This window comes from Shewanella aestuarii (genome assembly GCF_014647215.1).
Lineage (GTDB): Bacteria > Pseudomonadota > Gammaproteobacteria > Enterobacterales > Shewanellaceae > Shewanella > Shewanella aestuarii.
In genome coordinates, this window is record NZ_BMOT01000002.1 from 1 (window position 1) to 57,671 (window position 57,671).

General features: G+C 42.0%; 50 protein-coding genes (1 of these 50 running past the window's edge). 22 read left to right on the top strand and 28 right to left on the bottom strand.

Annotated elements, in window-relative coordinates; translation table 11 throughout:
- The first annotated feature begins 223 nt into the window (after window positions 1-223).
- Window positions 224-925: an SDR family NAD(P)-dependent oxidoreductase gene (locus tag IEY03_RS03840; protein ID WP_188840039.1), complete on the top strand. Its 702-nt coding sequence runs from the start codon at window positions 224-226 to the stop codon at window positions 923-925.
- Between the two features lie 26 nt (window positions 926-951).
- On the opposite strand, the gene IEY03_RS03845 is transcribed toward IEY03_RS03840, so the two are convergent.
- From IEY03_RS03845 to exaC, 4 genes are all read right to left on the bottom strand, one after another.
- On the bottom strand, window positions 952-1,269 hold the full coding sequence (locus tag IEY03_RS03845) for a ribbon-helix-helix domain-containing protein (RefSeq protein ID WP_188840040.1): 318 nt from the start codon (window positions 1,267-1,269) through the stop codon (window positions 952-954).
- 89 nt (window positions 1,270-1,358) lie between these two features.
- Window positions 1,359-1,922: a DJ-1/PfpI family protein gene (locus tag IEY03_RS03850; protein ID WP_188840041.1), complete on the bottom strand. Its 564-nt coding sequence runs from the start codon at window positions 1,920-1,922 to the stop codon at window positions 1,359-1,361.
- A 165-nt stretch (window positions 1,923-2,087) separates the two neighbouring features.
- The gene (locus IEY03_RS03855) at window positions 2,088-2,456 is read right to left on the bottom strand and encodes a response regulator (RefSeq protein WP_188840042.1); all 369 of its coding nucleotides are present in this window, start codon (window positions 2,454-2,456) and stop codon (window positions 2,088-2,090) included.
- Between the two features lie 180 nt (window positions 2,457-2,636).
- Window positions 2,637-4,157, bottom strand: a complete 1,521-nt coding sequence (exaC, locus tag IEY03_RS03860) for an acetaldehyde dehydrogenase ExaC (protein ID WP_188840043.1) — start codon at window positions 4,155-4,157, stop codon at window positions 2,637-2,639.
- 200 nt (window positions 4,158-4,357) lie between these two features.
- Here exaC and IEY03_RS03865 point away from each other — a divergent pair, with 200 nt between their 5' ends.
- The gene (locus tag IEY03_RS03865) at window positions 4,358-5,266 is read left to right on the top strand and encodes an AraC family transcriptional regulator (RefSeq protein ID WP_188840044.1); all 909 of its coding nucleotides are present in this window, start codon (window positions 4,358-4,360) and stop codon (window positions 5,264-5,266) included.
- A gap of 9 nt (window positions 5,267-5,275) precedes the next feature.
- On the opposite strand, the gene IEY03_RS03870 is transcribed toward IEY03_RS03865, so the two are convergent.
- The 3 genes from IEY03_RS03870 to IEY03_RS03880 all read right to left on the bottom strand — a co-directional run bounded on the left by IEY03_RS03870 (window position 5,276) and on the right by IEY03_RS03880 (window position 8,304).
- Window positions 5,276-6,295, bottom strand: a complete 1,020-nt coding sequence (locus tag IEY03_RS03870; protein WP_188840045.1) for a phosphotransferase — start codon at window positions 6,293-6,295, stop codon at window positions 5,276-5,278.
- Window positions 6,296-6,372: 77 nt separating this feature from the next.
- Entirely contained in the window at window positions 6,373-7,359 is a 987-nt protein-coding gene (locus IEY03_RS03875) for a DUF4382 domain-containing protein (RefSeq protein WP_188840046.1), read from the bottom strand.
- A gap of 309 nt (window positions 7,360-7,668) precedes the next feature.
- On the bottom strand, window positions 7,669-8,304 hold the full coding sequence (locus IEY03_RS03880; protein ID WP_188840047.1) for a flavin reductase family protein: 636 nt from the start codon (window positions 8,302-8,304) through the stop codon (window positions 7,669-7,671).
- A 121-nt stretch (window positions 8,305-8,425) separates the two neighbouring features.
- Between IEY03_RS03880 and IEY03_RS03885 the strand changes: the two genes are divergently transcribed.
- Together IEY03_RS03885 and IEY03_RS03890 are read left to right on the top strand one after the other, a co-directional pair.
- Window positions 8,426-9,865: an MBL fold metallo-hydrolase RNA specificity domain-containing protein gene (locus IEY03_RS03885; protein ID WP_188840048.1), complete on the top strand. Its 1,440-nt coding sequence runs from the start codon at window positions 8,426-8,428 to the stop codon at window positions 9,863-9,865.
- A 240-nt stretch (window positions 9,866-10,105) separates the two neighbouring features.
- Entirely contained in the window at window positions 10,106-11,431 is a 1,326-nt protein-coding gene (locus IEY03_RS03890) for a M20 metallopeptidase family protein (protein WP_188840049.1), read from the top strand.
- A 217-nt stretch (window positions 11,432-11,648) separates the two neighbouring features.
- Here the strand turns inward: IEY03_RS03890 and IEY03_RS03895 are convergent, their stop codons facing one another.
- A complete protein-coding gene (locus IEY03_RS03895) occupies window positions 11,649-13,196 on the bottom strand; it encodes an ATP-binding response regulator (protein ID WP_188840050.1) in 1,548 nt (515 codons plus the stop codon).
- A 4-nt stretch (window positions 13,197-13,200) separates the two neighbouring features.
- Complete coding sequence (locus IEY03_RS03900) at window positions 13,201-18,102, bottom strand: ATP-binding protein (protein WP_188840051.1); 4,902 nt, start codon at window positions 18,100-18,102, stop codon at window positions 13,201-13,203.
- A gap of 634 nt (window positions 18,103-18,736) precedes the next feature.
- Between IEY03_RS03900 and IEY03_RS03905 the strand changes: the two genes are divergently transcribed.
- From IEY03_RS03905 to IEY03_RS03940, 8 genes are all read left to right on the top strand, one after another.
- The gene (locus IEY03_RS03905) at window positions 18,737-19,789 is read left to right on the top strand and encodes an HD domain-containing phosphohydrolase (RefSeq protein WP_188840052.1); all 1,053 of its coding nucleotides are present in this window, start codon (window positions 18,737-18,739) and stop codon (window positions 19,787-19,789) included.
- A 39-nt stretch (window positions 19,790-19,828) separates the two neighbouring features.
- A complete protein-coding gene (locus tag IEY03_RS03910; RefSeq protein WP_188840053.1) occupies window positions 19,829-20,326 on the top strand; it encodes a peptidylprolyl isomerase in 498 nt (165 codons plus the stop codon).
- A gap of 531 nt (window positions 20,327-20,857) precedes the next feature.
- Window positions 20,858-21,640, top strand: coding sequence for an EcsC family protein (locus IEY03_RS03915; RefSeq protein WP_188840054.1), 783 nt, complete (start codon window positions 20,858-20,860; stop codon window positions 21,638-21,640).
- 46 nt (window positions 21,641-21,686) lie between these two features.
- A complete protein-coding gene (locus IEY03_RS03920; protein ID WP_188840055.1) occupies window positions 21,687-23,264 on the top strand; it encodes an FG-GAP repeat domain-containing protein in 1,578 nt (525 codons plus the stop codon).
- Between the two features lie 522 nt (window positions 23,265-23,786).
- Window positions 23,787-25,445, top strand: coding sequence for a hydroxylamine reductase (gene hcp, locus IEY03_RS03925; protein WP_188840056.1), 1,659 nt, complete (start codon window positions 23,787-23,789; stop codon window positions 25,443-25,445).
- Window positions 25,446-25,518: 73 nt separating this feature from the next.
- Entirely contained in the window at window positions 25,519-26,865 is a 1,347-nt protein-coding gene (locus IEY03_RS03930; protein WP_188840057.1) for an FAD-binding oxidoreductase, read from the top strand.
- 181 nt (window positions 26,866-27,046) lie between these two features.
- Window positions 27,047-28,666 carry a methyl-accepting chemotaxis protein gene (locus tag IEY03_RS03935; RefSeq protein ID WP_188840058.1) on the top strand — a complete coding sequence of 540 codons (1,620 nt, stop codon included), beginning with the start codon at window positions 27,047-27,049 and terminating at the stop codon, window positions 28,664-28,666.
- 173 nt (window positions 28,667-28,839) lie between these two features.
- A complete protein-coding gene (locus IEY03_RS03940) occupies window positions 28,840-30,489 on the top strand; it encodes an amidohydrolase (RefSeq protein ID WP_188840059.1) in 1,650 nt (549 codons plus the stop codon).
- An 83-nt stretch (window positions 30,490-30,572) separates the two neighbouring features.
- Here IEY03_RS03940 and fis read toward each other — a convergent pair whose 3' ends face one another.
- The 3 genes from fis to prmA all read right to left on the bottom strand — a co-directional run bounded on the left by fis (window position 30,573) and on the right by prmA (window position 33,022).
- Window positions 30,573-30,878 carry a DNA-binding transcriptional regulator Fis gene (fis, locus tag IEY03_RS03945; protein WP_011494902.1) on the bottom strand — a complete coding sequence of 102 codons (306 nt, stop codon included), beginning with the start codon at window positions 30,876-30,878 and terminating at the stop codon, window positions 30,573-30,575.
- A 23-nt stretch (window positions 30,879-30,901) separates the two neighbouring features.
- Window positions 30,902-31,864 carry a tRNA dihydrouridine synthase DusB gene (gene dusB, locus IEY03_RS03950; protein WP_188840060.1) on the bottom strand — a complete coding sequence of 321 codons (963 nt, stop codon included), beginning with the start codon at window positions 31,862-31,864 and terminating at the stop codon, window positions 30,902-30,904.
- 276 nt (window positions 31,865-32,140) lie between these two features.
- Window positions 32,141-33,022 (bottom strand): 50S ribosomal protein L11 methyltransferase, encoded by an 882-nt coding sequence (prmA, locus tag IEY03_RS03955; protein WP_188840061.1) that lies wholly within the window; start codon window positions 33,020-33,022, stop codon window positions 32,141-32,143.
- Window positions 33,023-33,395: 373 nt separating this feature from the next.
- Here prmA and IEY03_RS03960 point away from each other — a divergent pair, with 373 nt between their 5' ends.
- The 4 genes from IEY03_RS03960 to IEY03_RS03975 all read left to right on the top strand — a co-directional run bounded on the left by IEY03_RS03960 (window position 33,396) and on the right by IEY03_RS03975 (window position 37,763).
- Window positions 33,396-34,136 carry a fumarate reductase cytochrome b subunit gene (locus IEY03_RS03960; RefSeq protein ID WP_188840062.1) on the top strand — a complete coding sequence of 247 codons (741 nt, stop codon included), beginning with the start codon at window positions 33,396-33,398 and terminating at the stop codon, window positions 34,134-34,136.
- A 143-nt stretch (window positions 34,137-34,279) separates the two neighbouring features.
- Window positions 34,280-34,951, top strand: coding sequence for a fumarate reductase cytochrome b subunit (locus tag IEY03_RS03965; protein ID WP_188840063.1), 672 nt, complete (start codon window positions 34,280-34,282; stop codon window positions 34,949-34,951).
- 59 nt (window positions 34,952-35,010) lie between these two features.
- On the top strand, window positions 35,011-37,035 hold the full coding sequence (locus tag IEY03_RS03970) for a fumarate reductase flavoprotein subunit (protein ID WP_188840064.1): 2,025 nt from the start codon (window positions 35,011-35,013) through the stop codon (window positions 37,033-37,035).
- Entirely contained in the window at window positions 37,032-37,763 is a 732-nt protein-coding gene (locus IEY03_RS03975; protein ID WP_188840065.1) for a fumarate reductase iron-sulfur subunit, read from the top strand. Before IEY03_RS03970 ends, IEY03_RS03975 begins: the two co-directional genes overlap by 4 nt.
- A gap of 299 nt (window positions 37,764-38,062) precedes the next feature.
- Here the strand turns inward: IEY03_RS03975 and rho are convergent, their stop codons facing one another.
- Both rho and trxA read right to left on the bottom strand, forming a co-directional pair.
- Window positions 38,063-39,328: a transcription termination factor Rho gene (gene rho / locus IEY03_RS03980; protein ID WP_188840066.1), complete on the bottom strand. Its 1,266-nt coding sequence runs from the start codon at window positions 39,326-39,328 to the stop codon at window positions 38,063-38,065.
- Window positions 39,329-39,540: 212 nt separating this feature from the next.
- On the bottom strand, window positions 39,541-39,867 hold the full coding sequence (trxA, locus tag IEY03_RS03985; RefSeq protein WP_188840067.1) for a thioredoxin TrxA: 327 nt from the start codon (window positions 39,865-39,867) through the stop codon (window positions 39,541-39,543).
- 332 nt (window positions 39,868-40,199) lie between these two features.
- On the opposite strand from trxA, the gene rhlB reads away from it, so the two are divergent.
- Together rhlB and IEY03_RS03995 are read left to right on the top strand one after the other, a co-directional pair.
- Window positions 40,200-41,510, top strand: a complete 1,311-nt coding sequence (rhlB, locus tag IEY03_RS03990; RefSeq protein ID WP_188840068.1) for an ATP-dependent RNA helicase RhlB — start codon at window positions 40,200-40,202, stop codon at window positions 41,508-41,510.
- Window positions 41,511-42,443, top strand: coding sequence for a Ppx/GppA phosphatase family protein (locus IEY03_RS03995; RefSeq protein ID WP_188840069.1), 933 nt, complete (start codon window positions 41,511-41,513; stop codon window positions 42,441-42,443).
- 76 nt (window positions 42,444-42,519) lie between these two features.
- Here the strand turns inward: IEY03_RS03995 and IEY03_RS04000 are convergent, their stop codons facing one another.
- The 13 genes from IEY03_RS04000 to rraA all read right to left on the bottom strand — a co-directional run bounded on the left by IEY03_RS04000 (window position 42,520) and on the right by rraA (window position 54,070).
- Window positions 42,520-43,071, bottom strand: a complete 552-nt coding sequence (locus IEY03_RS04000; RefSeq protein ID WP_188840070.1) for a thioredoxin family protein — start codon at window positions 43,069-43,071, stop codon at window positions 42,520-42,522.
- Between the two features lie 203 nt (window positions 43,072-43,274).
- On the bottom strand, window positions 43,275-44,285 hold the full coding sequence (hemB, locus tag IEY03_RS04005; RefSeq protein ID WP_188840071.1) for a porphobilinogen synthase: 1,011 nt from the start codon (window positions 44,283-44,285) through the stop codon (window positions 43,275-43,277).
- 14 nt (window positions 44,286-44,299) lie between these two features.
- Entirely contained in the window at window positions 44,300-46,222 is a 1,923-nt protein-coding gene (locus IEY03_RS04010) for a sensor domain-containing diguanylate cyclase (protein ID WP_188840072.1), read from the bottom strand.
- Window positions 46,222-47,034 (bottom strand): TatD family hydrolase, encoded by an 813-nt coding sequence (locus IEY03_RS04015; RefSeq protein WP_188840073.1) that lies wholly within the window; start codon window positions 47,032-47,034, stop codon window positions 46,222-46,224. Before IEY03_RS04015 ends, IEY03_RS04010 begins: the two co-directional genes overlap by 1 nt.
- A gap of 7 nt (window positions 47,035-47,041) precedes the next feature.
- Complete coding sequence (locus IEY03_RS04020; protein ID WP_188840074.1) at window positions 47,042-47,599, bottom strand: hypothetical protein; 558 nt, start codon at window positions 47,597-47,599, stop codon at window positions 47,042-47,044.
- 46 nt (window positions 47,600-47,645) lie between these two features.
- Window positions 47,646-48,404, bottom strand: coding sequence for a twin-arginine translocase subunit TatC (gene tatC, locus IEY03_RS04025; RefSeq protein ID WP_188840075.1), 759 nt, complete (start codon window positions 48,402-48,404; stop codon window positions 47,646-47,648).
- Between the two features lie 3 nt (window positions 48,405-48,407).
- Entirely contained in the window at window positions 48,408-48,827 is a 420-nt protein-coding gene (gene tatB / locus IEY03_RS04030; RefSeq protein ID WP_188840076.1) for a Sec-independent protein translocase protein TatB, read from the bottom strand.
- 6 nt (window positions 48,828-48,833) lie between these two features.
- Window positions 48,834-49,073, bottom strand: a complete 240-nt coding sequence (gene tatA / locus IEY03_RS04035; RefSeq protein ID WP_188840077.1) for a Sec-independent protein translocase subunit TatA — start codon at window positions 49,071-49,073, stop codon at window positions 48,834-48,836.
- A gap of 107 nt (window positions 49,074-49,180) precedes the next feature.
- A complete protein-coding gene (ubiB, locus tag IEY03_RS04040; RefSeq protein WP_188840078.1) occupies window positions 49,181-50,830 on the bottom strand; it encodes a ubiquinone biosynthesis regulatory protein kinase UbiB in 1,650 nt (549 codons plus the stop codon).
- Window positions 50,827-51,447 (bottom strand): ubiquinone biosynthesis accessory factor UbiJ, encoded by a 621-nt coding sequence (locus tag IEY03_RS04045; RefSeq protein WP_188840079.1) that lies wholly within the window; start codon window positions 51,445-51,447, stop codon window positions 50,827-50,829. The genes ubiB and IEY03_RS04045 overlap by 4 nt, the downstream gene beginning before the upstream one ends.
- Window positions 51,447-52,202 (bottom strand): bifunctional demethylmenaquinone methyltransferase/2-methoxy-6-polyprenyl-1,4-benzoquinol methylase UbiE, encoded by a 756-nt coding sequence (ubiE, locus tag IEY03_RS04050; RefSeq protein ID WP_188840080.1) that lies wholly within the window; start codon window positions 52,200-52,202, stop codon window positions 51,447-51,449. Before ubiE ends, IEY03_RS04045 begins: the two co-directional genes overlap by 1 nt.
- A 269-nt stretch (window positions 52,203-52,471) precedes the next feature.
- Entirely contained in the window at window positions 52,472-53,518 is a 1,047-nt protein-coding gene (locus tag IEY03_RS04055; RefSeq protein WP_188840081.1) for a formimidoylglutamase, read from the bottom strand.
- A gap of 66 nt (window positions 53,519-53,584) precedes the next feature.
- Window positions 53,585-54,070: a ribonuclease E activity regulator RraA gene (gene rraA / locus IEY03_RS04060; RefSeq protein WP_188840082.1), complete on the bottom strand. Its 486-nt coding sequence runs from the start codon at window positions 54,068-54,070 to the stop codon at window positions 53,585-53,587.
- A 396-nt stretch (window positions 54,071-54,466) separates the two neighbouring features.
- Between rraA and IEY03_RS04065 the strand changes: the two genes are divergently transcribed.
- The 3 genes from IEY03_RS04065 (at window position 54,467) to IEY03_RS04075 (ending at window position 56,512) form a co-directional block, all read left to right on the top strand.
- Window positions 54,467-54,721: a YgjV family protein gene (locus tag IEY03_RS04065; RefSeq protein WP_188840083.1), complete on the top strand. Its 255-nt coding sequence runs from the start codon at window positions 54,467-54,469 to the stop codon at window positions 54,719-54,721.
- A 187-nt stretch (window positions 54,722-54,908) separates the two neighbouring features.
- The gene (locus IEY03_RS04070) at window positions 54,909-55,448 is read left to right on the top strand and encodes a phosphatase PAP2 family protein (protein ID WP_229778188.1); all 540 of its coding nucleotides are present in this window, start codon (window positions 54,909-54,911) and stop codon (window positions 55,446-55,448) included.
- Between the two features lie 14 nt (window positions 55,449-55,462).
- Entirely contained in the window at window positions 55,463-56,512 is a 1,050-nt protein-coding gene (locus IEY03_RS04075) for an MJ1255/VC2487 family glycosyltransferase (RefSeq protein WP_188840084.1), read from the top strand.
- Between the two features lie 73 nt (window positions 56,513-56,585).
- On the opposite strand, the gene rsd is transcribed toward IEY03_RS04075, so the two are convergent.
- Window positions 56,586-57,053: a sigma D regulator gene (gene rsd, locus IEY03_RS04080; RefSeq protein WP_188840085.1), complete on the bottom strand. Its 468-nt coding sequence runs from the start codon at window positions 57,051-57,053 to the stop codon at window positions 56,586-56,588.
- A gap of 444 nt (window positions 57,054-57,497) precedes the next feature.
- On the opposite strand from rsd, the gene hemE reads away from it, so the two are divergent.
- Window positions 57,498-57,671: the beginning of a uroporphyrinogen decarboxylase gene (gene hemE, locus IEY03_RS04085; RefSeq protein WP_188840086.1), read on the top strand. 891 nt of this gene lie beyond the right edge of the window; only the first 174 of its 1,065 coding nucleotides appear in the window; the start codon lies at window positions 57,498-57,500; its stop codon lies off the right edge, out of view.

Sequence of the window (57,671 nt, forward strand, 5' to 3'; positions counted from 1 at the left end):
AAGGGAATAACCATTACCCGCAATCAATGCCTTGCCTAAACGCGTGTAAATTCTTGCTGAAATCGAACATCTTCAGGTTGTTTAGGTATAAATGCTTTTTGTTTGATATAACGTCATAGTGGCACTTTACACCATTTGCTGGCGGATCAATTCTATCAGGCTTGTTTTTGAGGTTTGCGATAGAATAAATACCCCTTGTTTTCGTTTGATTTTAGAGGCAATTATGATTTTGATTACCGGTGCAAGCAGTGGGTTAGGGGCGGCATTAGCCAAATGTTACTCCGACGATAATCAACAGGTGATTATTTCAGGGCGTAATACAAGGCGTTTGGATGCCATAGCGCAAGCGCTGGGAGCAAACACCTGTGCTATTACTGCCGACTTAACCTCTGATGCTAGTGTATCCGCCCTTTTTGATCAAGTCGAGCAAGCGCAACAAAAACAACAAGTACAACAAGCTCCATCAAGATTACACACGGTGATTCATTGTGCTGGCAGTGGTTATTTTGGCGCTATTGAAACTCAGAACCCAGCAGCTATCGCTGAGTTACTGCAAAACAATATTATGTCAGCCATTATGCTGGTACGTGAGGCTGTGAAACGCTATCGAGATCAAGCCGTGAATGTGGTGGTGGTGATGTCGACCGCCGCCCAGTCAGCTAAAGCGGGAGAGTCTACCTATTGCGCAGCTAAATGGGCTGTAAGAGGATTTATTGAGTCTGTGCGCCTTGAACTAAAAGGTAGCCCAATGAAAATTATCGCAGTGTATCCAGGTGGAATGGATACAGGTTTTTGGCCAACCAGCGGCAAAGCCCTAGATACCTCTAGCTTTATGAGTGCGCTTGAAGCCGCTGATATGCTTAAACATGCTTTAGTGAGCACTCAGCATGGCTATGTTGCCGATATTACGATTAACCGAGCATAGTTGGGTAGGGGCTGGGGTAAGGCGAGTTAGTTTTGCTGTGACCTGAAATCGTTTTCTGTTTGAGAAGACGTTAAGGTGATTCTGCTGCCCTGATTCAAATAAGTGGTACAGGCAACGCGTAAAAGAGAACTAAAATTATTGATTTCGCCGCGTTTAATAATGACTTCACGATAAATTCGGGTGAGAAATTCGGCGATGGATAAATCGGCTTCTTCAGCGATTTGTTGAATAATTTGCCAAAAAACCGCTTCAAGCCTAATGCTAGTGACCACACCGTCAATGCGAATAGATCGGGTTTGTGATGCAAATAGTTCAGGTTCAGCTCCAGAATAAATTTCACACATATGATGCTCCGTCACGTTGGCTTATCGTGTCCATCGTGACGGATTATATATGCTGATGCAATCCAAACCTGAAACTTTTAGGTTGATAATTAGCGGCTTAGCAATTGACTAAATTGTGCTAACCAATTTGGATGCGCAGGCCATGCAGGTGCTGTGACAAAATTACCATCAGTAATGGCCTCGGAAACGGCGATCTCACAGTATTCACCTCCAGCCTGAGTGACTTCAGGGGCGCAAGCTGGGTAGGCCGATATCTTTTTACCTTGCACTACATTTGCCGCCGTTAATAACTGAGCACCATGACACACTGCCGCAATCGGTTTATGACTGGCAGCAAAAGCTTGCACTAAAGCAATGACCTTTTTATCAAGACGAAGGTATTCTGGCGCGCGGCCACCTGGAATGAGTAAGGCATCGAATTGAGGTTCGAGAATATCATTGAAATCCCCATTTAATGAGAATAAATGCCCAGGTTTTTCGGTGTAGGTTTGATCGCCTTCAAAATCATGGATCGCGGTTTTAATAGTGTCACCTGCCGCTTTATTTGGACACACAACAGTGACTTGATGCCCGACCATTTGTAATGCTTGAAACGGCACCATCAGTTCATAATCTTCGACAAAATCGCCCGCAATAATTAATACTTTAGCCATCATAAACTCCATTTAGATTCAAATTACTTTCTCACTGTACTGGGCCAAAAAATACAGTGGTAGTAATCAGATACTACAAATGAAGGCTGATGAATAACCTGGTGTTGATTAAGGCGCAAGTAATTAAAACGAAAGCAAAAATGCTTCCGTTTTAATTCGGGTTGGTTAATGGTCTAAATATTTTGCGAGCGTGGTTTCAATGGCATCAGGCATGATAGGCTTTGTTAGGTAATCATCAGCGCCAATTTTTAAGCCAAATTCTTTGTCTGAATCTTCTGCAAGGCTGCTGATAATAATGATCGGGATGTTGGAGGTGAGCGGATTATTTTTTACCAGTTTCACTACTTGGTATCCATTAATATTAGGCATATTAATATCAAGTAAAATGAGATCGGGTTTGAATGTGGTGAGAATTTCTAACGCGCTGGAACCCGAGTTAGCAGAGATAACTTGGTGTTCATCACCAATAATGGCCAATAACACGCCTGAGCAAATGGGATCGTCATCAATTACTAATATTTTTTTAGCCGTCATACCTGTCCTGTTTCATTAACCGTATTGATTACAGTGTAGGTAATTTTAGCCAAAAATCCAGTGTGTTACCTAGGCAGTTTTGATGCAATGGTGACAATAATATCAGGGCTGAATGACATCAGCCCTGTGCAGTGAATAACCACAAGCCACGATAAAAGTAAGTGGAAGTGGCTTATCTGATTAGAAAAATCCTAACGGATTGATATCGTAGCTAACTAACAAGTTTTTAGTTTGTTGGTAATGGTTTAGTGCCACTTTATGGGTTTCACGACCGACACCCGATTTTTTATAACCTCCAAATGCAGCATGGGCTGGGTACATGTGATAACAGTTAGTCCACACTCTTCCGGCTTCAATTTTACGTCCCATACGATAAGCTAAATTCATGTCGCGCGTCCAAACTCCTGCACCTAAACCAAATTCAGAGTTATTAGCCATGGCCAGTGCTTCTGCTTCATCTTTAAAGGTGGTGACTGAAATCACCGGGCCAAAAATCTCTTCCTGAAACACACGCATGTTATTGGTGCCTTTTAATAACGTCGGCTGAATATAAAACCCATCCTGGTAGGCGCTACTGAGACTTTCAACATCTCCCCCGAGCAAGACTTCAGCGCCTTCTTCTTTGCCGATAGCGATATAGCTCATGATTTTATCGAATTGTTCTTCAGAAGCTTGCGCGCCAACCATGGTGTCGGTATCTAGTGGATTACCGCGTTTAATGGCTTTAGAGCGCTCAATGATTTTTTCGATAAATTGTGGGTAAATATCTTCTTGTACCAAGAGTCTTGACGGGCAAGTACACACCTCACCTTGATTGAAAAACGCCAACACGGCACCCTCAATACATTTACTGAGATATTCATCTTCAAAATTGAATACATCATTGAAGAAAATGTTTGGTGATTTACCTCCTAACTCTACGGTAGAAGGAATGATGTTTTCAGCGGCACATTTCATAATATGGGAGCCGACAGGCGTTGACCCCGTAAAGGCGATTTTGGCGATACGTTTACTGGTGGCTAAGGCCTGGCCAGCTTCGGCGCCATAGCCGTTGACTATGTTCAGCACGCCTGCTGGCAATAAATCACCAATGATTTCCATTAGCACTAAAATCGATGCTGGGGTTTGTTCTGCTGGTTTTAATACCACGCAGTTTCCGGCTGCTAATGCTGGTCCGAGTTTCCAGGCCGCCATCAAAATAGGGAAGTTCCAAGGAATAATTTGGCCGACGACGCCTAAAGGCTCATGGATATGGTAAGACAAAGTATTGGCATCAATTTCTGCCGCTGAGCCTTCTTGGGCACGAAGACAACCGGCAAAATATCGAAAATGATCAACGGCAAGTGGAATATCCGCATTGAGGGTTTCGCGTACTGCTTTACCATTATCCCAGGTTTCAGCCACCGCAAGTTGAGTCAGGTTTGCCTCAATGCGATCGGCAATTTTGAGTAAAATATTTGACCGCTCCGTAGCCGAGGTTGCTCCCCAGGTGGCCTTAACTTTATGGGCGGCATCTAATGCTAAATCGATGTCATGCTGATCTGAACGTGGAATTTTACAGAAAACTTGGCCATTAACAGGGCTGATGTTATCAAAGTATTTACCATTTACAGGTTCTACCCATTGGCCTCCGATGTAGTTTTGATAGACAGCTTTGAACGTGATGACAGATCCTGTTTCGCCGGGTGCTGCATAAATCATATACTTTCCTCTAATTGTATTTTTGGGATGACTAATTAACCTAGAACAAATGTTGAGAAGAGCGCTATTCTGAAAATCCACAGCTGTTGACTCACAGTACAATTGATTATGTAACCTGTGTTTTATGTTGTCACCGATAGCAAGGATTGTTGTACGGGATTGTTATATTCGCGAGGTATAACCCTGCTATAGGTGAAACGATGATCAAAGGATGTTTACAACAAAAACGCGCCACACCTCAGGTGCTGGTGGAAAATAAACTGACTTTTGCGGCCCCCGAGGCTGAGCTGAGTATTTACGATACTTTTGAGCAAGCGTCACGGGTGGCGTTGAAGTCAGATCAATTATTATTTTGTGGCATGGTGACGGGTAAAAAAGTCATGCACTCGGTTGATGATTATGAGGCGGCTTTTTACCCGCATGAATCCTTCATCATGGCCCCAAATCAAGCGGTAGAGATTGATTTTCCAGAGGCGAAAATTCATCAGCCAACGACCTGTTTAGCCATTGAAATAGCGACAGATAAAGTCAATCAGGTGGCAGAAAAACTGCAAATGCGTTCCCCACTCGATAAGCCCTACGGTCACTGGAAGTACCAACAATCCGTTGTTCACACCCACCATAATCAACAAACCCAGGCACTGCTTGAGCGTATGGTGCAAATCTTTACTGAAAACGACCAAGACAGGAGTTGCTTAATCGATTTAGCCATTTCAGAATTAGTGATTCGATTATTGCGCTTTCAAACTCGCGATTTTCTATTACTTCATAGTGAGCAAAATCCTGAATTTAATGGCCTGAACTCGGTATTGCAGTATATGAAAAACCATTTGCATGAAGGATTAGACATTGATGTGCTATGCCGCTTAGCGTGCATGAGTCGCAGCAAGTTTTTTAGCCAATTTAAAAACCACTTTGGCTGTACGCCGATGGCTTTTCAGCAACAGCTTCGGCTTAAACAGGCGGCTAAATTTATTGCCCAAGGACAGCAAATTACCCAAGTGTGTTTTTCACTGGGGTACCATAGTGCGAGCCATTTCAGCCGCTTGTTTAAACAGTGCTATGGCATGAGCCCCACCGACTATAAACTGCGTCACTTAAACAGTTAACCAAGTCATCTATTGCTTAGCTGTGTCATTGTTTTCAGTGGCTAATTGCGCCAATGCTGTTAAGGTTAATTTTTCAGAGTAGGCATTTATTTTAGGATGCTCAGGGCTCCAGCCTTTGATAAACCGATGAAAATCAGCCCAGGCAATGGCATATAGCGGACGCCATGTGTTTTCGAGTTGTGCGAAATCGATAGTCGGGTGGTAGTGGACAGTACTGATGGCTAATTGTTTAAAGTAAAAGTCAATATACTGCTTAACAGCTTGTTCGATACTGGTTGTGGGTTGATTAAATGAGATGACACTGCTGAGAAAGTAGACGACATCTTTCATGCCGCACCCTTTACCCGTGTATTGAAAATCAACCGCCGCGGCCTGGGTGAGATCTGATGAAAAACAAAAATTAGCGAGTTTGGCATCGCCATGTATTACAGTGTGAAATGGGCAATTGTTGAGTCGACTATCCAGCTGTATTGCCGCGTTTTTTAACTGAATATCTTGCAAAGCGGCCAGTTCATCAGGCCTTGTTGTTAAGTGCCAATAACTGCCAATTGGCCATAATCCCTCACCACTTTGTTGCATAAATTGGCCATGAAAGTGCGCCAGCCAAGTTAAACAGGCTTGAATCACGCTTTTGCTAGGTTGAGGATTAATTTCGCTGAAACCAAGTTGGGCTAGATCTTCTAAAATGAGCAGTGTTTCGTGCTCAGTTGTTTCAATCCATAGACATTTGGGCACACAAGAGTCAGCCTTACAGAGATTAGCGTAATGCTGATACCAATGGCTTTCTATTTGATACGATTGTCGTTTTCTATGGTGAGATAAATCAGTATCCCACCCTCTAGGGTGAGCTTTATGCAGCGGTAATCGGATATGCTTAACAATGACACTTTTATGTTGGCAATCCGTTAACTGTACTCTAAATAGCTCGCCATACCCACTCCAAAGAGGCTGAATAAGCTCGCATTCATTTATTTGTCGTGCGTTTAGTGCTGATAGTATTCGACGTGTGAGATCTACGGACAATGTCATTGAGCAGCCAACTGAATCTTGCAATGATTGAACTCATAAAAAGTCAGGAGGTGAACTCCTGACTTTTTGGGTAAAAATTAAATGACTTCAACAAAATTGACCGTAGCCAATTCTCCCTGTTGCAGGGTAACAGAATGCGTTTGATCTGTAGGATCCGCAATTAAAATGGCATCATATTGCTCGGGATCATCATCGTTTGCGCTGCAACTGAATGCAACTAAATAATCCCCGCTTGGCAAATGGTTAAAGCTATAGATGTACTCATTCGCCGTATCGCTAAGGGTGATCATTTTTGATGCATATGGAGCGATAACGTTAGTTGGTGCTGAACTATCAATGTCTGGATCAAATTCATCACCTAACACACTGTCTTGCGCTACAGGAGCTTGATAAAGGTATACAACATTACCCATGTCCGCTGCACAAGTACCCGCACTAAATAGGTTTGGGTCGACGGTACCTTTTATTGCACCGACAGTAGCGCTATCTATAATGGTCACACCGTGAGGTTTTAAATTATAGCTTTGGCCATTGGCAGTACTGACTAAAGATTTACGAAGATTAAAATCAATAGTATAGGCCTGAACGCCTTCAGTAGAGACGCTAAAACTGCCAAGTCTCAACTTATTACTGGGAGTTTTAAGCGGTAAAATGGCATCATCATCTTCAACGACGTAACAAGCATCCGTTGCACCATTTTGGTTTTGTGGGCAACCTGCGGTATTGATAATGAGCTCTTGGTAAGTGCCAACAGGCAACTCAATGTTGCTTAAAACAACTAAACTGTCTCCATTTTGATAGTCAAGCAGATTGATTTTTTGGACTTCCTCAACACCATTTTCATTGACGAATGGAATATCAATATCGGCTTGGCCATCACGCTTTAAGGTCAATGATAAATAACTTACATTGACTTCTTTTGCGCTATCGACAGGAGCATCAGCGATTGAAAATGTCACCATTGCTGTTTTGGCTGGTTCTGGTTCAGAACTATCACTGCCACCACAACCCATAAGTAACGAGGTAATAAGGCAAACTGATAGCGTCGTTTTTTTTGTATTCATGTGATATCTCTTTAATGCGTTTTTTTCATAAGCTGTTGATTTTTAATTATTTAATTCGTTAAAATTAACAAGGTACTAATTTGAGGTGAATGCATAAACACCACGTCATCTAAGTAATAGCCTTCAACATAAGCAACATGTTTGTAGTCGAAGTATTTAGCCGTGTTTTTGGCTATTTCACTGCGAATCACCCACCACAAAGTCTCTGTTTTTTATGAAAAGCGGATAACTCGCTTAACAAACGATTTTGACCGTTCAACAAACCCTATAATGGAATATGCAAAGTATATTTTTATATAGGATAGCATACTATTTATTGAGCAGCGGTCGGCTCAGATCAAATCTGTTGTCTTCTGAAATACCGTAATAGGCTGATGGGCCGCCCGCTCTTAGCACAGGTTGCGCTAATGTTGTTTGGTAAATACCAGCATCATCAATCAGGTGTTTGGCGATATGAACCGCAATTACCTCCCCTAGCACCAACCAAGTATCAATATCTTGGTCATTAACATCTTTTAATTGGATGCACTGAGTGAGTTTACACTCAAAGTTCACTGGGCTTTCAGCGACTCTATCCACCCCTATCAATTGGCTCGGCACAGGGGTTAATCCAGCAAAAGCAAATTCATCTTCCCCGCGGGGTAAAGGCGCAGAGGTTTGATTCATTTTTTCAGCCAATTCTCGGGTGGTTAAGTTCCACACAAATTCACCGGTTTCGACAATATTGGCGACACTGTCTTTCCAAGCGGTGCTGGCAAAACCAATAATTGGTGGCGTGTAGTTAAAGCAATTAAAAAAGCTATAAGGCGCTAAATTACGCTGACCTCGAGCATTTTTTGAAGATATCCAGCCAATTGGGCGCGGGCTAATAATGGCATTAAGCGGGTCATGGGCCAATCCATGCCCCTGACTTGGTTGATAAAAATAGCGATTTTCTTGAGTCATTAGTCAGTTCCTTATCATTGTGGTTGTAGTTTTTTGAACATTTATGAACTGGCTCCCGCCTTTTTGTTGTGAACAGCCTAATATTAAATCATCAGAGCTAACATACAAACTGGAGGTTGGCATGCAGATGACATTGCGATTTTTAGGCGCGACACAAGAGGTGACTGGCTCTTGTCATTTAATCACAGTTAACCAGCAAGCTGTATTGCTTGATTGTGGATTAATTCAAGGAGGTAAGGCGGACGAGTTGCGTAACCGTGACCCATTTGATTTTCGGCCTGAACTGATTAGTGCTGTCGTATTAAGTCATGCTCATATTGACCATTCGGGTCGCTTACCATTATTAGCAAAGCAAGGATTTACTGGGCCAATTTATACCCATAAAGCCTCGGCGGAGCTGTGCGCTATTATGCTGAAAGATGCCGCTATGCTGCAAGAGCGGGATACAGAGAGGCAAAATAAAAAACGCGCTAAAAATGACTTAACACCGCTTGAACCCTTATTTACCCAGGACGATGTGGATCAGGTATTAACCCAGTTTGTCGCCTTAGAATATGGTCAACGTTTTGCGGTGACAGATGATATTGAGGTGACACTATCCGATGCGGGGCATATTTTAGGTTCTGCAGTTGTTGAGCTGTGGCTGGGTCAGCAAGCTGAACAAAAAAAGTTAGTATTCAGCGGCGATCTTGGTCGTGAAGGCATGCCGATTTTGTCAGATCCCACCATGATAGAACATGCCGATTTAGTCATGATGGAAAGCACTTATGGCAACCGTCAGCATCGCAGTTGGCAAGATACCCTGACTGAGCTTAAAGGCATCTTCGCCACCACCATTCATAAAAGCCGTGGCAATATTTTACTGCCTGCTTTTTCAGTGGGACGGGCGCAAGAGTTACTGTATTTATTCCATATTTATGCCAAAGAATGGGATTTATCACGCTGGCGAATATGTCTTGATAGCCCGATGGCGATAAAAGCGACTCAGGTGTATGTCAATAATTACCCATTGATGGATGATGACTTTAAGCGTTTTACTCGCTTATCGCCAGGCCAACATCCATTATTATCTACTGCCGAATTTACCAGTAGTACAGAAGAGTCTATCGAGCTTAATGATATTCATGAAGGACTCATTATTATTGCTGGCAGTGGCATGTGTAATGGCGGGCGTATTCGTAATCACTTAGCCCATAACCTTGTGCGTAAGGGCGCAGATATTATTATTTGTGGTTATCAAGCGCTGGGAACGCCAGGGCGCTTATTGGTTGATGGCGCAGAAACGCTCACTATTCATGGTCAAAGTATAAAGGTAGCGGCCAGTATTCATACTATTGGGGGGTTATCTGCCCATGCGGATCAAGCAGAGTTATTGCGTTGGTACCGTCATTTCGACAATCAACCACCGATAGTGCTAGTGCATGGTGAACCTGAATCACAGCAAATCTTAATTGATGAGTTAACCGCCGAACCGGCTCTTGCCCCTCAGCATGCGGTAATTGTTGAAAAGGGCAATTGTTTAGATTTATCGGCGCTGCCTGAACTGGTTTGGGTGCCTTAAATATGCACAGAAGCTGGCGTTGATAACGGGGCTTGCGCATTATTTAGTGAAATTTGTCATTCGCATAAACTCAGTGGCATCGAGTTGAGATTTAGCATAGCCAGATTGAAGTTGATGAGCTGCTGAATAGGCAAGTACCGAATACATCAGTGCAATTTGCGTCGCTGGTGTTATCCTGCCTCCTCGTTTAGAGTGAATCATTAGCCAATAATCACCAGATTAGGATTCAGGAGCATATAAATGAAATTAGCCCAACTTGCTTTAGCGGTTTCGGTATCAATTAGCCCACTGATAGCTGTAAATGTGGCAGCATCTTCATTTGAGACTCCAGTTGCTAAGGCTTTGCCGCAATTAGAAAAATTATACCTTTATCTCCACCAAAATCCTGAGTTGTCATATCAAGAAAAAAACAGCAGTGAACGTATGGCAAAAGAGCTGGCGAAATTAGGTTTCAAGGTCACCAAAAACTTCGGTGGTTACGGTGTTGTGGGAGTTTTTGAAAATGGAGCTGGGCCAACCATCATGATCCGTGCTGATACAGACGGTTTACCGATCATTGAACAAACCGGTAAACCTTACGCTTCAAAAGCAACCACTGTGGATGCTAACAACAATACCGTTGGCATCATGCATGGCTGTGGTCATGATATACACATGACCAGTTTAATCGGTACGGCTCAGCAGTTAATACAACATAAAGCTGATTGGAAAGGCACGCTTATGATGGTCGCTCAACCCGCTGAAGAAGTCGGTGGCGGTGCTAAAGCGATGTTAAAACAAGGCTTATTTAGTCAATTCCCGACTCCAAATGCAGTGTTAGGTTTGCATGTGAGTGCCAGCATACCCGCAGGCAAAGTAGGCGTAGTAAGCGGCTATGCACTGGCTAATGTTGACTCAGTTGATATTCACATCAAAGGTAAAGGCGGTCATGGTGCTTACCCACATACCACTATAGATCCAGTGGTGTTGGCAGCTAGAACCGTACTTGCTTTGCAAACTATTCCTAGCCGTGAGGTTTCTCCGCTTGAGCCAAATGTGGTGACCGTGGGCTCTATTCATGGTGGCTCGAAGCATAATATTATTTCAAATGAAGTCATGTTGCAGCTAACCCTACGCTCATACAATCCAGAGGTGAGAACCCAACAAATTGAAGCGATTAAGCGTATAACTAGAGGCATTGCAATCAGTGCCGGTTTGCCTGAAGATTTAATGCCTGAAGTGAAAGTACATGACGATGAAACTATTCCCTCTACCTATAATGACCCAACATTAGCGGCAAAAGTAAAAGCCAGTATTGAAGCCGAAATTGGCGCGAATAATGTAGAAATAGCGCCGCCTGTGATGGCCGGTGAAGATTTTGGCTTATATGGAAGAACCGCAGAAAAAGTGCCCATTACACTGTTTTGGTTAGGGGCGGTGGAACCCACATTGTATGCTGACAGTGTCACAAAGGGGATAAGCTTACCGTCATTGCATTCAAGCCAGTTTGCCCCAGACTACCCCGTCACTATCGCAACGGGGGTGAAAGCCATGACCCGCACAGCGATGGATTTGTTTAATCAATAATGATATCCGTGCCTGTATCCTTGCAGGCATTAAATAATCAGATGTGCAAAGGGGTTGGCTAGAGATCGCATTGCGTCAATCATGACGTATTCATTCGCCTAGATATCAGTATAAATTCAATGTTGGTTGTAAGCTGCTGAATTATAGATGTTTAAAGTTTATTTTGTTTATATCTTCGCCTAAGTTGAGGTTAAATAGGGTATTAAGGTTAACCATTTCAGTTTTTTGCCACAGGTAAAGATACCGTGATACTGGTTAAATTTTGTAAGTCATCAATGGATAACTCAATTGTGCCGCCTTGAGCTTGGGTGAGTATTTTAGCTGAATATGTCCCCAGCCCTGAGCCTTTAGATTTACCAGATGATACGTATTTATCCCAAAAAGTATCACGTATCTCTTCGGGTACTACGCCAGTATTTTCAATCTTAACATTGACCATTTTGTCATCCGATTCAAAATGAATGGCTACTTTTGTGCTGATTTTGGCGGCTTCAAAGGCATTTTTTATCAAGTTTAGTAGCAATGAATAAGTTAAAATTGGATCACCCATAACATAAAATTCTTGATTCGGGTCTTCATCAGGGATCTGATATGCCACCAGTTTTTTGTGGTGAAAAGTAACATGCATCACGTTCAAAATACGTTTAATGATATTGTGGATTGAAAAGCGCTCTGGGGATAATTGGAATCGACCTGATTCAATTTTATATAACACTGAAAATAAGCTGATAGTGTTAATTGATTGCTGTGCCATCTCTTCAATTTGGCTGATTTTGGTTTGTAACTCTTTTGGGTAGCTTTTGTCTTGCGCAATACGCTGTGCCATGGCACTTATCGACACTAATGGGCCTTTTAAGTCGTGATGAACAATATCTTCAACACTGTCTTTAAGCTTGGCCATCGCCAGTATATTGTCATAATTAGCTTGTAGGCCGCGTTGTAAATTGACTGTGGTCAGCAAGTTTTTAACCCGTAACTTTAAAATATCTGGCTGAATGGGCTTGGTAAGATAATCGATTGCACCGCCTTTTAGTCCAGCCACTTGATGCTCAATTTCTGTGAGTGCTGTAACAAATACCACTGGGATTTGATCAGATTGTGGATGTTCTCGCATGGCTTTCAGTACCTGATAGCCATCCATATCTGGCATCATTATATCAAGTAACACTAAATCTGGTGGTGTGGCAGATTGGCAAATTTTTAAGGCTGCAGCGCCATTTTTGGCAAATCGAATTTTATAATCATCTTTTAATAAACCTACCAAATATGCCAAATTGTCAGGTACGTCATCTACAATTAAAATGCTATTGGTATCATCCACGAGTGATTGAGTTGGCATTTCATCGGGATCTTTTGGCGCAAGTTGTTCAAATAGATTTTTGCGTTCAGCTTTTAAGGCTTGTAACACCCTTGTTTGCAATGCTTTTGCCGTAAAGGGTTTGGCGATAATGTTAGACACATTATATTTTATGGCTTGTGTCACCATGTCTCGGTTGGTGTGAGCAGTAACCAGAATGACCGGAATCGAGTGCCATTGAGGGTTGGCACGCATCGTTTTTAATACTTCAATGCCGTTGCCACCGGGCATAATCCAATCAAGCAGTACTATGTCTACGTTATTATTTTCGAGAGTTTCTAATGCGCGTCGGCTATTTTCAACGGGTAATACGCGTCCAAAACCATGTTGGCGTAGTTGTTCAACCATAATATTACGCATTGCATCCATGTCTTCGATAATCATTGCTGTCATCTGGTTCAATTGCATAAAGCTATTCCTTCACTAAATTCAATGAGGTGTTTAATCTTGCGAGCTTTTCAATGGCAGAGTCGAACTCAAATTGTTCAATATCATTTTTTAATGATTTGAGTAAGGTTTTGTGCGGTCGAAGCTGCTGAACACCATCAAGTTGTCCTACCCAGTCTAATGCCTCGGTATTATATTGCTCTAAACATTGATTAAGTTTTACCAGCATTTCTTGGATGACTTTATCATCTAATTCTCGATTATGTATAGAAGGTTTATTTTTTTGTACCCAGCTATCGATATCGGCCAATAATATTGCTAAATGCTGATGTAAATTCTGAATCTGGGTAGTCATTGTGTCCCAATCTAGAGCTTCCAGATTATTCAGTTTGGTTTCTATTTCAGCTGTAAGCTGGTTTGTTTCATCTGCGCCAATATTCGCCGTCACTCCTTTTAAGGTGTGCATGCTTAATTGCATATCACTAAGGTTACATTCACCGACGGCCAGTTTTTGTTGTGTAATAAGCGAATGCCCTGTAAGAACAAAAGAGTGTAATAATTTTGTATACAGCCCCGCATCTTGATTACAGTGCATTAATCCCCTTCGGGTATTAAGCCCATGAATGTCAGGTAATGATGCGTGGACAATGCTACTGTTATAAGAATTAGCGGATGTCAACTTTTGAGGTTTTTTAGGTTTGATCCAGCGAGCCATGATGCTGTAAAGATCTTTGACATTGACGGGTTTATTGATTTGATCGTTCATTCCCGATAATAGGCTTCGTTCAACATCTTCTTTCATGGCATTTGCTGTCATGGCTATAATCGGTAAATCAGCAAATAATGGATTGGCGCGGATACGTCTCGTGGCTTCATAGCCATCCATTAACGGCATTTGTCCATCCATTAATACCCCATCAAATGGTTTGCTGTTAACTAGCTCAACGGCTTCTATGCCATTGCAGGCTACCGTGACTTTGACCCCAGCTTGATTTAATAATTCAATGGCTAACTCTTGATTCATCACATTATCTTCAGCTAGTAACACTTCAGCGCCAGCTAATTGCGTTTTGTACTCAATCACAGATTTTTCCGCTGCCGACTTATGTGAAGTTGGGTTGTTGCCGCTAAGCAATTTTACCACCAAATCCCCAAGAATAGCGGGTGTAAGGGGAGCTATGATGGAAAACACTTGGTTATGTTGATCTTGATTTAACAGCTCATTAACTTCATCTTGGTCTGATAATTTGTTGATAATGATCAATTTTGAATTTGGATTAAGCTTAAGAGATGTAATCAACTCATGGCTACAACATTTATAATCACTAATAACATAAAATGGCTCTACAGTTTCCCCTGTAGCATTATTGACAGTAGCTTGTATTGCTTTGGTTGTGCTAGCTTCATCAGATATTAGAGTGTGTATACCAAAATAGTTAGCATGCTTTATCAAATCATCGCTAATGATTGTTGGTAAGCCAATTAAGGTAAACATTGCACCTCTAGCACTTTCAAAATCCATGATTGGATCATGGTCTCTACCCTTTAATAAGCTTAAGGTTAAATAAAAGCGACTGCCTTTACCTTCTTCGCTTTCTAGGTAAACCTGCCCTCCCATTAAGTTTGCAAGACGTTTACTGATTGCTAATCCAAGGCCTGTTCCGCCATATTCTCTTGATGTAGAGGCGTCAACCTGCTCAAATGACCCGAATAATTTGCCTTGCTTATGCTTTGGTATACCGATACCAAAGTCTTCGACGCAAAAAGTCAGATCAATATTGTTACCATTGGGTGTGGCTGTTCCCCTGATAATAATATTGCTATTGGGGTGAGAAAACTTGATCGCATTATTACAATAGTTGATCAATATTTGACCTAATCGCATGCTGTCACCGATATAAAAACGGGGGAAGTCAGGCGCAAAATCAAATAAAATGGTCAGGTTTTTTTCTTCTACTTTGAAGCTAATAATGTTTGCTAAATTAGCAAAAACTTCATCAATATCAAATTCTGTTGATTCGATATCCATCTTATCGGCTTCAATTTTTGAAAAGTCTAAAATATCATTCAAAATACCCAGTAAAGAGCTTGCCGCGCGGTGGACATTATCAACATAGTCACGTTGTTTACCCGAGAGGTCTGTTTGCAGTGCTAGATAAGACATACCGAGAATCGCGTTCATCGGAGTGCGTATTTCATGTGACATATTCGCTAAAAAATTAGACTTGGTTTGATTGGCAGATTCAGCCGCTTCTTTGGCACTGGCTAATTCGGTTTGAATCAGTTTGTCATCTGTAATATCTAACGCCCAACATAAATTAGCATTTTGCCCCCCGTGAATGGTTGGGTAGGCGGTGATGAAGATATCCCTGGTACCATCGGGGGTGTTAAATTGGGTTTCAAGTTGTAATTCTTCATTGCCACTGAGTTGCAAAATAGCATTGAAATCATTAGGGTTGGTGAAGATATCTGCAACGGTATGACCGATATTCAGGCCGGTCATTTCGGTGATGCGTTTATTGGTATATCGACAGGTATTTTGCACGCAAACCCATACACCAATTGGACTTTTACCTAAGATATTTTGCAGTACATCGCGCTCTTGTATCAGCAGTTTATTAATGCGTAATCTTTCGCTGATGTCATTGTAGGAGCCTAAAATACATTGTAGCCCTTCTAATTCGACAACTTTAAGGGTTGCTTCAATCGGGATGCGTTGCCCTGTTGAGCTCAACATTTCCGCTTCGTACGTATATATGCCTTGTTGCAGTGTTTGTGCTAAGCGGCTTTTGAATAAGGCCTGACGTTGGGTGGCGTCGGCGGCATAAAATAATGTGGGTTGCATACCTAACACATCATTTTTGGTGTTGTATGCAACCAGGTCTAACAGTGCCTGGTTGCAATCGAGGATGGTGCCATTGGTATCTGATAGCATACAAGCTTCAATAGAGACATCAAAGAGAGATTGGAACCTTGCCCTACTGAGATTAAGCTGCTCTTCAGTTTGTTTGCGTTGGGCAATTTCTTTATTTAAGCGTCGATTCCAATAGATGAAAATCCCAAAAATAACGGTCAGAATAATGGCTAAATTGATAATCCAATCGATCACTTGTTGTCTTTTGATGCCAAAATCGTAGCGAACATTAATCCAGCGATCTTTGATATTTTGTTTTCGAGTATCAGGAATATAAGCAAAGGCTTTATTTAAAATGCTTTTAAGTTCAGGCCAGTCTTTTCTGATACCAATAGATACCCCGAACCGATAATCTGATAAATCAACAATATTTAAATGACGATGGCCAAAAGCCTCTAACATGTTGGAGGCTAATGGATAATGAATAAAAGCAGCAAAGGCTTGGTGTTGATTAACGGCATTAAGCACATCTTCTAGGGTGTTGTAGGGCACAACAATCAGCTCTGGATGTTCTAATTTTAATTGCAGCTCAGTGATATCTTCTGCCACCACAGCGACTTTTTTTCCGGCTAAGTCATCAAGGCCGTTAATATTATCGGTATCGTTTCTAGTCACAATAACAGCAGGGAAGTAGGCCAGCGCATCGGTGAACAACATGTCTTTATCGCGGGAGTGGTGATCCGACACGGGTGAGAGCACATCTATTTTCTGTTGCTTAAAATCATTGAGTAATATCTGCCAAGTTTTTGCGTCGCTGATTTTAAATTGTAACGGCAGCAGTGGACTTATTTCAGCTAAAAAGTCGGCAATAATACCTTGTTGCTCACCGTTGTCGGCAATAAAATCTAAAGGGGCGGCATCGGGGTCAACCCCCAAATGAATAATGGGGTGTTGTTTAATAAATGCCCTTTCTTCTTCGGTTAAATTATTTAAAAATTGCTGGGTATCATAGGTGTTAATTAAATCTGCTACTTTAAAGTCCAATAAAAGCATATTGGGATTGAACGTAAGCGATATTTTTTTAAAATCAATATTCGCTTGGTTAAGATTTAACAGTGGCAGGTAGCTTTTATAATTATTTGATGTCACTACTACGGGGGGGATCACAAAATCAAAACCTTGGCGTTGGATGTGATTATCATTTAGATAATCAAACATAAGTACGGTTGCAAACCCTCCCATCATGTCAGCACCTATCGATGCGGCGTTAATATTATTATCAGGAATATCAGAGACTAATTCAGGAAGCCAACTTAATGCGCCAATGAGGGGTTTGGGTGAGGGGTGTTGCTCCGCTTCTAAGGCGACCGCTTTGGCGATTGAAGCACTCATTGCAACAACTAAGTTTATGTTGTTTTCAGACAGAGCGAGGGCATATTGTTCTCGCGCCGCTTGAGGATCCCAGTTGGTATACTTAATGGTAATAACCGCATTTTTCCAGCGAGCAGAAATATACTCAACCATGTCATTGACCCTGCTGATCACCGAAGCATCTTCTGGATTACCGCCTAAAATTAAAATATTCGGTTGCCAATCAGCGGCATTTTTATTGATTGCTAAGCTATTAATGAGGGTTTGCCCTGAGTCTACATCTCGGCCAAAACGGGCAATCCAATTTAAGCTGTCTGCTTTGAGTGACAGTTTTGATTCTTTTAAGTTTGAATTAATTGTGATGACGGGAACACCATGTTCATCGGCTTCTTTTAGCAGTGTTGGCAATATATCGGTATTTTCAGAAATAATAATGCCGTTGGTTTGCTCATGAATTGCTTTTCGACTTAAATTTAACAACATTGCACTGGTGTCATTACTATAAATAATATCGAGATTGACATTGAGATCATTGGCTGCAAATTGAGAATAAGCTGCAATTTCACGCCAGAACGGTCTATCCGCCTCTAGGATCATGGTGATCATCTTTTGGGGACGCTTTTGTTGGGCAATTTGTGGTGCTTCTAAACGCTCAGATGAAGCTGTTTCAATACTCGATAACGCGGTTAATTGAGTTGTCACCTGTGCACTATTTCCATTGATGGAAAAAAATATCAGCAAGAGTAATAAACACGGTGCATTTAATCGTACGTATGCAGGGGCCATTGGAATTGTGTGTATGAGGTTGATTACATTTTTTAGCATTATTCATTCCAAAAGCGTTATGTGGTTTTGCGGCAGGCCATCTAAGATTAAGCTGTTATTTGCACTATTCGAGTGTCCATTGCAGCGGCATTCTTTTCTGCGTTGACAACAATATAACTTAGTTCATCTATCAAAAGCCGATTGATAAGGTCTATTTTTACACTAACCTTATCCCATTAAGTAAATAATATAATCGAATTCTTAGGTAATGAAACGCTCATAAACTACACATTCAGTATAAGTCGGTAGCGCCTTGTGCATTTGTTTTTTGCTATGATAGTTATGATTCGTTATGTTAATTTTTGCGGCTTTAGTTGTTGTGTTTGGTTTGCTGTTTGTTGTTATTTGGAGCTTGTGAGTGGTGCTTTACCAATTGTTGTAGGTTATTTATTAGGCTTCAGTTATATTCCCACCCCCGAAAAAGTTGATTAAAAAACAGTCTAAATAGTTAGAGGGTGATAATGGGTTTTATAACAGTGCTGTTGGATATTTTTGAGAGTAAGGTGGAAATATGACAGTGAGTGAAATGACATTGAAACCGACTATTTTGGTTGTCGATGATATGCCGGATAATATTCGAATTATTCACGGTATTTTAGCCGATAAATTTACCATAAGAGCCGCGACCTCAGGCAAAAAAGCCCTTGAGCTGGCTCGTATTGAACCCATCCCAGAACTGATCTTATTAGATGTTATGATGCCCACTATGAGTGGTTTTGAAGTGTGTCAGCAGCTAAAGCTTGATCCAAACACAAGCCGTATTCCGGTTATTTTTGTGACAGCTAAAACTGAAGAAATGGATGAACAAACGGGTTTGGAGTTAGGCGCCGTTGACTATATTTGTAAACCCATTAGCCCTGCGGTGTTAAATGTCAGAGTGAAAAACCAACTGGCGTTGGCTAATCAAGCTAGGCAGCTTGAAGACCTAGTGAAACTTCGTACTAAGGAGTTAGAGCAAACGCGGCATAAAATTATCCTAAAGTTAGGCCGAGCGGCTGAATTTAGGGATAATGAAACCGGCTTACATATTGTTAGAATTGGCCATTTAAGTCAGATGTTGGCACAACATATTGGCGCCACAGCGACGTGGTGTGAGCATATACTGCATGCTTCACCTATGCATGACATTGGCAAAATTGGTATTCCAGATGTGATTTTATTAAAGCCTGGTCGGTTAACGGATGACGAACGTATTATCATGCAACAACATCCCGCGCTGGGAGCTGAAATTCTAGGTGATGATGACAATGCCCCATTACTGGTGATGGCAAAAGAAATCGCGTTGTACCACCATGAACATTGGAATGGAAATGGTTACCCCACAGGCATAAGTGGTAAAGATATCCCTTTAAGTGCCAGAATCGTTGCCATAGTTGATGTGTTTGATGCGTTAACCTCTGCGCGACCTTACAAAAAACCGTGGTCGACACAAGCTGCGCTAGATTATATTGTTGAAGGCGCAGGTAAACAATTTGATCCAGATTTAGTGACCGCCTTTTTAGCATGTCGCGATAAAGTCGAGCAGATAAAATTACAATTTTTGGAGCCAGAATCGTCAGAATAACGGATGAGTCAGCCCTTTCGATAAAATTAACGAGCTATTATGACCATTATTTTTACCACTAACCTGGGCGATATTCACATTGAACTTGATTTAGAAAAAGCGCCTGTGAGCTCAAAAAACTTTTTAAGATATTGCCAAGAAGGCTTTTACGAGCAGACTATTTTTCATCGTGTTATTAAAGGCTTTATGATTCAAGGTGGTGGCTTTACCGCCCAAATGGCAGAAAAGCCGACCCATGCGCCGATTGTGAATGAGGCGAATCGTGGTTTAAGTAATGTATTAGGCACCATTGCAATGGCGCGCACTGATGCACCGCATTCTGCCACTGGGCAATTTTTTATTAATACCGCAAATAATCGCTTTCTCGATCACACTGCGACGACTAACAATGGCTGGGGCTATGCCGTATTTGGCAAGGTTACTGAGGGTCTTGAGGTAATAAAGCAGATTGAAAAAGTCAAAACAGCAACGGTTGCAGGACATGATGATGTGCCTAAAACGCCGATTATGATTGAGCGCGTCACTATTGTTGAATAGTCGATAGCTCACTTAATCTTTGACACAAAAGTCGATGAATATGTAATGGACTGACACCGCTGGTTGTTAGTCCATTTTTTATGGCGATAATTTTGCCTTGATACTCAAATGGCAATCTACTAGCACCCTTAGCTCGGGATTATAAACGCTTAGTAAACAGCTATTTGCCTTGCTAACTGCGTCTCAATAATAGGCCATACGTCAACATTATCCCATGCAGTCTAAAGTCATTTTAGTTTCCACCCAAGGGGCGGTGGCTATTCCCCTGCCATTGTGCTCGCAAATTCACTTAATTTGGCAGGCTGAATGGTGTTCATTTGTGATTGCCTGACAGAAATATAGCCTAGGGCATAATTTATCAACAAAGATAAACACGCCCTAATAAGGATATGTAATCTATCGTTTTTCACTGTTTGTTTCATTTCAGTTTAATCATATACCGTTAGCATCTTCATTCTGTCGGGCATTAATGTTAAAACTATCAATGCCGCTTTAATTACTCACACTTGTATTCACTCGATTAAGGATACTATGCAGCTTACTGATATCGATTTTCAGCGTTTAAAGCAAGCAAAGCAGTTGCTAGAAAATCCGGGGCTGGCCGCCAAAATTACTGATGCAATAGGTAAACCGATTGAACAAGGTTTTGCGTTATTGCCCAAAACCGTAAGCAATGGCATTGGTAAGGTCACGCAAATGGCATTAACTAAGGCAGTTGATGCGGCACTGTTTACCTTAAAAGATGGGGCGAACCTGCATTCTTCTGATAAATGGCACAAGTTTGGTGTGGCTCTGAGTGGCGGTGTCGGCGGCTTTTTTGGCTTAAGCGCCTTAGCCATTGAGTTACCTATTTCAACCACCATCATGTTACGTTCGATAGCAGACATCGCTCGCAGTGAAGGTGAGCAGTTGAGTGATTTAGCAACCAAAATGGCTTGCCTTGAAGTGTTTGCGTTTGGAGGGCAAAGCCTTGATGATGATCAAGCTGAAACGGGCTATTTTGCGGTTCGCACCGTATTGGCTAATTCAATTGCCGAATCGGCACAATATGTAGCAACCAAAGGGTTCACTAAAGAGGCTGCGCCCATGATGGTAAAAATTGTCACCATTGTAGCGGAACGATTTGGCGTACAAGTGACTCAAAAAGTAGCGGCACAAGCTGTGCCTGCTATTGGTGCCGCAGGCGGTGCCATTATCAATACATTATTTATCGACCATTTTCAGGATATGGCTAGAGGTCATTTTGTTGTTCGTGGATTAGAACGAAAATATGGCGAACAACAGATAAGGGAGTGTTACGAGGCGATTCAGTAGTACAGACTATGTCAGCACTTTCATCAACATCAAGGACAGAATAACAATGAGATTACCCACCATGGTTAAAGGGATTATTGGCTCAACAGTCTTGTTATCAGCGTTGAGTACAGGTGCCGCAGTCGCCAATGAAAAACTCACTTTTTTAGAATATACCCTTGAGGCGGACATTGAACTGGTTCAACCCGTTATATCAGCCAATATTATGGACAACGAAGGTAATGAGCTTGTCGTGATTGGCGTAGATGAAAAATATCAGCGTTGGTTGTATGTGTATGGTTTTAAAGAGGACAAGCTGAGTTTACTTGATAAACAGCCTATTGATCCCTCACTGTTTCGTTACGATGTCTATCAACCCGAAGAGGAAAGTGAAAAACTTCAGCTACAAAAACTGTACTTTTTGAGCGCAGATAGTTTGTGGCAGTATCAGCTAGGTCATCCGGTGTTGGCAGCCATCTCAGAAGAATCAACCCAAGGTCAAATTAATAAAGTGGCGCCAATCAGTTCTATTACCTTAACTCCTAAAGCCGATTATATTTCCCGTGGTAATTTTGTAAAAGATATCAATAATGATGGTATTGCAGATATCGTTTTGAGTGACTTTAAAACTCTACACCTACTACTGGCAAATAATAATCCCGTTAGCGACTTACAAACCTTTACCTTGCAGTCATTACCACTTTTACCAAACATTGAATTAACCGATACCGGAGCGGAATATAGCCAGCCAGAATTGTACTTTTCCGATGCGAATTTTGATAATCGTGATGACATTATTAAAGTTGGCGAAGGTTTATTAGAAGTGTATTTTCAAAAAGATAATGGCCAGTTTACACCGAGTGCAACATTTATTTCTGTCAGTCAGCCCATTAGTGGCGTGGATTGGTGGAAGAAGCGTGATGCCTATGGTCGGCAGTTAGATCAAAGTGATTTGCTGTATCGAAAAGTAGAAAAAATTGCCGATATCAATGCTGATGGCATAACCGATTTAGTGATTAGATACACCAAAAGTAGCGGGGTATTTGATCGCAGTAATGACTACGAAGTCTACCTTGGCAGCAACAAAAATAATGTACTCATTTTTGGCCGAAAACCTAGCAGTGTCATCCGAGCTGACGGTACATTAACAGGGCTAAGTTTTGTTGATTTAAACAAAGATAACCAATTTGAAGTTGTGGTGTCAGGGTTTGATATTGGCGTATCTCAAGTTGTCGGGGCATTGCTGTCAGGCAGTATTGATCAAGATGTGTACGTATTCAAAATGGACAATGCATTTCAATTTCCTAAACAAGCTAATGTTACCAAAGAAGTGGAGTTAAGTTTTAGCTTAACGTCAGGTCAAACCGGTGAGCCTGTGATTACCTTAGGCGATTTAAATGGTGATGGATTTAAAGAGTTATTGTTGTCCGATACCGAAAAACGCCTAAAAATATTTCAAGGCCAAAGTGGTGACTCGCCATTTGCGAGAAGCAGTGATGAGTTAGCCTTTACCTTGCCAACAGAAGGTTCAATGGTGTCGGTAACAGATATCAATCACGATGGAAAAGAGGATTTAGTGGTGCATTATGGCCGTCAGGATGCCAAAGACATGCAGCGTAAAGTGATTGTGTTTATTGCTCAATAACCTTGCATTCGTGCTGAATTGAGCTCATTTATCCATTGCACTCTGAATTCAAACTCTGTGATCTAGTGGTGTTGAACTCAGTTGTTGAACTCAGTTGTTGAACTCAGTTGTTGAACTCAGGTATTGGTTTCAATATTTAAATGAAACGGTTAACCCATCTGGTAGTGCTGCATAGGTGAATCCTTTGCTTGATATGCACTTAACCTGTTGATTATATTGCAAGTTTGTTTAGGGGCTATTAAGTGAGACTTAGGTAGGTAACTATTTTATCTATCTATTTCGTCGCGAGCTCATAGTCTTGTTTGTAGCCCTAACAGCTTTGCAACTATGCTTATAGCAATGCTCCCGGCTCTCTAATTTCTACTGTCGCCATTCAAATACTTAAGCATTTGCTTAAAGTGACAGCGATCATAAAATCGCATATTGCCCCCAAAATAGACTTTAGCTTTACGCTGTAAAGAGTAAACTGCTTCAAAACATGTAAAAATTATACATGATTAAATAATCAAGCAGGAGTGAGTTATGTTTTGTGTGCAATGTGAGCAAACGATTAAAACCCCAGCGGGTAATGGCTGTAGTTATTCTCAAGGTATGTGTGGCAAGTTAGCTTCAACTTCCGACCTACAAGACCTGCTTATCTATATGCTGCAAGGCGTATCAGCTTATGCAGTCAAAGCCCGTGAAATGGGGATTGTTGATGGCAACATTGATACGTTTGTGCCCAAGGCGTTCTTCTCAACATTGACCAACGTGAACTTTGATGATGACCGTTTAATTGGTTATGCCCAACAAGCTCAAACTTACCGTGAGCAGTTAAAAACAGCTTATGAAGCCGCGTGCCAAGAAAAGGGCATTGATGCGCTAGTGATCCCAGCACAGGGCACCTTAAACCTTGCGGCAAGTAAACTTGAAATGCTAGAACAAGCACCGGTAGCTTTACTGAATCGCGGTGAGGTGCATGAAGATATTTTAGGTTTACGTTTGTTATGTCTTTACGGTTTAAAAGGGGCGGCCGCTTATATGGAGCATGCCCGCGTACTTGAGCAAACCGATGCGGACATCGCTGCCGAATTCCACCAAATCATGGCCTTTTTAGGTGAAGACTCGGTTGATGTGGATAAGCTGTTCAACACCGCAATGCAAATTGGTCAGCTTAACTACCGTGTGATGGCGATGTTAGATACGGGTGAAACGACAGCGTTTGGCCACCCTGAACCCACTGAAGTCAATACTAAAATTGTTAAAGGTAAAGCGATTCTAGTCTCTGGTCATGATATGAAAGATCTAGAGCTAATCTTGCAACAAACGGAAGGCAAAGGGATTAACGTTTTCACCCACGGTGAAATGCTACCTGCATTAGCGTATCCGGCATTTAAAAAGTATTCACATTTAGTGGGTAACTTTGGCAGTGCGTGGCAAAACCAGCAAAAAGAATTCGCTAACTTCCCTGGTGCGGTTGTGATGACCTCAAACTGTATTATTGACCCTAATGTGGGCGATTACTCTGACCGAATTTTTACTCGTAGCATTGTCGGTTGGCCGGGTGTGAGCCACATTGAAGGCGATGATTTCAGCACAGTGATCGACAAAGCGTTATCGCTTGAAGGTTTTAAATATGATGAAATTCCTCATATGATCACCATTGGTTTTGCACGCAATGCGCTCATGGCCGCTGCGCCAACTGTGGTTGAAAATGTGAAAAATGGTTCAATTAAGCACTTCTTCTTAATCGGTGGCTGTGACGGTGATAAAGCTGAGCGCAGTTACTTTACTGATTTGGCTAAATCGGTACCTGAAGATTCACTTATTCTTACGCTGGGCTGTGGCAAGTTTAAGTTTAATAAACTCGAATTTGGCGACATCAATGGTATTCCACGTTTACTCGATGTTGGCCAATGTAATGATGCCTACTCAGCAATTCAATTAGCGTTAGCACTAAAAGATGTGTTTGAGTGCGGCATTAATGAATTGCCATTAAGTTTAGTGTTGTCTTGGTTTGAACAAAAAGCGATTGTTGTTTTGTTAACCTTGCTATCTTTAGGAGTTAAAAACATTCGTACTGGCCCAAGTGCACCAGGTTTTTTAACTGAAAACTTAGCCAACATCTTAGAGCAACAGTTTGGTCTACGTACCACAACGGATGTAGCAACCGACTTAAAAGCCATGATGACTGCGGCGTAAATAGGTTTGACGGCGATTAAATAGGCATTAGTCGCCGTTTTTTATTGTTATTTACTCAGTGTAAAGGTGTTTTATGACAGCCTCAGGATTTTCATTCTCAGCCGCGTTAGCCTCAGCTCAAACCGAGAAAACCTCGTCATTATCGACAGCGAACAAGCCACCTAAGTCAGAAATACCTATAGCTGGCGGCTTTTCATTTTCCAATGCATTGGCAGCAGCTAAATCTGACAAGCCATTAAATGCAACCCCAACAACGGCTAAATCCGCGGGATTTTCAATGGCAGGTGCTTTATCCTCTTTGAAACCTAAAGTGTCTGAAACTCCGTCAGTTAATGCCGCTAAATTACTGGCTGCAGATAATTGGCAGCGGGGTGAAGTCACTTTACGCTGCGTTGAAAAATGGCATGAAACCCTTGACGTAGTGAGCTTTCGCTTTCAAGGTATTGAACCGGTAAAGTTTAACTATAAGCCTGGACAATTTATCACTTTCAAACTTGAAATAGACACTAAGCCGATTTATCGCAGTTACACCATCGCCTCATCACCTTCACGCCCTTATTCATTGATTGTAACCATCAAACAAATTGAAGGTGGATTAGTGTCTAATTACCTGGCAAATCAATTAAATGTTAATGATGAAGTGACAGTAGTTGGTCCAGATGGTGCCTTTAATCTTATTGATATTCAGGCAGATAAATATCTATTTTTAAGTGCTGGGAGTGGTGTGACACCTATGCACTCTATGTCACGCTGGCTATGTGATACTGCAGTCGGTAGCGACATTGCATTTGTACATAGTGCGCGTAGTGCCGAGGATATTATTTTTGCTGAAACGATGGCGACTATGGCAGCTCGTTGCGACAGTTTGGCGTTAAGTTATGTGCTAGAAGATGATAGTGCGAAGCAGCAAGTGATCGCTCGAGATCCTAAGATACAGTGCACATCTGGGCGATTAGACATTGCTAAGTTAGCCGCACTCGTGCCTGACTATCAAACGCGAACTGTGTTTATTTGCGGGCCAGAACCCTACATGGCAGCGGTAAAAGCCATGTTGCAACAGGCGCAGTTTAATATGGCTAACTTTTATCAAGAAAGCTTTGCCGCGGCACCTAAAACCGTCTCAAACAAAGTATTACTTAGCTCGAGTGAGCATGCCGCAGCGGGCGGGTTTATGTTAAACATTGCCGGTAAAGTTTTTCCGCTTGGCAGTGACCAAACACTACTTGATGGGATAGAGTCCGAAGGCTTGCCCATCATTGCCGCGTGTCGAAATGGGGTTTGTGGCGCCTGTAAATGTCAGGTTACCGAAGGCAGTGTCGCAACCACTAGTACGGCAACATTAACCGCAGATGAGATTGCCGCAGGCTTTGTGTTAGCTTGTTCTACTACAATCAATTCAGATGTAAGCTTAACCCTGTAAGTAAATAGCTTCATATTTTATTAGCCTGCTTTTGCAGGCTTTTTTACTTTATCCGCTACACTATTAAATTAGGTTAAATTTATGTTAAATACTTAATGACATCGCTGTCATTTTTGTGTTTTAGTAGATAGGTTAGCCCTAAAATTATTACTCTGTATGCCAGCTGAAGTAAGGTTGCTCTATGACATTAAAAACAAAAATAATATTCTTTGCTAGCCTGTTATTTATCTCCACACTGGGTATCGCATTTGGTGGTTTACATGCGTTATCTGACTCAAGTCACAGCGACAATATTGCCCGCATTAATCAATTAATGCGCAGTACAGCCAATATTGTGACTCAATTCGAACAATTTCAACTATCAGGTGAACTGACCGAAACGCAGGCAAAAGCGTTAGCAATGCAGGTACTGCGTGAAAACAAATACCATGACTCTGAGTATGTTTACGTTGTTGATAATAATATGGACTTTGTTGCTACGCCCCATGATCCGCAACTGCATGGCACCAGTTTTAATGATTTTGTCGATGCCAATGGCAAAAGTATTGGTCGCATGGTGCAACAACTTGTGGGCAGCCAAACAGGTAAAATTTTAACCTATGAATGGACTTCTGAGCGTGAAGGCAAAGTGGTTGCGTTAACGTCAGTGGTACAGCAATCTGACTTATGGCACTGGTATGTGGGAACGGGGATTAGTTATGCCGAAGCTGATGCTCGGTATTGGTCAGTAGCAAGCGGCCTGCTGACTTTTGCCATTATTATCGCGATTATTTTATCTCTGAGTTTAGCGAGATTTGGCTTCAAATTGCGTCACTCTTTAGGAGCTGAAATTGAACAGGTGCATCAATTCGTATTAAGTGTGTCGCGTGGTAATTTACGCCAACAAGCCACTTTTATCCATGCCCAAGATAACAGTGTGGTTGGGGCAATGAATTACATGCAAGTCGGCCTACAAGGTGTGGTGCTAGGAATTAAAAATGTGACCGACATTTTACACCATCAAGCCGATGGTGCAGCGAAACGCTCTAACGAGCTAGATCAACTGACGCGAGCAATGCATGATGAAACTCAAATGGTCGCCTCAGCAATTACCGAATTAACCGCCTCATCGGCTAATGTGGCGGAACATGCTAAGCAAGCGGCTGAATCGGTCAATGCTGCTGAACAGCAAGGCATTAATGCCCATAGACTAACTCAAGAATCCGCGACAACGATTTCATTACTCGAAACTCAAATTGAAAGTGCCGGTAAAAATATTCAGGTGTTAGATGATGAAGTCAATAACATCGCCAGCGTACTATTGGTGATCCAGGGCATTGCCGAGCAGACCAATTTGCTGGCTTTAAACGCCGCAATTGAAGCAGCTAGAGCGGGTGAACAAGGTCGAGGTTTTGCTGTGGTTGCCGATGAAGTCAGACAGTTAGCTCAGCGTACACAAACCAGTACTGAGCAAATTAAGCAAATGATCGATAAGCTGCAAAAAGCCACCAAAGATGCCAAAGCGTCAGTGGTGAAAAGCATTGCAACCAGTGAAGAAACTGTGACTAAATCGGCACGTGTAACCGATGAGCTTAAAAATATTGCCCAGTCGTTATCTGATATTGCTTATATGAGTCAGCAGATCTCAGAAGCGGCGACAGAGCAGCTTGCCGCTGGTGAAGATTCAGCTCAGCGCATTGTGGTGATTGCTGATACTGCATCTAAAACCAATACGGTTTCAGCGCAAGCTCACAGTGTGAGTGAAGAGGTAAAGCAATTAACGTACAAACTAGAGGCAGAAATTAAGAAGTTCGAAATTTAATCTTTAATTTCCTTTTTCCTCTAATAAAGGCAGCGAATAAGCTGCCTTTATTATTGCGAAAATAGCCTTCTTGTTCCTAAAAAAGCCCATTTCATAATTGATAAATAGGCTTGCTTGTAACCAATTATTAACATTTAATGGAGCAGGTTTTCTGATTATCATTGGGGTAAAGTATGAAAAAGTGGGCATTAAGTTTGGTAGCGTTATGTTGCGCTAGCAGTTGGGCACAAACTGCATTAATTCATAACGTTCAAGGTTATAGTGTTCATGAGGGGAAATTACATACCTTTTCTGCAGTAAAATTTACCGATGATAAAATTGATGCGGTTTATCCTACTCCCCCGAATTTAGCTACAGTCAATGATATGCTTGTTATTGATGGTAAAGGGAAAACCTTACTGCCAGGCTTAATTGATGCACATGGTCATGTGCTCAGTTATGGCCAAAGTTTGCTGCGAGTGGATTTGGTGGCAGCATCAAGTGAAAGTGAGTCAGTTAAACGCGCCGAAACGTTTTTAAAGCAACAATCCACTACCGGCTGGTTATTAGGTCGAGGTTGGAATCAAGAATTGTGGGACAGTAAAGCGTTTCCAAGCAAACAAAGTTTAGACAAGGTGTTTGGTCATACTCCTGTGGCGTTTGGTCGGATTGATGGTCATGCCCTGTGGGTGAACAGTAAAACGTTGCAGCTAGCAGGTATCACTGCGACAACCAAAGCCCCGGTCGGTGGTGAAATTATCAAAGACAGTCAGGGGCAACCAACGGGAGTGTTGATCGATAATGCAATGAATCTGGTGTACGACGTTATGCCCGCAATGACATCAATGCAAATGCAAACAACCTTAGTTGCCGCGATGGAGTCACTTGCCTCATACGGATTAACCAGTGTGCATGATGCTGGTGTGAGTATCGACAATATCAACGCCTACCAAACCTTAGCGCAAGCTAAGGCAATGCCCATCCGTATTAATGCGATGTTATCGGTCGAAGACCCGCAATATGCTGACTATTTGGCAAAAGGGCCAATAAAAACCGCTGATGACATGTTTAAAATGGACAGTGTCAAAATATCCGCCGATGGCGCATTGGGCAGTCGCGGCGCATCTTTACTGGCAGATTATAGTGACCAACACGGCCACAAAGGGTTAATGCTTTATTCAACAGATAGGCTAGCCGCATTAATTTTAGAATCTATGCAAGCTGGGTTTCAAGTGAATACCCATGCCATAGGTGATAATGCCAATAAAGTCGTGCTGGATAACTATCAAGCGGCAATAGCAGCCTCTGATACCAAAGCATTAAGACACAGAGTTGAGCATGCGCAAATACTGGAAGTGAGTGATATTCACCGTTTTGCTGAGCTGGGAGTGATTGCTTCTATTCAAGCTACTCACGCGACGAGTGATAAAAATATGGCAGAAAAACGCTTAGGAAAAACCCGTCTAGCCGGGGCATATGCATGGCGAAAGTTACTTAATGCGAATGCTAAAATTGCCAATGGTTCAGATTTTCCGGTTGAGTCACCAAATCCATACTTTGGTTTACATGCTTCAGTGACACGACAAGATCATGATAATCAACCTTTAGATGGCTGGTTATCATCAGAAAAACTTACCCGTGAAGAAGCGCTAGACAGTTTCACTTTATCAGCGGCTTATGCAGGTCATCAAGAGAACTTACTTGGCTCAATTGAAGTGGGGAAAAAAGCAGACTTTATTCTGGTCAGTGATGATTATTTTAGTGTAAAACCAGAAGATATCTGGCGCAGTCGTGTGCTCAAAACCTGGGTCGATGGGCGCTTGGTGTATCAGGCTGACGAATAGCGTAAACTATAAAAGCATTAAAACAAAACGGGCTTATCATTGCTGATAAGCCCGTTTCGTTACAATCACTTAGACGTTAAGTCTTAGTTCATGCCGTATTTCTTTAGCTTCTTACGTAAAGTACCACGGTTGATACCTAACATGTTCGCTGCGCGAGTTTGGTTGCCACGAGTATGTTGCATGATGATGTCTAGTAAAGGTGCTTCAACCTCACTTAACACCATTTCATAAACTTCTGAAGCTTCCTGACCGTCTAACTGAGAGAAGAAGTTGGTTACGGCGCGTTTAACTGCGTCGCGTAATAACTGCGGCTTGATAGTGCCGTTTGCTGTTTCGATTTTGCCTACGGTAAGCTGGTGAACTTCTGTGTTAGTTGTCTGATCAAACATTCTATTCTGCTCTTTAATTAATTTTACACTAATTCTTCAAAATAACATTCCACAAAGGAATGTTGTTGGACAGCGGTTTCAAGCCGATTGAAGTCAGCACGCCATTGGCGTTGTTCTTCTTGGTTTAGGTACCATCCGATGTGCTTTCTCGCAAAACGGACACCTTTGTACTCGCCATATAATTCGTAAAGTTTATTAAGGTGTTCAAGCATGATTAAACGCTGCTCTTCGGCCTTAATTGGCGCTAACTTTTTACCTGTTTCCAAGTAGTACTGAATTTCTTTAAAAATCCAGGGCCTTCCTTGTGCACCTCTTCCTATCATCACCGCATCAGCACCCGTGTAATCAAGTACAAACTTGGCTTTTTCGGGGCTGTCTATATCGCCATTGGCAACAACAGGAATCGAGATATTCTGTTTTATTGCTTTTATTGTGTCGTACTCAGCAAAGCCTTTATACATGCATTGTCGTGTGCGGCCATGAACCGCTAACGAAGCAATGCCACAATCTTGGGCAATTTGGGCGATTTGGATCCCATTACGATTATCTGGGTCCCACCCGGTGCGAATTTTGAGGCTAACAGGGACATCAACTGCGCTTACCACCGCCTGTAAAATCTCTTTTACCAAGCAAGGGTTTTGCATCAGCGCTGAACCGGCTAACTTTTTATTCACTTTTTTTGCAGGACAGCCCATGTTGATATCAATGATATGCGCGCCTTGTTCAACATTGAACTGAGCGGCATTAGCCATTAAATCAGGATCTGCACCTGCTATTTGTACGGAGCGTATTCCTTCTTCACCTGAATGCGCCATACGCACACGGCTTTTATCTGAATCCCAAACATCTGGATTAGACGACAACATTTCTGATACCGCTAAGGCTGCGCCATAGCGTAAACAAAGGTTGCGGAAGGCTTGATCGGTGACACCTGCCATTGGTGCCACAATCAGCTGGTTCGACAGTTGATAAGGGCCAATTCGCATTTGCTTTATTCACCTTGCTCTTCAAAGGGGCGCTATAGTAGCCCTTTTTTACGGGCTTGAAAAGGTCAATAAATGACCTAAATAAAACTTTTTTACTTGACTTTTGATCTTAGACTACGATTTGTGACAATTGTGCTATTTTTGAGCGGATGATTTGGCTTTTTGAGCACTGGTGCGTGTTGCAGCGAGGTAATTGTTGGGTTAAATGAAGCTATAGACGTGTGTATGATGGTGGTAATTTTTGTCATACACACGTCTATGGGGTTAAAAATAAGATTATTTACGCGTGCCGTTTAAGCGGGTCCAGTCTTCTTTATGGCAAGCGGGTTCCATATCAAACCACTGACTGTAAAAATCAGCAACTTCTTGGGCTTGCTCTTGCAGTAAACCTGACAGGGCTAATTTGCCCCCCTTTTTTACTTTTTCAGCAATCAAAGGGGCGAGTTCTTTTAGTGGACCGGCAAGAATGTTAGCGACTAGCACATCAGCTTGCAGGTTGGCTGGTTGATCTTCTGGCAAATAAAGCGACAGTTTATCGGCTACATCGTTGCGCTCTGCGTTCGCCGTTGATGCATCAATAGCCTGGTAATCAATATCTACACCAGTCACTTTTTTAGCGCCAAGTTTAATCGCCGCGATAGCCAAAATGCCTGAGCCACAACCAAAGTCGATAACTTCTTGATCGGATAAATCTAAGCTGTCTAACCATTCAAGACATAATGCTGTGGTTGGATGTGTTCCCGTACCAAAGGCTAGGCCAGGATCAAGGATCACGTTAACCGCTTTAGGATCGGGGATTTCTCGCCAGCTTGGGCAAATCCATAAACGCTGTCCAAATTGAATGGGGTGGAAGCTGTCCATCCATTCACGAACCCAATCTTTATCTTCTACCTGTTCTATTTTGTGGGTAAACCCTTTACCTAAAAACGGCATAGATTCTAAAAATTCAATCGTGGGAGCTAAATCCGTTCCTGCATCAAATAGAGCAATTAATACCGTATCTTGCCAAAGTGGAGTTTCACCTAATTTAGGTTCAAAAATCGGCTCATCTTGACCATCTTCATAGGTAATGGAAACCGAACCTTGATCCATTAATAAGTCGCCTAACATGTCGGCATTGTCACGGTGAGTGTGAATGCGTAATTGGATCCAAGCCATGGGGTGTTCCTAATCTTTGATAAAATGGGTTGTTATGAAAGCTATTATACCCAAACCATTTAATAGATGCGCACCTTCGTGTGAATTTTATCTTTTACCCTATGATTAAATTGAGGGAAGTTTCACGTATTTGGCTGACATGATGAGGCTTTTATTCACAGTATTGTTTTCAATAGAGGATGCTGGTTTGAGTTATTAACCAAGTTGTTATTACTGTTTGAAATTCTGTTACAAACACAATGTGATCTGCCTCTAACTCCCAGATTTTATTGGGTGAGCAGGGTCACGGTTTGTTTTGTGTTCAGTGATGTTGTTTGAAAAGACTTGATAAGGTCAATATCTCAAATTACGTCAGGACAGGATGTGACAACTTATGGCTAACAATCCCTCGCCCGCAAAAGTCGATTTAATTGCCAGCGCAGTTAAAGGGTTTTCTCATCCCATTTGGGCCGCAAGAGCCGATCGATTACAAAGTGCATCAGGTGTGTTACTTGGACTATTTATCATTATGCATTTGCATTTTGAGTCCAGTATTTTACTTGGTAAAGAAACCTTTTATCGGGTCGTGCAGCTACTGGAGGGCGGCATGTTTAATAGCACTGGCCATGGTTACCCGATAGTAACAAAAGTATTCTCTGTGTTTATCTTATTGGTGGTGATAACCCATGCTGTGGTCGCATTACGGCGATTTCCTGCTCAAATTGGTCAATGGCATGCATTACGCGGTCATTTAAAGGGTATTCGGCATAAGGATACCCATGCATGGTTTTGGCAATTAATAACGGGGTTTATTCTATTTTTTCTGGTTCCTGTTCATTTATTTACCATGATTTTGAATCCTGAAATTGGACCGAACTTATCTGCTGAGCGGGTGTATCTCGATAATGTGTGGGTACTGTATGCCTTGTTACTACCCGCTGTTGTTGTGCATGCTTTGATTGGGTTATATCGGGTTGCAATAAAATGGGGTTTGGTTTCTCAGCGAAAAGTATTAAGGCAGGTGGTGAAAGTTCTAATTGTGTACTTATTGTGCTTAGGGATCGCCAGCTTAGTGGCATATATCTTGATTGGCACTGAGTTAACAATACCAGTTCAACCCTTTTCACCACATTAGTTAACTATGTGGACTATTTAGCATTTGATTAACAATTAATCATTGTGTTGATCTGGTTCACAGTTAATTTGGCTTATGTGAGCGATATTGTGTTGAACGATACATTAAACAATTAAACACAATAACAAGAGAGGCAGAGAATAATGACAGTAAACTTCAGTGTTAAAAAATGGAGTGGTTGGCTAGATTTAAGTCAGAGTGTTTCTGGTGTCATGCTTGCTGTGTTTTTGTGGACTCATTTGGTATTGGTGTCGTCAATCCTATTAGGTGCAGATGCTATGTCGTGGGTTGCTCGCACTATGGAGCTGAGCTTTCTATCTGCTGATGGTCACGGTTATCCTTGGGTGGTGACTCTCATTGCGATTGCCATTGCTGTACTTGCCAGCATACATGTTCTGGTTGCATTACAAAAACTGCCTATGAGTTTGGCGCAGCAAAAGGCGCTGCGTTTACAAATGCAAACGATTAATCACGGTGACACTCGTCTATGGCGTTGGCAAGCCATTACTGGGGTCATTATTTTATTGTTACTCCCCGTTCACTTATGGCTGATAGGTTCAGCCCCTGAAACCATAGGCCCCTATGGGAGTGCCGATCGCATTTGGAACCAAGGTGTTTGGCTAGTGTATTTACCACTATTGTTCACCGTTGAGTTGCATGCTGCTATTGGCATTTATCGAGTGGCACTTAAGTGGGGCGCTGCTCGTGATCTTAATACCCGTGAAAGAATGAAGAAGATAAAGACCGTAGTCAGTGTGATATTTATCCTTATTGGTGTCGCATCACTATTGGCCTTTTTACCTTATGCCAATTAATTCTGAAACGTGAATAACTCAATGTGAAAGATAATCAATATCTAAGGTGAGGATCGAGTGTGAAACTGATTTATACAGATTCGTTAGTAGTGGGAGCTGGTCTTGCGGGTCTGCGCGTTGCCATTGCTTCAAAAGAGCGCGGTTTAGATACTGTCGTATTATCGCTGATCCCGGCTAAGCGTTCGCATTCCGCAGCAGCCCAAGGAGGCATGCAAGCCAGTTTAGGCAATGCAGTAAAAGGCATGGGCGATGATGAAGATGTGCACTTTCAAGATACCGTTAAAGGTTCTGATTGGGGCTGCGATCAAGATGTGGCGCGCATGTTTGCCCATTGTGCTCCTAAGGCTGTACGAGAGCTAACAAATTGGGGGGTGCCTTGGAGCCGTGTTACCAAAGGGCCAAGGGATGTGATTGTTAACGCTGAAAAAGTGACTCTGCATGAGGCCGAAGAAGCGCATGGGTTGATTAATGCGCGTGACTTTGGTGGCACTAAAAAATGGCGCACCTGTTATACCGCAGATGGTACGGGTCATTCGTTATTGTATGCGATGGATAACAAAGCAATTTCGATGGATATTCCAGTACATGAACGAGTTGAAGCACTGGCGCTTATTCATGATGGTCAGCGTTGCCATGGGGTAATTGCACGCTGCCTTATTACTGGTGAGTTACGGGCCTATGTGGCCAAGTCGACGACAATTGCTACGGGTGGCTATGGCCGAATTTATGAAGTGTCGACCAATGCCATTATCTGTGAGGGTATAGGTCAAGCCTTGGCACTTGAAACTGGGGTTGCCACTTTAGGGAATATGGAGGCGGTACAGTTCCACCCTACAGCCATTGTGCCAGTAGGCATTTTAACCACAGAAGGTTGCCGTGGTGATGGTGGTTTGTTGCGAGATAAAGACGGTTATCGCTTTATGCCAGACTACGAACCAGAGAAGAAAGAGTTGGCATCGCGAGACGTGGTCTCACGACGTATGACTGAGCACATGCGCAAAGGCAAGGGCGTTGATAGTCCTTACGGCCCGCATCTGTGGCTCGATATCACCTTATTGGGACGCAAACATATTGAGACCAACTTGAGGGAAGTGCAGGAGATTTGTGAGAATTTCTTAGGGATCGATCCTGCAAAAGATTGGATCCCCGTACGACCCACGCAACATTATTCGATGGGCGGCATACGTACCAATGCCACAGGAGAAAGTCCGCAACTAAAAGGCCTATTCAGCGTCGGTGAAGCCGCATGTTGGGATATGCACGGTTTTAACCGTTTAGGTGGTAACTCGCTGGCAGAAACCGTGGTCGGCGGCATGATTATCGGAAAGTATGTTGCTGATTTTTGTCAAAATAACAGTTTAGAAATTGATACTAAACTGGCAGAGCAGTTTATGCATAAGGTTCAGGCTGAAATTGATGAGCTGGTCGAGGGCGATGGTACTGAGAGTGCCTTTGCTATCAAGCGTGAAATGCAACAAATCATGATGGATTACGTCGGTATTTTCCGCAACGGCCCCGAGCTTGATAAGGCGGTGGCTGAGCTTAAAGTCTTGCTAACACGCTCTGGTCAACTTGGGCTTAAGTGTAAAAAACGTCACGCTAACCCAGAGCTGGTTGAAGCGCTGCGCGTTAAGCGGATGCTAAAAGTCGCCTTAACCGTTGCCAGCGGGGCGGCTGCACGCACAGAGAGTCGTGGTGCCCATGCACGTGAAGATTATCCACAGCGTAACGACAGAGATTGGTTAAAACGTACCTTAGCCAGCTGGCCAGATGCCAACGCGCTTGAGCCTACCTTGAGCTATGAAGACTTAGATGTCATGAAAATGGAATTGCCACCGGGATACCGCGGCTACGGCATCAACAATGCGATAGTGCATCCCGATACCGAAAAGCGTGAACAACAAATTGCCGAAATCCTCAAAGAACTGGGTGACGATGCCGATCGCTATCAAAAGCAGTGGGCACTGATGCCGTTTGAGTTGCCAGAGAGTTTGCGGCCAAAAAACGAAAGATTAAGTGACACCTTAGTGAGACCTACATCGACAGATTTAGGCGAAGAATCAACTGGAGAGCAAGCATTATGACGCAGGGGCGTACCTTAACGTTTAATATCTTTCGTTATGATCCACAAGAAGCTAACGATAAACCTAAAATGGTGCAGTATCAGATTGCCGAAACCCCAGGGATGACGGTATTTATTGCCCTTAATAAACTTAGAGAAGAGCAAGACACTTCGTTGCAGTTTGATTTTGTTTGCCGAGCGGGGATTTGTGGTAGCTGTGCTATGGTGATTAATGGCTTCCCTACATTAGCTTGTCGGACATTAACCGCTAAATATCCTAAGGGTGAAATCACCCTAATGCCACTGCCGGGGTTTGAGTTAATCGGTGATTTGTCGGTAAATACCGGTAAGTTTATGCGTGAACTTGCTGAGCGTTTACAGTTGTGGCTGCACCCCAAGTCAGACGATATTGATGTGCATCGTCTTGAAGACCCGATGGATCCAGAAGAAGCTGCACGACTTTATGAGCTAGAGCGCTGCGTTGAATGTGGCGTGTGTGTTTCTGCTTGTGCAACTAAGCAAATGCGTGACACTTTTGTTGGCGCAGTAGGGATGATGAAAATAGCCCGTTTTGAAATGGACAGTCGTGATGGCCGCACAGCGGAAGATTTTTATCATGTGATTGGTAATCAAGATGGGGTTTTTGGTTGTATGACTTTGCTTGGTTGCCAAGATAACTGCCCTAAAGATCTGCCGCATATGCAACAAATTGCGTATCTGCGTCGTAAGATGGCGATGACACTGGTCTAGGGCCTTTTGACCTTTTAAGGTTATTTTTACTGCGAAAGGTTCAGCTAAAAACGTTTTACTTTTTGATGAATGCATCTTGGAGAATAAAGAGTTGCTTAGATGACTAGGCATCACTCCATCCGCCTTAATTAAGACGTTTTAAACTCGAACAAAACTCAACCAGTAAAGCGCAATAGGCTCAAACTATTGATCAAAAAGCGCCATATATATTGGCGCTTGTTGATCTGTTTGGCAAAACACAAAAAAAAGACTGCAATTTTGCAGCCTTTATTTAATGAGTTTAACTACAGCAAAAAATCTTACGATTTAGCTCGTTTCATCGCGGTGAAGAAATCTTCATTGGTTTTGGTCATTGCCAATTTATCAATTAAGAATTCCATGCCTGACACTTCATCCATTGGGTGAAGAATTTTACGCAGGATCCACATTTTTTGTAGTTCATCCGGCGTAGTCAGTTTTTCTTCACGACGTGTGCCTGAACGATTGAAATCAATCGCTGGGAATACACGTTTTTCCGCCGCTTTACGAGAAAGGTGTAACTCTTGGTTACCTGTACCTTTAAATTCTTCGTAAATCACTTCATCCATCTTAGAGCCAGTATCAACTAGTGCCGTTGCTATGATGGTTAAGCTGCCACCGTGCTCAATGTTACGTGCTGCACCGAAGAAACGCTTTGGACGGTGAAGGGCGTTAGCATCAACACCACCCGTCAGTACTTTACCTGATGATGGGATAACAGTGTTGTAAGCACGGGCTAGACGAGTGATGGAGTCTAATAAAATCACCACATCTTTTTTGTGTTCAACTAAACGTTTGGCTTTTTCAATTACCATTTCAGCGACTTGAACGTGACGGCTTGCAGGCTCATCGAAAGTAGAAGCAATCACTTCACCTTTAACCATGCGTTGCATTTCAGTCACTTCTTCAGGACGCTCGTCAATTAGCAATACCATAAGTACAACATCTGGGTTGTTGTAAGTAATGCTTTGGGCGATGTTCTGTAGCAATAGCGTTTTACCCGCTTTTGGCGGCGCAACAATCAAACCACGCTGACCTTTACCGATAGGAGAACATAGGTCAAGAATACGTGAAGTGATGTCTTCTGTTGAGCCATTACCACGCTCCATGCGTAAACGTTCTTCTGCATGAAGTGGAGTTAAGTTTTCAAACAGAATTTTGTTGCGCGAGCTTTCTGGCTTGTCGAAGTTAACTTCAGATACTTTTAATAACGCGAAGTATCTTTCACCCTCTTTAGGTGGGCGAATTTTACCAAAAATGGTGTCGCCAGTACGCATGTTAAAACGGCGAATTTGGCTTGGAGAAACATAGATGTCATCAGGACCCGCAAGGTATGAACCATCTGAACTTCTTAAAAATCCGAATCCGTCTTGGAGGATTTCTAATACACCGCCACCGAAGATGTCTTCTCCGCTTTTGGCATGTGCTTTTAAAATTGAGAAGATGATATCTTGTTTACGAGTACGAGCCATGTTTTCGAGTTTCATGCTTTCAGCAAGTGAAACCAGATCCGATATAGGCGTGTCTTTTAATTCTGTTAAATTCATGTATGGGAGTCTTGTGTTACGCGACGAAGCTTACCGCAATCAATCAGTAAGGGTATTGAACATTGTTATGATTGATAAGCGAGAAAAGGTTTATTGAAAAAATCTGTGGATAAAGTTATCACTATATGGCGCTGACGTCCAGAATTTTAGGTACAAAAATGGCACAAATTGTATAAAACTTGTGCCATTTTATCATTCAACCCAAAGCAAGTTTAGATTTGAGCGTCAATGAACTCTTTTAATTGTGTTTTTGAGAGTGCGCCAACTTTAGTGGCAACTAACTCACCGGCTTTGAACATAAGCAATGTAGGAATACCACGAACACCATATTTAGCCGGTGTAGTGTTATTTTGGTCAACGTTAAGTTTTGCAACTGTGACTTTGCCAGCATACTCTTCAGCAACATCATCTAAGATTGGTGCAATCATTTTACAAGGACCACACCACTCAGCCCAAAAATCGACTAACACAGGAGTGTCAGACTTTAATACGTCGTTTTCGAAGCTGTCGTCGCTTAGGTATACTATTTTATCGCTCATGTTGTTCTCCAGATTTGGTTCCATTGCTAGTTTATTAATGGCTTACCATGTATATTGGGTTCGTTGAAAAGCTTTTCAAGTGAACGTGTAAATATCCGCAAATTTAATATTTGCCATTATACGCAGAGCATCATCTGTTGTTAAACAGCAGTAATGATTTTTTTTGAGCTTCTCAGTGCCCAGCCTTTTTTGATAACTTATTGTTTACCAACAAAGAAGTCTGGGCAGTGAGGTGCTCTGAAACTTTGCATATATAATATGAACGGATAAACAATGCAGCTATTTCAAACTATCGTATCTTTTTTTGCAACCCCAACTAGTATGCTGGTGCCATGAGCCAAACACATTTATCTACCCAAAAGTTCGCTGACTTTCCACTGCAAGATGCAGTCCTATCAGCCTTAAACGAGAACGGCTTTGAGTTTTGTACCCCAATTCAGGCCTTATCATTACCTATTTTAATACAAGCTAAAGACATTGCCGGCCAAGCTCAAACTGGTACGGGTAAAACAATGGCTTTTTTAGTGGCAACCTTTAATCATTTATTAACGATTGCAGCGCCTGAAAACCGTAAAAATACTGAACCTCGAGCCATTATTATGGCTCCAACGCGTGAGTTAGCGATTCAAATTGCTAAAGATGCTAATTTACTCGCGAAACATACCGGCTTAAAAGTGGGTATTGTTTATGGTGGCGAAAGCTATGAGACCCAACGTGAAGTATTAGATCAAGGCGTTGATATTCTTATTGGTACCACTGGACGTATTATTGATTATGTTCGTCAAGGTGTTATTAGCCTGAATCACATTCAAGCAGTGGTTTTAGATGAAGCAGATCGCATGTTCGATTTAGGCTTTATTAAAGACATTCGCTTTTTATTCCGTCGTATGCCAGATGCTAAAGCGCGTTTGAATATGCTGTTTTCTGCGACACTTTCAATGAAAGTGCAGGAACTGGCATATGATCATATGAATGATCCTGAAAAAGTTGAAATTGAGCCATTAGAAAAAACCTCGAAAAACATTAAAGAGGAAATCTTCTATCCTTCTATGGAAGATAAAATGCGCTTATTACTGACTTTGATTGAAGAGGATTGGCCAGATAAAGCCATTGTGTTCTCGAATACAAAGCATAGCTGTGAAAAGTTGTGGTCGTATTTAGAAGGTGATGGCCACCGCGTTGGTTTATTAACGGGTGATGTTCCTCAAAAGAAACGCATTCGCATTCTTGAGCAATTTACAACTGGCCAGTTAGACATATTAGTGGCAACAGATGTCGCTGCTCGTGGATTGCATATCTCTGATGTGTCACACGTTTATAATTACGACTTACCAGATGACTGTGAAGATTATGTTCACCGTATTGGTCGTACTGGACGTGCTGGTCAAAAAGGGATTTCAATCAGTTTTGCCTGTGAAGAGTATGCCCTTAATTTACCGGCTATTGAAACCTACATTACTCACTCGATTCCTGTGTCTGATTATGATCGTGAAGCGTTATTAGAGGATATTCCGCCTCCAGTGCGCATTCATCGTAAGCACCCGACAAGTCGCACTCGTGATGGTGGTAGTAAAGGCGCACATCGTAGTGGTAGTAACAGCAATAGCCGAGCACCACGTCATAGGACTCGTAGACCTTCGTAAATGTCAAAGTTATCGACCTTACCGCCTTATGCCGCAATTACATTAGGCTCTAATAGCTTTAATATGCTGGTAGCAACAACTGTTGCAGGCAAGCCGCAAATTATTGCTAAATACAAACGCAAGGTTCGCCTTGCGGAAGGTATTGGTGGTGATGGTCATTTGTCGGATGAGGTGATGCAGCGTGGTTTAGATTGTTTAAGCTTGTTTGCTGCAATGCTTAAAAAACATCAAGTTCTTCATGATGATGTCGCGGTTATTGCAACCGCTACGCTACGCTTAATTGCCAATGCCGACACCTTTCAGCAAAAAGCGTTCCCTATATTGGGTCACCCGATTGAAATTATTTCAGGCCTACGTGAAGCTGAATTAATCTATCAAGGTATGGTGGCAACAACCGTGGGTGAAGGAAAGCGGCTGGTAATAGATATTGGCGGTGCCAGTACAGAGTTTATTGTTGGCAAAGGGCGCAAGGTTTTATTTAAAACCAGTTTATCTATGGGAGGCGTGGTATTTAACCAGCGTTTTTTCCATACCACACCTTTTCAAATACTCGACTTTTCCCAAGCTAAAGAAGCCGTTAAAGAAACATTACTCCCTCATATGTCAGCGTTAACTAACTTAGGTTGGGACTCGGTGGTGGGGGCCTCGGGTGTGATTCAATCAGTGGTGTCGGTTTTACAGCATAGGCAAGTTTCAGAAGTCATTACGCTTGGTGTGTTGCAGGCATTTAGAGATGAAATTTTAGCGCAAGCTGATATGGGCTTATCTGACATTCGAGGGTTAACGCCTGAGCAAGCGCCTACATTCGCTTCTGGCGTCGCAATTTTGCTGGCTTTGTTTGAGCTGTTGTCAATTAAGCAGGTACACCTGGCCGGGGGGGCATTGCGTGAAGGGGTGCTGCAAAATTTAGCGGATGCGCAAGCTAATCGCTAGGCCGCATATTGTTCACTTTTTTCTGCGACAAAAAAAGGCCGTAAACTACGGCCTCTCATTATATATTTATGCATTATTACAGTAGGATGTTCACTAAGTCTGCTTCAAGTGACACCTCTGGACGCTCAATAATACGACCAATCTCTTTACCTTTTTGTTCGACAATAAAGGTTGGGATCCGTGAAAATTCATATTGCGCGGCTAAACCTTGTGGATCTAGCTTACTTCTATCAACCCCAATGTAAGTAACGATAAGATTTGGGTTAGCAGCCGCTTCGATTAAGCGCATGAAACGGGGTGTTTCACGGTGACAATCAGGGCACCAAGTCCCAATAATAACCACGATATTTGTGGGTTCTGATATCGTCTTTAATCTATCAATTTGAGCTGCATCGGTGGCATAGTTTTGATACTCATCACTGTAGCCGGGTAAATCTTTTGCAAGCATTTCGGTTGTTACAATACCTGTAATTATCACTTCTTTTTTCTCCTCATTGCAGGTCGCCATAAAGCCTTGTGATGCCTCATCAAAACTACAACCGCTGTTAGCGAGAGCGTTAGGTGTGACCATTTGGCTGCTAAAGAATAATGCCGTAGTGGCTAATAATGTTTTAACGCTATTGTGCATGATAAAGCCTCGATGAAGAAGAGAAAGAGTGCATAGGTCATTCAAACATGAGTTGTATTGGCTGTTAAGTATTAACAATTGCTGATGTTATCCCGATCACGGATATCGTTTTATTTATGCATTTTTTGCGAGTTGACGCAGCAATCTCTACATAAAAAAAGGAAGCGTTATGCTTCCTTTCGGTATATCAGTATATCAATGGCTTACTTTTCTTCTTTGAGCCACTGGGCAGCACGTTTGGCAAAGTATGTTAACACGCCGTCAGCTCCGGCACGTTTAAAGCAAAGTAATGATTCCATTACAATAGCTTTTTCGGCTAACCAACCGTTTTGAATCGCAGCCATATGCATCGCGTATTCGCCACTGACTTGATAGGCGAATGTCGGTACTGCCAGCTCTGTTTTCACGCGGTGTACTATATCAAGATAAGGCATACCAGGTTTTACCATCACCATATCAGCGCCTTCTTGAATGTCTAACGCGACCTCATGTAAGGCTTCATCACTGTTTGCCGGGTCCATTTGGTAGCTGTGTTTATTGCCACCCTTTAAGTTGCCAGCTGAACCAACCGCATCACGGAAAGGGCCATAATAGTTAGACGAATACTTCGCTGAGTAAGCCATAATTTGGGTATTAACATGACCTGCAGCTTCTAATGCTTTACGTATTTCCCCAATACGTCCGTCCATCATGTCTGATGGGGCAACAATATCTGCACCGGCTTCAGCATGTGATAAAGCTTGCTTCACCAAGATTTCAGTGGTGATATCATTTAAGATATAACCTGTGTCATCTATGATGCCGTCTTGACCATGGGTTGTGAAGGGATCTAATGCGATATCGGTCATAACGCCTAACTGTGGGAAAGCATTTTTCAATTCACGTACGCCGCGTTGAACTAAACCATCAGGATTATAAGCTTCTTCAGCCATTAATGATTTTTTGTCCGCGGGTGTTACAGGGAATAAAGCGATTAATGGAATACCTAACTCAACTAATTCAGCGGCTTCTTTTAGCAGTAAATCGATAGAATAACGCTCTACACCTGGCATAGATGCCACTTTTTCGCTGCGCTGCGTACCTTCTAAAATAAACATTGGGTAAATTAAATCATTCACTGTGAGTCTGTTTTCAGACATCAAACGACGGCTAAATTCATGTTTACGCATGCGGCGCATTCTGCGCTGAGGAAAGGCACTAGTAATAATATTCACATTCTACTCCAGGGTTAAGATGCTTCTGATTCAGCCGAGTAAAGGCAGACTTTATTTCTACCACCACGCTTAGCTTGGTATAAGGCTTTATCAGCTTGGTCTAACAAAATTGTTGGGTGATCATCACTGTCGACAACGGCCACTGAAATTCCGATACTGACGGTAAGAGGAATATCGTGGCTATCCCATTTAATACTTAATACTTCAATGGCTTTACGTATTATTTCGGCAACTTGTATTGCACCATCTTCATCAGTGTTAGGCAAGATGATAGCAAATTCTTCACCACCAAAACGTGACACCAGATCGGTTGGGCGCTTTAAATTTTCAGACAATGAATGGGCGATAATTTGTAATGTATGATCGCCAGCCAAATGGCCATATTGATCATTGATGCTTTTAAATTTATCAATATCCAGCATGAGTAATGCCATCGGGGTTTGTTGGCGTCGACTAATACGGCCTTCGGCAATCAGTCGTCTATCAAATACGCTGCGGTTTTTAACTCCCGTAAGGCTATCAATGGTGTTTTGCTCTGTCAGTTTTTGATTAACCTCATTCAATTCACGCAAGGTAATTTCTAATTCTAAGGTTCGTTCTTGCACCATTTGCTCTAAACGCTCGTTCGATTCAGCTTCCGCTTTAAGGGATGCTTCTCGGGTGACTCTCAGACGTTCAGCTTGTTCTAAAGCTTGTTGTTGTATTCGAAGCTTTGCTTTGCGTTCATCGTTGTATCGAATGGCAAGTACTGCCGCCATGGTGATCACTTCTAGTGTGACCCCTAACATCATCGGCGCTTGTAATGCGACATCAATATCAAAGATACCCAGATAAATTCCACCAGAAACAATGCAGCCGATGAGTAGTGTGACTCTACCTAAACCATATAGCCTTGCATTGCGCTGGCCTGCCCATGCTTGCATAGCCGCAAAGACGGATAAAATAACACATACTAAAGTGACGAAATAAATCAGTATCTGGATTGCGATATTGTATGAAATGAAGGGCAGAATAATAGCAAAGACAAAAGCAATCGCTGCGAGTATCCGACATGATCTAAGCATTTGTAGGTTATGGTACTTCAGTAATAATACTTTTTCGGTGAACATTAAATTGAAGCCCATCACCGTCGGGATAATAAAGGGAATAATCACATTTTGAATTTGTGGCCAATCAGGCCATAAATACCGGAAAGATACGCCGTACAGGGTTGCCATCAATAAAGCTAAACTCAGCACATAGCCACTGTAATAACTGAAGCTGAATGAGCCTGAGGCTAAGGCAATAAAAAGACTGAATACGCCAATGGCAACAAGAAAACCAATTTGTAATCCATGGTTTAAGTTTTGGGTTTCTATAACTTGCGTCAAGTCATTAGGTGACCATAAAACAAGCGGTAAATTTAGGCTGCCATTGGTGCTAATTTTTAAAAAAAATTGATGGGTTTCGTCGGGTTTGAGTGCAAAGGGAAACAAAAAAGTATTACTGCGTAACGGCCTATTTTTAAACGCTAATGAATCACCCATTTGCGTACTACTAACCAGCGAGCCGTTTACTTTATGATGTAAGACAATACTGTCTAATAAAGGGTTGTCTAATGCAAGAATTCGGGTTTGAAAGTCATCAGGTGAATAAATACTGAAACGAACCCACATGTCTTTGGCACCGATTAACTGAGTGTCTTGTCGCGTGATTTTACGCCATGTTGATGCAGGTTGCTGCTCTAGGGTGTGCAAATCTTTTATGTCATTTTGAGTTTGAATAAACAACCAATCGTACAATTTAATTTGCGTAATTGAACTGTTACTTAAGCGCACAGCAGGTTGATTTTGGTTGTTTTCAGCATTCACTGGACAAACAATCACCAAATTTAATATGACTAATATTAATCCAAACAACAATTCTGGTTTACAAATCAAAGGGCTGATTAAGCGCATTATTTCTTGCCTGAAATAGTCGAGGGTAAATTAAAAAATATGCGGCTATTTTGATAACAGTGTTGTGCCAGTTCAGTATAATCTTGACTTCGAAGTTTCGCCATTGATTCGATAATATAGGGCAAATATTGCGGAAGGTTTTTACTCGATTTGGGTTTAGGTCGCATGCTTCTTGGTAGAAGATAAGGAGCATCTGTTTCAGCCATAATGCGATTATCAGGAATGAATTTCACCAGCTCTGCTAAAGCTTGGCCTCGACGTTCATCACAAATCCAACCTGTAATACCAATATATAAATCTGCAGCTAAACAGGCATCTAATTCTTGTTTGTTTCCAGTAAAACAGTGTAATACCGCATTAGGTAAATCGGCGCGGTATTGGTTTACTATCTCGATAAAATCATCGTGGGCATCGCGACAATGCATGTAAACTGGCATGTTAAGCTCACAGGCAATCTCCAGCTGTGCACGAAATGCTTGTCGCTGCTTATCACGCGGAGAAAAGTCTCGATTATAGTCTAGGCCACATTCACCAATAGCGACCACAGAGGATTGCTTGGCAAGTTGCTTTAATCTATCAGCGCTGGCATTGCTCCATTGGCTAGCATAGTGAGGATGCACACCTGTCGTACAAAAGAGCTGTGATGGGTATTGATTGCATAGCATAATTGCTTGATGGCTTTCATCAAGTTCACTGCCGATAACAATCAAAGGCGAAACATGTTGTTTCGCCGCTTGAATGATAATGTCACCGCACTTATCTATTAAACTCGGACTGAGTAGATTAACGGCTATATCAATGTGCTTAATCATTAATAGCTTATTTTAAGCGTTTTACCCTAGTGGTCGAATTGCGGTCATCGGTACCGAGTAAGTACGAACTCAAGGCCCCTTTTTCAATATAGATTGTTTGGCCTTTATTGACTTTATAGCGATCACTTTCGCTTTGTTTCCATACCTGACCATTGGCCAAAGTAATAATAAAGGCACCATATGGGTCTTTTTTCACTTCAGTGACTTTGAAATATAACTTACCGAGATCTTTTTCGACTGTTTTTTGTAAACCAAAATCAGCTACAGGATCTTGTTGAACAGAACTTGCCACAGGGACTGTGTTGGTTTGTACTGCTTGAGGTGTTACTGCAACAGCTTGAGTTGGCGCGGTTGTTTGAGCTACAACAGCAGGTAATGTTACCGCAACGGCATGGCCATTTTCATTAGCTTGCTGTACTTTTGCCGCTAAATCATCATAACAAACTAGGCGGTCAAGCTTATCGCCTTTTACCGCACAAATTGAAAGTTGTTGTTCTAATCCAGTGTTTGCTTGTGCAGTCGTCGATGCCACAATAAGGGCTACTGCAATCCAAGTTAAGCGCATGATTTATTCCTTGTTATTATTAACTAACCACTTGATATATTGTGGATTAGCTATTGGCGTGCTCGTTGTCTGGCACATCTTCTTCGTCATCATCTTTGGGTGTATACAGTTTAGCCGCTAATAAACCGCCTTCAAACAGCAGTAGCATAGGAATGGCTAACATAGTTTGGGAGATGATATCAGGAGGAGTAAGCAACATGCCAATAACAAATGCGCCTACAATAATATATGGACGTTTTTCTTTTAATTCAGCAGGTGTAGTTACCCCTGCCCAGCAAAGTAATACCACAGCAACTGGAATTTCAAAAGCTAAACCAAAGGCAAAAAACAGCTTTAAAATAAAACTTAAGTAACTGCTGATATCGGTAGCTACTTGGACGCCTTCAGGAGCCACACTAGTGAAAAAGCCAAATACAACGGGAAACACAACGTAATAAGCAAATGCGATACCTAAGTAAAACAAAAAGGTACTGCTGGCTAATAGCGGCAAAACTAAGCGTTTTTCATGCTTGTATAAGCCTGGTGCCACAAAGGACCAAATTTGAAAGAGTACGTATGGTATTGCCACAAAAAATGATAGCACTAATGTCAGTTTAAACGGCGCAAAGAATGGGGCAGCAACATCGGTTGCAATCATGCTACCGGTTTCAGGCAAAGACTGCATTAGCGGTAACGCGACGTAATGATAGATATCGTTAGCCCAATATACTGTGGCAATAAAGACCAGTAAAACACTGCCGATTGCTTTGAGTAATTTGGTACGTAATTCTAGCAAATGGCTAATAAGCGGTTGCTGCTGCGACATGAATTATCCGTTGGATTTAGTTGAACTAGAGTGGCTAGTATCTGATAAAGATTTAGCGGCCTCATCGGCAGGTTTGTCTACTGCAGGTGCAGTGGTTGCAGATGTTTGTGTCGGGTTATTGTCTTCAACCTGATAAGGGCGATTAACCGACTGGGCTGCTTGTTTTAGCTCGTCAATTGACTGCTGTAATTCTGGTGATAAATTTGATAAACCTTTGCTTTCGGCTTTTTTCAAGTCGGCATGCAATTGTTCAATCTTAAGCTCTTGCTCAAGTTCATCTTTCACTGAATTTGCCATGCGTTTTATGGCACGGATCCATCCTGTAATTGAACGTACTGCAACAGGTAGACGTTCAGGGCCGAGAACAACCAGCCCTAAAATACCTATCAGCAGCAGCTCCATAAAGCCGATACCGTCAAACATAATAAATTACGCCTGTTCTTTGTCCTTAGACTCAGGTTTCTTTTCAGTCGCCTGCTGTGAGGTTTGTGCTGTTTGCGCAGTGGTATCTTCTAATGATTTTTTTTCATCTTCAGATGACATGGCGTTTTTAAACCCTTTTACCGCGCCGCCTAAATCACCACCTAATGAACGGAGTTTTTTAGTGCCGAATAATAGAACAACGATAAGCGCTACGATTAAAAGCTGCCAAATACTGATGCCGCCCATGGGATTTCCTCTTTAGATATAAATGGTGTCTTGTTTCACAAAACTTAAAAAACCATTATAAGGTCAAATTATTTAAGTATTATGAACTTCTAATAAATTAGTGCTAGCTAAAATTTACGATTCTTTGGCCTAGATCGCCATCCGGCTATCCATAAAATACTGCCAGCACAGATACAAGTATAAGCGGGCCATAGTGTAGCGCTTTGATTGAATAATATTGTGCCACAGATCAACAAAACAGCAGAAGTGATAAGCAAGTAGTTACTTTTGTGAGATTTTTGTTGGTAACGTAAGTATTTATCAAGCATTTGCTGTTGGGTTCCCAATAACTTACGGCCTATTTTTAGGTTGTCATAAATTAACTCAGGTAACTCTGGTAGCATATCTGCCCAATATGGCGCATTGGTTTTAACTTTATTAAACATGGCTTTAGGGCCAACTTGTTCTGCCATCCAGTTCTCTAAAAACGGCTTAGCGGTTTGCCACAAATCAAGTTGAGGGTATAACTGCCTGCCTAACCCTTCAATATACAATAACGTTTTTTCAAGCAACACCAGCTGAGGTTGCACCACAATGTCAAAGTGACGGGCGGTTCTAAACAGCTCTAATAAAACATGGCCAAATGAGATTTCATCAAGGGGTTTATTGAACATAGGCTCACAAACCACTTTCACTGCTTGTTCAAATGCCAATACATCTGTGTGTTCAGATACCCAACCTGATTCAATGTAAAGCTGGGCAATTTTATGGTAATCGCGATTAAAAAAGGCCAAAAAGTTTTCAGCAAGATAGCGTTTGTCTACCTCGGTTAAGGTGCCCATAATGCCGCAGTCTAAGCCAATGTAATAGGGATTTTCTGGGTGTTCTGTGCTGATGAAAATGTTACCCGGATGCATGTCGGCATGGAAGAAGTTATCTCTAAACACCTGAGTGAAAAACAGCTCTACACCGCGTTCAGCAAGCAGTTTAAAGTTTGTGCCCTGGGCGCGAAGCGCTGCAGTGTCGGATACGGGAATACCATATACCCGCTCCATCACCATTAGGCGTTGATAACAATGCTCTTCATATACATAAGGAACATAAAGTGCATCAGAATCTAAAAAGTTGTTTCTCAGTTTTGTGGCGTTTAACGCTTCTAGTTTAAGGTTAAGCTCACCCAAAATCGTGGTGCGATAATCATCAATGACTTCAGCAGGACGCAGGCGGTTGCCTTCACCGAGTAAGCGTTCCAATAGACTGGCGGTTTGCAGCATAAGTTGTAAATCGGCATTAATGTTGGCTTCAACATTTGGCCGCAACACTTTTAACACCACTTCTTTGCCGTTTGATTTTAAAGTGGCGGTGTGCACCTGAGAAATAGAGGCGCTGGCAAGTGGCGTTTCTTCAAAATGATCAAATAGGTTTTCGATGGGTTCGCCGAGGGCGGCTTCAATTGCTTCTCGAGCCAAGGCCGAATCAAATGGCGGCACGCGATCTTGCAACATTGCAAGTTGATAGGCCCACTCGTCATCTAATAAATCTCGTCGAGTGGACAGCATTTGGCCTAACTTTATATAAACCGGCCCCAGTTCTTGCATCGCTAGCTTTAGGCGTTCAGCGGGTTTTTTATCTTTATGTTGGTTTCGTAACCAGAAAAAACACATGCGCAATAACTTGAAGTACCAAGGCGTTTTGTGTCGTGGTAATAAATCATCTAGGCCGAAGTTGAGTACGGTTTTAATGACATGGTAACCACGCCTGATACTAGCAATTGTCATGAGGGGAATTTTTCTCTTAATTTGGCAATACGCACAGCGATTACATCGGTTTGCGAGACAAGTTGTTCTAGGTTATCACGAAAGTGCAGATAATCTATTTTGTGCGGTGCAAGACGATATTCTTCTGTGGTGAGTTGACCCAGATGCGAACGGGTTTTTAGCAACACTGATTTTAAATCCTGTGCCAATTGTTGGGTTGTCGTCAGTAATTTATGGGTTGGAGCATCGCCAATATAACGGGATAAAGGTTCAGCAAAATCAAACTCGATATGCTGAATAAAATGGCTAAAGGTTTGTAATAGCTGGATGTCGCCATCAATACTGAGCTTATCCTGCTTGATAAGTTCAGTCAGGTTTGCCCCTTCGCGCAGTTTATTTAGGGTCGATGCATCGGCATTAACGGTTGCCGCCACATCACCCTCAAATTGACTCATGACCTGAATTTTTTTAGCAAAAATAAAATACAGTGGCCAAGACAGTTGGGTTAATTGAATACAGAACACTTTGCCGTGTAAACTTTTCAAACGGGCATAATCTTGTTGTGCTTGCGTTGGCAGTTGAGCTAATGCTGTTTCAATAGCTGCGCAGGTTAACAAGGCAAAGTGATTCACGCTCATTAGAACTTATAACCTCTGTGTAGTGCGACAACACCGTCAGTCATATTAGTGTAATCTACTTGCTCTAGGCCTGCATCGATCATCATTTGTTTAAGGGTTTCTTGATCAGGATGCATACGAATAGATTCTGCTAAGTATTCATAACTGTCAGCATCTTGTGTGATCAATGCGCCCATTTTAGGTAGTACTTTAAAGCTATAAAGGTCATAGACTTTACGCATAATTTCATGCTGAGGCTTAGAAAACTCAAGTACTAATAATTTTCCACCAGGTTTCAATACGCGTTGCATTGACCGCAATGCGGCATCTTTATCGGTAACGTTACGTAAACCAAATGCGATGGTAATGATATCAAAGTGATTATCAGGGAAAGGTAAGGCTTCGGCATTAGCTTGCACATAACTTACGTTACCTACAATGCCTTTGTCGCGTAGTTTAGTTCGACCGACTTTCAACATAGAATCATTAATATCGGCTAGTACCACTTGGCCTGTATCGCCGACAAGGTGTGAAAACTTAGCGGTTAAATCGCCTGTGCCGCCCGCTAAATCTAATACTTTCATGCCTGGGCGTGCCGCGGCAACCTCAATCGTGTGACGTTTCCAGAAGCGATGTACACCAAACGACATCACGTCGTTCATAATGTCATATTTTGCTGCAACAGAATGAAATACATCCGCAACGAGATCGGCTTTTTTTTCAGCCTCTACGGTTTTGTAGCCAAAGTGGGTGTTTTTTGATTCGCCCTCAGACATGGGTATATTCCTATAATGTGCGATAATTAATTGCTAGTTTATGCCATTGTTGTAACTTGCAACATCACCTAAATGCGAGAGTGTGATAACAATCAAGCCGGTAATATGTGATACCTAATCTAAGATCAATATGACTTCAGTTAAATCGTGATGCCAATTTAGCAAAGTAGAGCATAATTTTGCCCCGCATTAGAGCATAATTTTGGCATGAAAAGCTACTCTGCCATAGTGCCGACAAACATAAAGTGGCTGACTCAGTAAGGCTTTGGTTAACTTAGTTTTGCTTTTCTGCCTTGAATGTAACTATAAATTAGTTCACTGATCCCCTGTCCAACATCTCGGTACCCAGCACTGAGCCCAGCCTCGTGACATTGCGGTGCAGCTTCAGCCAAATGTAAGTATGCACACTCGCATTGTTTAGCTACGCGATATACGTAATGGCAGGCATCTAAAAGTGGCACGCCAGCAAACGTGGAGGCACTGCTTGGCATTTTTGCAATCGCATCAACATCTAACTCTAGGCCTACAGGCAGATTGGTATTGTTTAACTCTTTGCATATTTGGCTTAGCGCACTATCTAAATTGATTTCACGACGTACCCAAATTTGTTGAAAACTGTGCCAACTTGCTCCAAATAAGCTGAGTTGCTCCAAGGTCGCTTCGCTGTTTTTTAGTTCGTGCAATCCTAAAATATGATAATGATCTAGCGCGCCATTTGCAGCAGCATAACTAAAGCCATTGCCACTATGCCTGCCTTCACGAGGCCTAAAGTCACTATGTGGATCAAGATTGACTGCCGCCATAGGTTGATTGAATGTTTGCTTGGCGGCCGTTAATAACCCAAAAGCATTGTTATGTCCGCCACCAATGACGATAGGCTCTAAACCCGCAGCAAAAATTTGGCTCATGAAGGTGATAACTTGAATGTCTAACTCTGCGGTTGCTTGACGTAAGGCTTCTGTATCTGAATTATCTGCTAACAAATTGTCAGGGCTAATAATGCCAACGACAAGGCATTGGTTTCCCTGACAAAAACGATTTGATTGTAAATTAGCAAATTGATTCAGACTGGCAGTAAACGCATCATCTGAGCCACCTCGGCCTAAATTAGCACGCGGACCAATATCTTCACTTATCCCAATAATGGCAAATTTTGCCCCTTGTGCAACGGCATGCTTGAGCGCAACAGAAATATCGTTTTGATTGATAGATGTGGTATCTAAAAATAGAAATTGTTCACCCAGTTTTGTTTCGCCGTCTCGACGGTTAACTAATGATGCGATATCAGCTTTGTTAAACATGGTTAGCATTGGCATACCTCAAAATTGAACTTAGCAGAGACAAAAAAAGCCAGCAATGCTGGCTTTTTATGAGTTTAAAACTTAGTCGATATCTAATGGCTCTGGAGATAAAATTACGCCAGTATTATCGGCATAAATATGATCGCCAGGTAAGAAAGTCACACCACCAAAGTTCACTGGAATTTCCACTTCACCGACGCTGTTGCTGTCAGCACCTACAGGAATTGAAGCAATGGCTTGAATACCGATATCTAGCTCTTCTAATGCATCAACATCGCGGACCGTACCGTAAATGATAATACCTTCCCAGTTGTTAGCAACGGCAATTTCAGCAATGCTGGCATCAAGTAATGCACGGCGTAATGAACCGCCACCATCAACCAATAATACTTTTCCTTCACCATCCTCTTGTAAAGCTTCGGCAATTAAACCGTTATCTTCAAAGCATTTAATGGTGCTAATTGAGCCGCCGAAAGAGCTGCAACCACCATAATTACTGAACATTGGTTCTACCACGTCGACCACATCGATATACATGTCGCACAGTTCTGAGGTGTTGTATTCCATAGATAACTCCTAATGGCTGCAATAGGTTCATTGCACTGGATTAATTGCTAATAAAGGCAAAGTTAAATGAATTATATGGGGTTTTTTTTAAATTAAAAGCGTTATTCGTCACGACCTTGTTGCAAATCAAACTAGAATGATAATACTATATATAGAACGCAATGATTTATTTTGAGAACAATAGCTGATTTTGGTGTTTATTTACTTTAAAATTTAACTATTTACTAATCAACTATAGATCATGATCACTAAAATACGTTTATAAATTACTAACATAGCTAGCGACTTGTTAACATATCAGTGGTTTTTAGGCATCAGTTTATTTTATTTATTTGCTTTAGGGGCACGGATCCCTCGTTACGCTTACGGATGGCAGAGAGCCTTAAAGAGGTTCTTATGGAAAGTACGAATATGATTGAAATATTAGGCTATGTTGCTTCTGTTATGGTTGCAATTTCGTTAATGATGAAAGATATCATCATGTTACGTTGGCTAAATTTTGTAGGTTGTGGTTTGTTTGCTGCGTACGGATATGCTATCGATGCATGGCCAGTTGCCGGAATGAATGCGTTTGTGGCGGGGATTAATATTTATCACTTAGTGAAAATTTATCGCACCAAAAACCCTGAAGTACAAGTTGCGTCTGCCTAAGCATTATTTCATCGTGTTCACCCTTTATTGTTAACCTAAACAACTAAGGGTGAATGATTCACCTTTTATCTCATGCATTTATACTCTTCATTTATCCGCTTCACTCTATCTTTTCTTGTCATAAAAACTTCGAATAACTGTCACTTTGTAGTCATTGGATCTGACTAATCTGCTAATAGGTAGAAAAATGAGCGCATGGAGCGCAACGGGAGTGGCAATGAATTTGATTAGCAAAGTCGATCAATATCTGTTTTATTCCATTATTGATTTTACACGTAAACAACAACTCTCAACGGCTGCGCTGAAAGCTTCCTCTACTGGTGACGGCCATTGGTATGTATACCTTTCAGTGACAGTGTTATTGATGCACGGTCAAGGGCAGCATTTTTTTAATCTACTGCTACTGGGTTTTATCATCGAATTGCCGCTATACCTTGTATTTAAAAATGCGATTCGTCGTCAGCGTCCCTGTTATGCATTGGTTGATTTTAATTGTCATTTCGAACCTTCAGATAAATTCAGTTTACCGTCTGGGCACACAGCAGGTGCATTTGTGGTGGCCAGTGTTATTCATATTTGTTTTCCTGTTTTGGCACCTTTGGCTTATTTATGGGCACTGACAGTAGGTTTATCCCGTATCGCATTAGGTGTGCATTATCCGTTAGATATCGTTGCAGGCATGGGGCTAGGGATGGGCTCGGTAATGCTAGCTCAACGCATTGTTTAATAGGGAGCCAAAATATGAAAATCCTCTACGGGGTACAAGGCACAGGAAATGGTCATATTAGTCGCGCGCGAGTCATGGCTAAGGCGATGAAAAACAGCAATGTTGAAGTCGATTTTCTATTTAGTGGCAGACCAGAAGAACATTATTTTGATATGCAAGAGTTTGGTGATTATCAGGTACGCAAAGGTTTATCATTTGTGACTGAAAGTGGCCGTGTTAATTTACTTAAAACAGCCCAAAATAATGTTAGTCGGTCAATATTTGACGAAGTTAAGCAGTTAGATGTGCGTGGCTATGATCTGGTGCTTAATGATTTTGAGCCCGTTACCGCCTGGGCGGCGAAGCAGCAAGGAGTAAAATCCATTTCAATTAGTCATCAAGCGGCATTGCAATATCCTGTTCCGAAGCAAGGTGGAAGTTGGTGGGATGAAGTGATCCTCAATCATTTTGCGCCAGTGGATATTGCCTTAGGTTGCCACTGGCATCACTTTGGATTTCCTATTTTGCCACCATTTGTGGAAGTGGACCCGTCATCGACACAGTTTTGCCATCAAATATTGGTGTATCTGCCGTTTGAAAATGCCGATGACATCGCAGAGTTTTTAAAGCCATTTGATGATTACCAATTTTTTGTTTACCACAGTGTCAAACCGATTAAGCCTTTGCCTGAACATATTCATTGGCATGGGTTTAGTCGAGATAGCTTTAAGCAACATTTATCACAATGCGGTGGCGTAGTGGCCAATGCTGGATTTGAGCTGGCCAGTGAAGCGATGGCATTAGGCAAAAAACTGTTGGTAAAACCCTTGATAGGGCAGTTTGAGCAGTCGGCAAATGTGGCCGCATTAGAGTTACTCGCAGCGGCAGACAGTATGCAAGTATTGGATAGTGCCAAACTCACCCGTTGGTTAAAAGCACCATCACCACAAGCGATCCATTACCCTAAAGTAGGGGATGCTCTCGTCGATTGGTTAACAAAAGGTGAATGGCAGCAGTCACAACAGCTGTGTGATCAGCTATGGTCGCAGGTTGAATTACCGGACAATTGGCGTAAACGTCAGTAAAATAGCGTTAATACAGATAAAAAATAAGCCCTTAGCGTAATACACTTAGGGCTTATTTTTTGGAGATGGGTTTTTAAGAATGACGGCTATGGAGAATTTCTAATAATTCGTCTTCGTACTCAAAACGAGACTCCATGGCTTGAGCAAGCTGCGCTAAATCTTTATCAAGCTGATAAAGCACTTTATCGTCTTCAGACTCTGTATATTTATCATTAAAATCAAGCGCGGTATCAGTGCTTTCACTGATTTTTGGCAGTAAGTTTTGGGCAGTAGCTTTACTGTCTTGCCCGTAAGTCGCACATTCACTGACTACACGGTCGTAAACCTCAAAATGCCCCTCAGAGACATAATCCACCAGTTGGGCGCAAAATTCTTTTACGTCTTTAATGCTGGGTAAGCTTTTTTCTGCACGGGTATAAGGAGCAAGGCCGGCGAGGGTGAAATATTGGATAAGCAATTTACGACGATGGGTTAACCATTGATCGATTAACTTATTGGCTCCACCCCAACGTTGTTCCGCTTTTTCGAGTTGTGTAAGCATGTGATGACCTTAACTTGCAACCTTACAATATTATCTACTGTATTGGACAAGTACTCAGTTGATCAACTGTTTTATGCTTTATTTATCAAAGGACAAACCAGCTAAATTTTATTCACTTGGGATTTAAAATAAAAAACCCAGCGATAGATGACTATCACTGGGTAAATAAGCTTTTAAGGGCTCGATAAATCGAGCTTCTTGATTGTTCTTGCTAGCGCATACTTTTTATACCAAACGCACACTCGTGGTGCAACTAATAATCGATGTTATGTGTTTTTGAAATCATTTCTGCTGTTTTTGTGAGCAAGATTTGATGTGTTTTCACATTTTTAGCCGCAGATTTAGGAATAGCTCACATAAATATCGCATAAGTGGTTACATTAATCGCGTAAGTGCTAAACTACCGCCCTGCAAAATTCATAACAATCTAGGAAAATAGCCCCCATGGCAGAACTAAAGAATGATCGTTATTTACGTGCTTTATTAAAACAACCTGTAGACAGAACGCCAGTATGGATGATGCGTCAAGCAGGTCGTTATCTTCCAGAATATAAAGCCACCCGTGCTGAAGCCGGTGACTTTATGTCTCTATGTAAGAACCAAGATCTAGCGTGTGAA

Bases quoted from the DNA above. Each gene is read 5' to 3' on its own strand.
- IEY03_RS03975 (WP_188840065.1), top strand. From the start codon at position 37,032: ATGACGCAGGGGCGTACCTTAACGTTTAATATCTTTCGTTATGATCCA.
- ubiB (WP_188840078.1), bottom strand. From the start codon at position 50,830: ATGACAATTGCTAGTATCAGGCGTGGTTACCATGTCATTAAAACCGTA.
- IEY03_RS03995 (WP_188840069.1), top strand. From the start codon at position 41,511: ATGTCAAAGTTATCGACCTTACCGCCTTATGCCGCAATTACATTAGGC.
- IEY03_RS03880 (WP_188840047.1), bottom strand. From the start codon at position 8,304: ATGACTCAAGAAAATCGCTATTTTTATCAACCAAGTCAGGGGCATGGA.
- IEY03_RS04015 (WP_188840073.1), bottom strand. From the start codon at position 47,034: ATGATTAAGCACATTGATATAGCCGTTAATCTACTCAGTCCGAGTTTA.
- tatA (WP_188840077.1), bottom strand. From the start codon at position 49,073: ATGGGCGGCATCAGTATTTGGCAGCTTTTAATCGTAGCGCTTATCGTT.
- rhlB (WP_188840068.1), top strand. From the start codon at position 40,200: ATGAGCCAAACACATTTATCTACCCAAAAGTTCGCTGACTTTCCACTG.
- IEY03_RS03895 (WP_188840050.1), bottom strand. From the start codon at position 13,196: ATGCAATTGAACCAGATGACAGCAATGATTATCGAAGACATGGATGCA.
- IEY03_RS03885 (WP_188840048.1), top strand. From the start codon at position 8,426: ATGCAGATGACATTGCGATTTTTAGGCGCGACACAAGAGGTGACTGGC.
- IEY03_RS03920 (WP_188840055.1), top strand. From the start codon at position 21,687: ATGAGATTACCCACCATGGTTAAAGGGATTATTGGCTCAACAGTCTTG.
- IEY03_RS03930 (WP_188840057.1), top strand. From the start codon at position 25,519: ATGACAGCCTCAGGATTTTCATTCTCAGCCGCGTTAGCCTCAGCTCAA.
- IEY03_RS04070 (WP_229778188.1), top strand. From the start codon at position 54,909: ATGAGCGCATGGAGCGCAACGGGAGTGGCAATGAATTTGATTAGCAAA.
- IEY03_RS03845 (WP_188840040.1), bottom strand. From the start codon at position 1,269: ATGTGTGAAATTTATTCTGGAGCTGAACCTGAACTATTTGCATCACAA.
- IEY03_RS03840 (WP_188840039.1), top strand. From the start codon at position 224: ATGATTTTGATTACCGGTGCAAGCAGTGGGTTAGGGGCGGCATTAGCC.
- IEY03_RS03850 (WP_188840041.1), bottom strand. From the start codon at position 1,922: ATGGCTAAAGTATTAATTATTGCGGGCGATTTTGTCGAAGATTATGAA.
- IEY03_RS04010 (WP_188840072.1), bottom strand. From the start codon at position 46,222: ATGCGCTTAATCAGCCCTTTGATTTGTAAACCAGAATTGTTGTTTGGA.
- rraA (WP_188840082.1), bottom strand. From the start codon at position 54,070: ATGGAATACAACACCTCAGAACTGTGCGACATGTATATCGATGTGGTC.
- IEY03_RS03965 (WP_188840063.1), top strand. From the start codon at position 34,280: ATGACAGTAAACTTCAGTGTTAAAAAATGGAGTGGTTGGCTAGATTTA.
- IEY03_RS03910 (WP_188840053.1), top strand. From the start codon at position 19,829: ATGACCATTATTTTTACCACTAACCTGGGCGATATTCACATTGAACTT.
- IEY03_RS03865 (WP_188840044.1), top strand. From the start codon at position 4,358: ATGATCAAAGGATGTTTACAACAAAAACGCGCCACACCTCAGGTGCTG.
- IEY03_RS04065 (WP_188840083.1), top strand. From the start codon at position 54,467: ATGGAAAGTACGAATATGATTGAAATATTAGGCTATGTTGCTTCTGTT.
- IEY03_RS03940 (WP_188840059.1), top strand. From the start codon at position 28,840: ATGAAAAAGTGGGCATTAAGTTTGGTAGCGTTATGTTGCGCTAGCAGT.
- IEY03_RS03960 (WP_188840062.1), top strand. From the start codon at position 33,396: ATGGCTAACAATCCCTCGCCCGCAAAAGTCGATTTAATTGCCAGCGCA.
- dusB (WP_188840060.1), bottom strand. From the start codon at position 31,864: ATGCGAATTGGCCCTTATCAACTGTCGAACCAGCTGATTGTGGCACCA.
- rsd (WP_188840085.1), bottom strand. From the start codon at position 57,053: ATGCTTACACAACTCGAAAAAGCGGAACAACGTTGGGGTGGAGCCAAT.
- fis (WP_011494902.1), bottom strand. From the start codon at position 30,878: ATGTTTGATCAGACAACTAACACAGAAGTTCACCAGCTTACCGTAGGC.
- IEY03_RS04000 (WP_188840070.1), bottom strand. From the start codon at position 43,071: ATGCACAATAGCGTTAAAACATTATTAGCCACTACGGCATTATTCTTT.
- trxA (WP_188840067.1), bottom strand. From the start codon at position 39,867: ATGAGCGATAAAATAGTATACCTAAGCGACGACAGCTTCGAAAACGAC.
- prmA (WP_188840061.1), bottom strand. From the start codon at position 33,022: ATGGCTTGGATCCAATTACGCATTCACACTCACCGTGACAATGCCGAC.
- IEY03_RS04075 (WP_188840084.1), top strand. From the start codon at position 55,463: ATGAAAATCCTCTACGGGGTACAAGGCACAGGAAATGGTCATATTAGT.
- IEY03_RS03935 (WP_188840058.1), top strand. From the start codon at position 27,047: ATGACATTAAAAACAAAAATAATATTCTTTGCTAGCCTGTTATTTATC.
- IEY03_RS03875 (WP_188840046.1), bottom strand. From the start codon at position 7,359: ATGAATACAAAAAAAACGACGCTATCAGTTTGCCTTATTACCTCGTTA.
- IEY03_RS03870 (WP_188840045.1), bottom strand. From the start codon at position 6,295: ATGACATTGTCCGTAGATCTCACACGTCGAATACTATCAGCACTAAAC.
- IEY03_RS03915 (WP_188840054.1), top strand. From the start codon at position 20,858: ATGCAGCTTACTGATATCGATTTTCAGCGTTTAAAGCAAGCAAAGCAG.
- IEY03_RS04020 (WP_188840074.1), bottom strand. From the start codon at position 47,599: ATGCGCTTAACTTGGATTGCAGTAGCCCTTATTGTGGCATCGACGACT.
- hcp (WP_188840056.1), top strand. From the start codon at position 23,787: ATGTTTTGTGTGCAATGTGAGCAAACGATTAAAACCCCAGCGGGTAAT.
- IEY03_RS03890 (WP_188840049.1), top strand. From the start codon at position 10,106: ATGAAATTAGCCCAACTTGCTTTAGCGGTTTCGGTATCAATTAGCCCA.
- IEY03_RS04055 (WP_188840081.1), bottom strand. From the start codon at position 53,518: ATGCCAATGCTAACCATGTTTAACAAAGCTGATATCGCATCATTAGTT.
- tatC (WP_188840075.1), bottom strand. From the start codon at position 48,404: ATGTCGCAGCAGCAACCGCTTATTAGCCATTTGCTAGAATTACGTACC.
- IEY03_RS03855 (WP_188840042.1), bottom strand. From the start codon at position 2,456: ATGACGGCTAAAAAAATATTAGTAATTGATGACGATCCCATTTGCTCA.
- IEY03_RS03905 (WP_188840052.1), top strand. From the start codon at position 18,737: ATGACAGTGAGTGAAATGACATTGAAACCGACTATTTTGGTTGTCGAT.
- tatB (WP_188840076.1), bottom strand. From the start codon at position 48,827: ATGTTTGACGGTATCGGCTTTATGGAGCTGCTGCTGATAGGTATTTTA.
- IEY03_RS04045 (WP_188840079.1), bottom strand. From the start codon at position 51,447: ATGAGCGTGAATCACTTTGCCTTGTTAACCTGCGCAGCTATTGAAACA.
- exaC (WP_188840043.1), bottom strand. From the start codon at position 4,157: ATGATTTATGCAGCACCCGGCGAAACAGGATCTGTCATCACGTTCAAA.
- rho (WP_188840066.1), bottom strand. From the start codon at position 39,328: ATGAATTTAACAGAATTAAAAGACACGCCTATATCGGATCTGGTTTCA.
- ubiE (WP_188840080.1), bottom strand. From the start codon at position 52,202: ATGTCTGAGGGCGAATCAAAAAACACCCACTTTGGCTACAAAACCGTA.